Genomic DNA, 55,536 nt, shown 5'->3' with positions numbered 1-55,536 from the left:
TTCGGGATCGTGTACGGCCTGGTCCGCGGGCCCGCCGACGGCTGGACCGACACCGTCGTGCTGACCGCGCTGTTCGCGGGCAGCGCCCTGCTGGCCGGCTTCGTCCTCTACAGCACCCGCGCCAAGAACCCGATGCTGCCCATGCGGCTGTTCCGCTCCCGCGCCTTCGCCGGGATCAACGCGGCCAGTCTGCTGATGTTCGTCGGCATGTTCGGCTCGATCTTCCTGCTCAGCCAGTACATGCAGGGCGTGCTCGGCTACTCGCCCACCGAGGCCGGCTTCCGGATGCTGCCCTGGACCGGCATGCCGATGCTCGTCGCGCCGGTCGCCGGGATCCTCTCCGACCGCATCGGCGGCCGACCGGTCGTCGCCACCGGACTGTTCTTCCAGGCCGTCGGACTCGGCTACATGGCCTCCGTGGTCTCGGCCGACCTCTCCTACGCCGCGCAGCTGCCCGGTCTGATCATCAGCGGTATCGGCATGGCCCTCTACTTCGCCCCGGCCGCCAACCTGGTGATGTCCAGCGTCCGCCCGCAGGAGCAGGGCATCGCCTCCGGCGCCAACAACGCGCTGCGCGAGGTCGGCGGCGCCCTCGGCATCGCGGTCATGTCCTCGATCTTCTCCGCGCAGGGCGGCTACGAGTCCGCGCAGAACTTCGTCGACGGCCTCAAGCCCGCCCTGGTGACCGGCTCCGGGGTCGTGGCGCTCGCCGGAGCGGCGGCACTGCTGATCCCGAGCAGGCGCCGCGCCGCCGCCCCGGCCGCGAGCGTGGCCGAGCAGGCACCCGCCCCGGTCGTCGAAGCCGCCTCCCGCTGACCGCGGCCGCGCCCGAAAGGAGTGCGAGATGCCCGTCCTGCCCTGGACCGTGCCCAGCACCCCGCCGCAGGACACCGAGGTCCATGTCTTCGCCTCACGCTTCGAGACCCGCACCCTCCGGGGAGCCCTGCGGTTCCTCGTCCGCACCCCGGCGGTGTGGCGCCAGGTGAGCGGCGGGCCCGGCGCCCACGGGGCCTCGCTGAAGGCGCAGCCGTTCCGGCGGACCTTCTGGACGCTGTCCGCCTGGCAGTCACCGCAGGCCCTGAAGGCCTTCGCCGGCTCCGGGAGCCATGCGCCGACGTCCCAAGGGCTCGCCTCCCAGACGTGAGACCCCCACGCGCGCGTGGGGCGTGGACAACCGCATGACGGCCCGGCTTCCCGCCGGGCCGTCGGCCTGTGCCGGGGCACTGTCGGTGCCGTCTCGTAGTCTTGGGCGCGTGCAGGAACTCCACGACGCTCCCCTCGCCCCGCTGACCACCTTCCGGCTGGGCGGTCCCGCGACCCGGCTGGTCACCGCCACCACCGACGCCGAGGTGATCGACGCCGTCCGGGCGGCCGACGCCACCGGCACGCCGCTGCTGGTCATCGGCGGCGGATCGAACCTGGTCATCGGCGACAAGGGCTTCGACGGCACGGCCCTGCGCATCGCCACCACCGGCTTCGAACTGCGCGGTACGACACTGGAGCTGGCGGCCGGCGAGGTGTGGACGGACGCCGTCGCCCGCACCGTGGAGGCCGGGCTCGCGGGCATCGAGTGCCTCGTCGGCATCCCGGGCTCGGCGGGCGCGACACCGATCCAGAACGTCGGCGCGTACGGCCAGGAGGTCTCCTCGACCATCACCGAGGTCATCGCCTACGACCGCCGGTCCCACGAGACGGTCACGCTGACCAACGACGAGTGCGCCTTCTCCTACCGCCACAGCCGCTTCAAGGACGACCCGACGCGCTACGTGGTGCTGCGCGTCCGCTTCGCCCTGGAGGACGCGGACGGGCTGTCGGCACCGGTCAAGTACGCCGAGACGGCCCGCGTGCTCGGTGTCGACCCCGGTGACCGGGTGGCGCTCGCCACCGCCCGCGAGACCGTCCTGAAGCTGCGCGCCGGCAAGGGCATGGTCCTGGACCCCGACGACCACGACACCTGGTCGGCCGGGTCGTTCTTCACCAACCCGATCCTCACCGACGCCCAGTTCGACGCCTTCCACGCGCGCGTGCGGCAGCGGCTGGGCGACGGCGTCGAGCCGCCCGCCTACCCGGCGGGGGAGGGCCACACCAAGACCTCGGCGGCCTGGCTGATCGACAAGGCCGGCTTCACCAAGGGCTACGGCACCGGGCCCGCCCGCATCTCCACCAAGCACACCCTCGCCCTCACCAACCGGGGCGGAGCCACCACCGAGGACCTGCTGTCCCTCGCCCGCGAGGTCGTCGCCGGAGTCCACGAGGCCTTCGGCATCACGCTGGTCAACGAGCCCGTGACGGTGGGCGTCGCCCTGTAGGCCGTCACACGCCTAGTACGCCACCCCGACCCCCTGCTTCACCGTCCCCGGATCGTCGATCATCGCCAGCATCGCGTGGGCCACGTCCGCCCGCGCGATGAAGCGCCCCCTGGGCGGGAAGCCGCCGACGACCGTCCGGTACGAGCCGGTGAGGGGCTTGTCCTGCAACCGCGGCGGCCGTACGGACGTCCAGTCCGTGCCGCTGCGGGCCAGCTCGTCCTCCATCTCCCGCAGGTCGGCGTAGACGTCCTTGAGCAGCGCCGAGACGATCCCCCGCACACCGCGGTCGAGGAAGCCGTCCCCCGCCGGTTCCGGGCCCACCGGCCCGGCGCTGACCACGAGCACCCGGCGCACGCCCTCGGTCTCCATGGCCCGCAGGACCGTACGGGTCAGCCGGGCCGCGACCCCGGCGTCCTTGCGGCTGCGGGGACCCAGGCCGGACAGGACAGCGTCCCGTCCGGTGACCGCGGGGCGTACCGCTTCGGGGTCGGCGAGGTCGGCGCGGAACACCTCCAGGCCCGCACCGGTCACGTCGAGCCGGGCCGGGTCGCGCACCACGGCCGTGACCCGGTGGCCCGCGGCGAGCGCCTGACGGACGACTTCCTGCCCGATTCCTCCGGTGGCGCCGAAGACGGTGAGGTTCATGACCCGCTCCTCCCTGGTGGGTGAGTACTCACTCACCCTGTTGCCCCCTAGAGTGAGTAAGCACTCACCCACCCGTCAAGCATGCTTGGAGAGGCCATGCGATCCTTGGGCGCCATGCAGCAGAAACCGGCCCGAGCCCGCATCCTTGACGCCGCCCACGAACTCATGCTCACCATCGGGCTGGCCCGCGCCACGACCAAGGAGATCGCCAGGGCGGCAGACTGCTCCGAGGCAGCCCTCTACAAGCACTTCACCAGCAAGGAGGAGCTGTTCATAGAGGTCCTGCGCGAACGGCTCCCGGGAGTCGCCCCGCTGCTGAGCGCCCTCACCGCCGAGCCGGGCCGGCACACCCTGGAGGAGAACCTCACCGAGATCGCCCGGCAGGCCGCCCTGTTCTACGAGCAGAGCTTCCCGATCGCGGCCTCCCTCTACGCCGAGACCCAGCTCAAGAAGCGCCACGACGAGGCGATGCGGCAGATGGGCGCGGGCCCGCACCTGCCCATCGAGGGCCTCGACGCCTACCTCCGCGCCGAACAGGCCGCAGGCCGCGTCCACCCCGAGGCGGACACCTTCGCGGCCGCCTCCCTCCTCCTGGGCGCCTGCGCCCAACGGGCCTTCGCCTACGACGCCACCAGCGACGGCGAACCGCCCCCCGTGGACGACTTCGCCCGGCGGCTGGCCCGCACGCTGCTGACCGGAATCGCCGCATGCGGCTGAGACTGCGCCAGTTCCGGCCGAGGACCGGCCCGCACGAGCACCGGGTCGTCCAGCCCTGGCAGCCCCTGCGACACACCTCCCTGAGCGCCCCCGAGCCGATCGGCCTGCTGCTGGGCGACCACGACGGCCTGAACCGGCTCGCGGGCCTGTTCTCCTTCGCCGCCTACTCCCGCCACACGATCGTCCACGTGCCCCTGCGCGACGGAGTCCCGCCCGACGAGGGCTGGGGCGAGCCGACCGACCTCGTCCTCGCCCACCACACCCTCGGCCTGCGCTCCAGCCAGTGGCCCGAACTGCGCCAGAAACTGCGCCACGGCACCCCGCTGACCGTCCGCACCGACGAGGCACGCACCGCCCGGGACGCCGCTCGGTGGCGCGAACGGCGGGAACGGGCCGACTTCCGCGAGGAATTACGGCACGCCACGCACGCCCGCACGTTCTTCCTCTTCGGCAGCCGCGACGTCTTCGCCGAGACCGCCACCTCCTTCGCCCACGCGGCGGGCTGGGGGCCGCGCCAGAAGGACGTGGCCAAGGGACACTCGGCGCTGATGACGGAACTCCCGGCGCTGGTCCAGCCACCCGGCGGCGGCCACTCCCTGGACGTCCTGATCTGCTTCAAGCCCTATCCGCCGTACGCCCACTTCAAGCGCCCGGGCCACTGAGCCATTCGTCCACCCCCGCCAGCAGCCGTGCCTTCACACCCTCCGGCGCCGCCGAGCCCCGGACCGACTGCCGGGCCAGCTCCGCCAGTTCGGCGTCCGAGAAACCGTGGTGCAGGCGGGCGAGGTCGTACTGGGCGGCGAGCCGGGAGCCGAAGAGCAGCGGGTCGTCGGCGCCCAGCGCCATCGGGACGCCCGCCTCGAAGAGCGTGCGCAGCGGCACGTCCTCCGGCTTCTCGTACACGCCCAGCGCCACGTTCGACGCCGGGCACACCTCGCAGGTCACACCCCGGTCCGCCAGCCGCTTCAGCAGCCGCGGGTCCTCCGCCGCGCGCACCCCGTGGCCGATCCGCGAGGCGTGCAGGTCGTCCAGGCAGTCCCGGACCGAGGCCGGGCCGGTCAGCTCGCCGCCGTGCGGGGCCGCGAGCAGACCGCCGTCCCGGGCGATCGAGAACGCCCGGTCGAAGTCCCGCGCCATGCCCCGCCGCTCGTCGTTCGACAGCCCGAAGCCCACCACGCCCCGGTCGGCGTACCGCACCGCCAGCCGGGCCAGGGTGCGAGCGTCCAGAGGGTGCTTCATACGGTTGGCGGCCACCAGCACGCGCATGCCCAGGCCGGTCTCCCGGGACGTCGTGTCCACCGCGTCCAGGATGATCTCCAGGGCCGGGATCAGACCGCCCAGCCGGGGCGCGTACGACGTCGGGTCCACCTGGATCTCCAGCCAGCCCGAGCCGTCCTTCAGATCCTCCTCCGCCGCTTCCCGGACCAGCCGCTGGATGTCCTCCGGCTCCCTGAGGCAGGAGCGCGCCGCGTCGTACAGCCGCTGGAAGCGGAACCAGCCCCGCTCGTCCGTGGCCCGCAGCTTCGGTGGCTCCCCGCTGGTGAGGGCTTCGGTCAGCACCTCGGGCAGGCGCACACCGTACTTGTCGGCCAGCTCCAGGACGGTCCCCGGCCGCATCGAGCCGGTGAAGTGCAGGTGCAGATGGGCTTTCGGCAGCTCAGAGACATCACGTACACGCTCCATCCAAGGATCCTGCCGCACGTCCCCGCCGTCCCGGTAGCGGATTCCCCGAACGTGGTCTTGCTCGCACAAAGGGGCGGGGGCCACCTCCCGAAATTGGGAGGTGGCCCCCGATAAGAAGCAGGTGGACGTCAGTCCTGCGCCTCCGCCAGCAGCTTCTGCATCCGGCTCACGCCCTCGACCAGGTCCTCGTCACCGAGCGCGTAGGACAGCCGCAGGTAGCCGGGGGTGCCGAAGGCCTCGCCGGGGACGACCGCGACCTCGGCCTCCTCCAGGATGAGGGCGGCCAGCTCCACCGTGTTCTGCGGGCGCTTGCCGCGGATCTCCTTGCCGAGCAGGGCCTTCACCGACGGGTACGCGTAGAAGGCGCCCTCAGGCTCCGGGCACAGCACGCCGTCGATCTCGTTGAGCATCCGCACGATGGTCCGGCGGCGCCGGTCGAAGGCCTCGCGCATCTTCTCGACGGCCGACAGGTCGCCGGAGACGGCGGCCAGGGCCGCGACCTGGGCCACGTTCGAGACGTTCGAGGTCGCGTGCGACTGGAGGTTCGTCGCGGCCTTCACCACGTCCTTCGGGCCGATGACCCAGCCCACGCGCCAGCCGGTCATCGCGTACGTCTTCGCGACGCCGTTGACCACGATGCACTTCTCGCGCAGCTCGGGCAGGAGCGCGGGCAGGGAGGTGAACTTCGCGTCCCCGTAGACCAGGTGCTCGTAGATCTCGTCCGTCAGCACCCACAGGCCGTGCTCGACCGCCCAGCGGCCGATCGCCTCGGCGTCCTCGGCGCTGTAGACCGCGCCGGTCGGGTTCGAGGGGGAGACGAAGAGCACGACCTTCGTGTTCTCCGTGCGGGCCGCCTCCAGCTGCTCCACGCTCACCCGGTAGCCGGTCGTCTCGTCCGCGACGACCTCCACCGGCACACCGCCGGCCAGCCGGATCGACTCCGGGTACGTCGTCCAGTACGGCGCCGGGACGATGACCTCGTCGCCCGGGTCGAGGATCGCGGCGAAGGCCTCGTAGATGGCCTGCTTGCCGCCGTTGGTGACCAGGATCTGCGCCGGGTCGACCTCGTAGCCGGAGTCGCGCAGCGTCTTCGCGGCGATCGCGGCCTTCAGCTCGGGCAGACCGCCGGCCGGGGTGTAGCGGTGGTACTTGGGGTTCTTGCAGGCCTCGACGGCCGCCTCGACGATGTAGTCCGGGGTCGGGAAGTCGGGCTCACCCGCGCCGAAGCCGATCACCGGACGCCCGGCGGCCTTGAGGGCCTTGGCCTTGGCGTCCACGGCGAGGGTGGCGGACTCGGAGATCGCGCCGACTCGGGCGGAGACCCGGCGCTCGGTGGGAGGGGTTGCAGCGCTCATGGAGCCATCGTTTCAGACCGGAAACCCGCCCGGCACGCGGGTTTCACCCACTGAACAGGATCGTGCCGACCCGTGAACAAGGGTCCGAATTCGGGCCCGGGTCAGGACGATCTTCCGGTCGGACAGCCCGTACGGGCACTTTCTGTTCGACGCCGGGCTCGCGACCACGTACACTCTCACCTCGTTGGCCTCCAGCAGCCGCGGCTCAGCCGGTGCACAACGAGCACCCGGTCGGATGCGGTACGTTGGGGAACACACAAAGGGTCGTAGCTCAATTGGTAGAGCACCGGTCTCCAAAACCGGCGGTTGGGGGTTCAAGTCCCTCCGGCCCTGCTACACACACCGCCAGGATGTGTGCGCATGTACGTACAGCAATGCACCGCCGTGCGGCTCAGGAACCGGGCGCGGCACGGCCACGACCCGGGATCAGGTGAGGACGAATGACGGACGCCGTGGGCTCCATCGACACGCCTGACGCCCAGGATGAGGTGCAGGAGACCAAGAAGGCCCGCAAGGGTGGCAAGCGCGCCAAGAAGGGCCCGCTGAAGCGCCTCGGTACCTTCTACCGCCAGATCATCGCGGAACTCCGCAAGGTCGTCTGGCCGACGCGTAACCAGCTGACGTCGTACACCACCGTGGTGATCTTCTTCGTCGCCATCATGATCGCGCTGGTGACCGTGATTGACTATGGGCTCAACCACGCCGCCAAGTACGTCTTCGGCTGAGCCAAGAGCGAAGGGCGCCGCGGTACCGGCGCCCGTTTTCGCATGTTCCACCCCCATGTATCCAGGAAGAAGCAGCCATCGTGTCTGACCCGAACCTGAACGACGCCACCGAGCCTCGCGAGAGTGCCGCCGAGACGGTGGACGACGAGCTCGACATCGTCGAGGGCGCGGATGAGCAGGACGAGTTCGAGGCTGCGGAAGCCGCGCTGGGTGAGGCTGCCGAGGAATCCGCCCTGCACGTCGAGGACGAGTCCGACGAGTCCGTCGAGGACGAGTCCGACGCCCTGGCCGTGGCTGACGAGGCCGAGGAAGAGCCTGCCGAGCCCGTCGACCCGATCGAAGCCCTCCGCGAGGAACTGCGCACCCTGCCCGGCGAGTGGTACGTCATCCACACCTACGCCGGTTACGAGAACCGCGTGAAGACCAACCTGGAGCAGCGGGCCGTCTCGCTGAACGTCGAGGACTACATCTTCCAGGCCGAGGTGCCGCAGGAAGAGGTCGTCCAGATCAAGAACGGCGACCGCAAGACGATCAAGCAGAACAAGCTGCCGGGTTACGTCCTGGTCCGCATGGACCTGACCAACGAGTCGTGGGGCGTCGTCCGCAACACCCCGGGCGTCACCGGCTTCGTCGGCAACGCCTACGACCCCTACCCGCTGACCCTGGACGAGATCGTCAAGATGCTCGCCCCGGAGGCGGAGGAGAAGGCCGCCCGCGAGGCCGCCGAGGCCGAGGGCAAGCCGGCGCCGCAGCGCAAGGTCGAGGTCCAGGTCCTGGACTTCGAGGTCGGCGACTCGGTCACCGTCACCGACGGCCCGTTCGCCACGCTCCAGGCGACCATCAACGAGATCAACCCCGACTCCAAGAAGGTCAAGGGCCTGGTGGAGATCTTCGGCCGCGAGACGCCGGTCGAGCTCTCCTTCGACCAGATCCAGAAGAACTAGTTCTTTCTGGACCCACCGCTTCCGCGCAGGTCAGGCGAACGCTCGACGGACGTCTGACCTGCGCGGTTTTTGGCCGCGCATCTATACCCGTTATCGTTGTGCGGTATGCCTGCGTCCGGGTTGTCCCCCGAGCGCGGGCAGGACCCGAACCGAAAGGACCCGGAGAGCTATGCCTCCCAAGAAGAAGAAGGTCACGGGGCTCATCAAGCTCCAGATCAACGCCGGTGCGGCGAACCCGGCCCCGCCGGTCGGCCCGGCGCTGGGTCAGCACGGCGTCAACATCATGGAGTTCTGCAAGGCCTACAACGCCGCGACCGAGTCGCAGCGCGGCTGGGTCATCCCGGTGGAGATCACGGTCTACGAGGACCGTTCCTTCACCTTCGTGACCAAGACGCCGCCGGCCGCGAAGATGATCCTCAAGGCCGCTGGTGTGGAGAAGGGCTCCGGCGAGCCGCACAAGACCAAGGTCGCCAAGATCACCGAGGCGCAGGTCCGCGAGATCGCCCAGACCAAGCTGCCCGACCTGAACGCCAACGACCTGGACGCCGCGTCGAAGATCATCGCCGGCACCGCCCGTTCCATGGGCATCACGGTCGAGGGCTGAGCCCCACCCCCAGCAGTCATGCGGCCGTAGCCGGTCGCACGTGGCAGGGCCTGCTCGGCCCGTACCACGACTCCTTTCAGAACACACAGGAGCAGTTGTGAGCAAGCGCAGCAAGGCCCTCCGCGCTGCGGACGCCAAGGTCGACCGGGAGAAGCTGTACGCCCCGCTCGAGGCCGTCCGTCTCGCCAAGGAGACCTCCACGACCAAGTTCGACGGCACCGTCGAGGTCGCCTTCCGTCTGGGTGTCGACCCGCGCAAGGCCGACCAGATGGTCCGTGGCACCGTGAACCTGCCGCACGGCACCGGCAAGACTGCCCGGGTCCTGGTCTTCGCGACCGGTGACCGTGCTGCGGCCGCGGAGGCCGCGGGCGCCGACATCGTCGGCTCCGACGAGCTGATCGACGAGGTTTCGAAGGGCCGTCTGGACTTCGACGCCGTCGTCGCCACCCCGGACCTCATGGGCAAGGTCGGCCGCCTCGGCCGCGTCCTCGGCCCGCGTGGTCTGATGCCGAACCCCAAGACCGGCACCGTCACCCCCGACGTCGCCAAGGCCGTCACCGACATCAAGGGCGGCAAGATCGAGTTCCGCGTCGACAAGCACTCGAACCTGCACTTCATCATCGGCAAGTCGTCCTTCGACGACGCCAAGCTGGTGGAGAACTACGGCGCCGCGCTGGAGGAGATCCTCCGTCTGAAGCCGTCCGCCGCCAAGGGTCGCTACATCAAGAAGGCCGCCATCACCACCACGATGGGCCCCGGCATCCCCGTCGACCCGAACCGCACCCGTAACCTCCTCGTCGAGGAGGACCCGGCCGCCGTCTGAGCCTCGCGCTCACCCCGGTAGCCGCGTCGGAGACGCGACAAAAAAGGGCGGGCCCCGCAACCTTCCGAGGTGCGGGGCCCGTCCTTCCTTTGTGCGACCTTTCGCACGACTGTCAGTGGCCTGGGTTACGGTGCTGGCACACAACTCGCTTAGGGGTGGGACGAGATGAAGAGCACGACCGTGCGCCGGGTGACCCTTTCCGTCGCGGTGCTGACCGCGCTCACCGGGGTGGCCGCCTGCGGCACCGACAAGGGGAACTCCGGCGACAAGGCGGGCGGCAACGGCGTCACACACCTCAGCCCCATCGCCGCCCTGCGTTCCGCCGAGCAGTCCACGGACAAGGCCGACTCGGCCAAGGTCCGCTCCACCACGACCATCGCCGGACTGATGTCCATGAAGGCCGACGGCGCCCTCTCCTGGGGCGACGGCATGCGGGGCGACCTCACCATCACGTACACCGGCGGCCAGATGGCCGACACGATGCGCAAGGCCGGCACGTCGTCGATGGAGGCCCGCTATCTGCCGGACGCCTACTACGCGAAGATGAGCGAGAAGTTCGCGGCGTCGTTCGGCGGCAAGCACTGGATCAGGTACGCGTACGACGACCTCGCCAAGCTCGCCGGCGGCTCGGGCGCGTACCTCAAGGACCAGATGCAGAACACCACGCCGAACCAGTCGGTGAAGATGCTGCTGGCCTCCGGCGACGTGAAGAAGGTCGGCGAGGAGAAGGTGGCCGGTGTGCAGACCACGCACTACGCGGGCACGGTGAACGTCGCCGACCTCGCCGGCAAGAGCAGCAACCTCAGCGCCTCCCAGCTCGCGGACCTGAAGAAGCAGCTCAGCCAGGCGGGCGTCACCACGGACACCGTGGACATCTGGGTCAACGAGCAGAATCTGCTGGTCAAGAAGACCGAGAAGGCGGACATGGCGACCGGCACGATGACCAGCACGGCGTACTACACCGACTACGGCGTGAAGGTCACCGCCGAGGAGCCCCCGGCCAGTGACACCAAGGACTTCAAGGACCTCATGAAGTCCACCGGGACTGCCACCGGGTCCGGGACCGTGGCGGGCGGCGCCGGCACCAGCTCCTGACGGCCCTCCGTGAGACCGTCCGCGGGCGCCGCGGCACTCGCCGTCCTGCTGGCCGGAGGCGCCGCCGGGTGCGCACAGGGGGACGACCCGGCGGCGGCCCCGGCGACGCCCGCCGCGGCCGTCGCCCGGGCCGCCGAGAAGACCGGCGGGCTCACCTCCCTGCGCTACCGGGCGACCGGCCGCATACCGGGGGAGGGCCGCATCCGGGCCGTGGGCTCCTACAAGGCGAACGCCAGTGGCGTGACGACGCGGGTGATCGGCGGAGCACACCCCGGCACCACCGAGTTGCGGCTCGTCGACGGGGTGCTCTACGGCTCCGCCCGGAAGCCCCTGCACGGCAGGCACTGGATCTGCTACGGCTCCCTGGAGCGCGGCAAGCTGGACGACTTCATCGTCCTGAACACCAGGAACGAGCGGGACGAGGCGGGCCGGAACCCGGCCCGGGAGGCCGCCTTCCTGACCGCCGCGAAGCACGTGAAGGACGCCGGCACCGAGACCGTCGACGGCGTACGCACCACCCACTACACCGGCACGGCAGGCCTCGACGCGATCGACGCCGAGGTGAGGCCCGGCAAGAGCCTCAGGCCGTACCGGACGATGGGCGTGGACGAGCTCACCCTCGATCTGTGGGTCGGCCCCGACGACCGCGCCCGGCAGGTGCGGCTGCGGGGCAGGGGCCACCATGGCGAACTCGACCTCACCCTCACCTTCCTCGCCTACGACGGGCGGGTGACGGTCGAGGCCCCGGCCGCCTCCGACACCTCGGACCTCACCGGGCGGCTCAAGCCGGTCAGGGGCTGACCACGCGGGGAGAGACCGGCCGGGCCGTACGGGCGGATTTGCTTGGGCACGACCCGTTCACGTACTCTCCTACAGAAGCCAAAGACCGCTGGTCGTTGCCGTGCACTCGCAGGAGGGCGCGGTGGCCGAAGGATCCGCTGAAAATGCGGACGACCCGCGCAGGTGACAGTGGAAGAACTCCCGGAGCAGGTGCGTCCCCGCTCATGCGACCGGTCGAGTCCGCCCCGTGCGCCTGCGCCGGGGCGTTTCGTTTTCCCCAGTCCTCCTTCGGGTCCGCGCGGTCAGAATCACCCGGAAGGAGGCCGAGGCTCTATGGCGAGGCCCGACAAGGCTGCCGCAGTGGCCGAGTTGACGGAGCAGTTCCGCAACTCCAGCGCTGCCGTGCTGACCGAGTACCGCGGTCTCACCGTGGCGCAGCTCAAGACGCTGCGCCGGTCGCTCGGTGAGAACGCCCAGTACGCCGTGGTGAAGAACACGCTGACCAAGATTGCGGCCAACGAGGCCGGGATCACGACGCTGGACGACCTGTTCAACGGTCCGACGGCTGTCGCCTTCGTCACCGGTGACCCGGTGACGTCGGCGAAGGGTCTCCGTGACTTCGCCAAGGACAACCCGAATCTCGTCATCAAGGGCGGTGTCCTTGACGGCAAGGCGCTGTCCGCCGACGAGATCAAGAAGCTTGCGGACCTCGAGTCCCGCGAGGTTCTGCTCTCCAAGCTGGCGGGTGCCTTCAAGGGCAAGCAGTCCCAGACTGCGCAGCTCTTCCAGGCGCTTCCCTCGAAGCTCGTCCGCACCGTGGACGCCCTTCGCGCCAAGCAGGACGAGCAGGGCGGTGCCGAGTAATTCGGCTCGCTTTCTGACCTGGGCCGCATGAGGCGGCAGAGGTCACAGCGGGCCAACGTACGCCCGCCACTCATGTACATCCGGCACCAGCCGAATTAGTGGAAGGATCGCCCATCATGGCGAAGCTCAGCCAGGAAGACCTGCTCGCGCAGTTCGAGGAGATGACCCTCATCGAGCTCTCCGAGTTCGTGAAGGCGTTCGAGGAGAAGTTCGACGTCACCGCCGCCGCCGCGGTCGCCGTGGCGGGCCCGGCCGGCCCGGCCGCCCCCGCCGAGGCTGCTGAGGAGAAGGACGAGTTCGACGTCATCCTCACCGGCGCCGGTGACAAGAAGATCCAGGTCATCAAGGTCGTGCGTGAGCTGACCTCCCTGGGCCTGAAGGAGGCCAAGGACCTCGTGGACGGCGCCCCGAAGCCCGTTCTCGAGAAGGTCGCCAAGGACGCCGCCGAGAAGGCCGCCGAGTCCCTCAAGGGCGCCGGCGCCTCCGTCGAGGTCAAGTAACACCCCCGCGGTCGGCAAGACCGTAGCGACGGCCGAAACGGTCCCGTAGGGCTGTAACGGTCACGCACCGAAGAGCGATCATCCATCCGGGTGGTCGCTCTTCGGCGTTTCCGGGGTCCGGCCACGGTTACCTTGCACCTGTGATGGTGAGGGGTAGGGTGATCTTCGTCTTGTCCCCGGGTACCCCGGTTCGGGCCAGGGGGGCCTTGACGAACCGCACGCAGCGCGCAATTCTCAGGACGCGTCGTCACAAGGATCCGAATCCGAGGCATGGATCGACGGCGAAGAGGGCAGTATCAACGTGCGTTGAGGGCAGGCATGCCGAGGGCGTTGGGAAGAGCGGTGAGCACGGCGAGGGTCTCAAGAAACCCGCACTGGACATCAGTGGGCCAAGTGGCTACACTGACCCTTTGCGCTGCCTGTTAGCTGTCCCCTGCCCGTCACCAGGGGTCTGCCCTCGCCCGAACATCGACGACAAACCTTCCCCGACCTGCCCTTTTGGTCAAACGGGAACAGTCTGTCTCTGTGCGCGGGAGAGGGGCCGGTACGCGCGTAGTGAGTCCGAGCCCTCGGAAGGACCCCCTCTTGGCCGCCTCGCGCAACGCCTCGACCGCGAATACGAACAACGGCGCCAGCACCGCCCCGCTGCGCATCTCCTTTGCAAAGATCAAGGAGCCTCTCGAGGTTCCGAACCTGCTCGCGCTGCAGACCGAGAGCTTCGACTGGCTGCTCGGCAACACCGCCTGGCAGAGTCGGGTCGAGGAGGCTCTGGAGAACGGTCAGGACGTCCCCACCAAGTCCGGCCTCGAGGAGATCTTCGAGGAGATCTCCCCGATCGAGGACTTCTCCGGGTCGATGTCCCTGACGTTCCGGGACCACCGCTTCGAGCCGCCGAAGAACTCCATCGACGAGTGCAAGGAGCGCGACTTCACGTACGCCGCCCCGCTCTTCGTCACCGCCGAGTTCACCAACAACGAGACCGGTGAGATCAAGTCCCAGACGGTCTTCATGGGCGACTTCCCGCTCATGACGAACAAGGGCACTTTCGTCATCAACGGCACTGAGCGTGTCGTGGTGTCCCAGCTGGTCCGTTCCCCCGGTGTCTACTTCGACTCCTCCATCGACAAGACGTCCGACAAGGACATCTTCTCCGCCAAGATCATCCCGTCCCGGGGTGCCTGGCTGGAGATGGAGATCGACAAGCGCGACATGGTCGGTGTCCGTATCGACCGCAAGCGCAAGCAGTCCGTGACCGTCCTCCTGAAGGCGCTCGGCTGGACGACCGAGCAGATCCTCGAGGAGTTCGGCGAGTACGAGTCCATGCGCGCCACCCTGGAGAAGGACCACACCCAGGGCCAGGACGACGCGCTGCTCGACATCTACCGCAAGCTGCGCCCGGGCGAGCCCCCCACGCGCGAGGCCGCGCAGACGCTCCTTGAGAACCTCTACTTCAACCCCAAGCGCTACGACCTCGCCAAGGTCGGCCGCTACAAGGTCAACAAGAAGCTGGGTGCGGACGCCCCGCTCGACGCGGGTGTCCTGACCGTCGAGGACGTCATCTCGACGATCAAGTACCTGGTGAAGCTGCACGCCGGCGAGACCGAGACGAGCGCCGACAACGGTCAGACGATCGTCGTCGAGACCGACGACATCGACCACTTCGGCAACCGTCGTCTGCGCAGCGTCGGCGAGCTCATCCAGAACCAGGTCCGTACGGGTCTGGCGCGTATGGAGCGCGTCGTGCGTGAGCGCATGACCACGCAGGACGTCGAGGCGATCACGCCGCAGACCCTGATCAACATCCGGCCGGTCGTCGCCTCCATCAAGGAGTTCTTCGGCACCAGCCAGCTGTCCCAGTTCATGGACCAGAACAACCCGCTGTCCGGGCTGACGCACAAGCGTCGTCTGTCCGCGCTCGGCCCGGGTGGTCTCTCCCGTGAGCGGGCCGGCTTCGAGGTCCGTGACGTGCACCCCTCGCACTACGGCCGCATGTGCCCGATCGAGACGCCTGAAGGCCCGAACATCGGTCTGATCGGCTCGCTCGCCTCGTACGGCCGGGTCAACGCGTTCGGTTTCGTCGAGACCCCGTACCGCAAGGTCGTCGACGGCCAGGTCACCGACGAGGTGGACTACCTGACCGCCGACGAAGAGGACCGGTTCGTCATCGCGCAGGCCAACGCCACCCTCAACGACGACCTGCGGTTCACCGAGAACCGCGTCCTGGTCCGCCGTCGTGGTGGCGAGGTCGACTACGTCGCCGGTGACGACGTGGACTACATGGACGTCTCGCCGCGCCAGATGGTGTCGGTCGCGACCGCCATGATCCCCTTCCTCGAGCACGACGACGCCAACCGTGCCCTCATGGGCGCGAACATGATGCGTCAGGCCGTGCCGCTGATTAAGTCCGAGTCCCCGCTCGTCGGCACCGGCATGGAGTACCGCTCCGCCGTCGACGCCGGCGACGTGGTCAAGGCCGAGAAGGCGGGTGTGGTCCAGGAGGTCTCCGCGGACTACATCACCACGGCCAACGACGACGGCACGTACATCACGTACCGCCTGGCCAAGTTCGCCCGCTCCAACCAGGGCACCTCGGTCAACCAGAAGGTCATCGTCAACGAGGGCGACCGGATCATCGAGGGCCAGGTCCTCGCCGACGGTCCGGCCACCCAGCACGGCGAGATGGCGCTGGGCAAGAACCTGCTCGTGGCGTTCATGCCGTGGGAGGGTCACAACTACGAGGACGCGATCATCCTGTCGCAGCGCCTCGTGCAGGACGACGTCCTCTCCTCGATCCACATCGAGGAGCACGAGGTCGACGCCCGTGACACCAAGCTCGGCCCCGAGGAGATCACCCGGGACATCCCGAACGTCTCCGAGGAGGTCCTCGCCGACCTCGACGAGCGCGGCATCATCCGCATCGGCGCCGAGGTCATCGCCGGCGACATCCTCGTCGGCAAGGTGACCCCGAAGGGCGAGACCGAGCTGACCCCCGAGGAGCGCCTGCTCCGCGCGATCTTCGGTGAGAAGGCCCGTGAGGTCCGTGACACCTCGCTGAAGGTGCCGCACGGCGAGACCGGCAAGGTCATCGGCGTGCGCGTCTTCGACCGCGAGGAGGGCGACGAGCTTCCCCCCGGTGTGAACCAGCTGGTGCGCGTCTACGTCGCGCAGAAGCGCAAGATCACCGACGGTGACAAGCTCGCCGGCCGCCACGGCAACAAGGGTGTCATCTCCAAGATCCTGCCCATCGAGGACATGCCGTTCCTCGAGGACGGGACCCCGGTCGACATCATCCTCAACCCGCTCGGTGTGCCGTCCCGAATGAACCCGGGACAGGTGCTGGAGATCCACCTCGGCTGGCTCGCCAGCCGCGGCTGGGACGTCTCCGGTCTCGCCGACGAGTGGGCGCAGCGCCTCCAGGCCATCGGCGCCGACAGTGTCCAGCCGGGCACCAACGTCGCCACCCCGGTCTTCGACGGCGCCCGCGAGGACGAGCTGGCGGGTCTGCTCCAGCACACCATCCCGAACCGCGACGGCGAGCGCATGGTGCTCCCGTCCGGCAAGGCGCGGCTGTTCGACGGCCGTAGCGGTGAGCCGTTCCCGGACCCGATCTCGGTCGGCTACATGTACATCCTGAAGCTGCACCACCTGGTCGACGACAAGCTGCACGCCCGTTCGACCGGCCCGTACTCGATGATCACCCAGCAGCCGCTGGGTGGTAAGGCCCAGTTCGGTGGCCAGCGGTTCGGCGAGATGGAGGTGTGGGCGCTGGAGGCATACGGCGCCGCGTACGCCCTCCAGGAGCTGCTGACCATCAAGTCCGACGACGTCACCGGCCGCGTGAAGGTCTACGAGGCCATCGTCAAGGGCGAGAACATCCCCGAGCCCGGCATCCCCGAGTCCTTCAAGGTGCTCATCAAGGAGATGCAGTCGCTCTGCCTGAACGTGGAGGTGCTGTCCAGCGACGGTATGTCCATCGAAATGCGTGACACCGACGAGGATGTCTTCCGCGCTGCGGAGGAGCTCGGCATCGACCTGTCCCGGCGCGAGCCGAGCAGCGTCGAAGAGGTCTGACGGGAGTCCGGCGGGGCCCTGATCCACAAGGGCCCCGCCGACCCCCAGGCCCCCGTTTCAGACCAAAGACTTACGACCCTGAGAGGGATTGACGCATAGTGCTCGACGTCAACTTCTTCGACGAGCTCCGGATCGGCCTGGCCACCGCTGACGACATCCGTCAGTGGAGCCACGGCGAGGTCAAGAAGCCCGAGACCATCAACTACCGCACCCTCAAGCCGGAAAAGGACGGGCTCTTCTGCGAGAAGATCTTCGGCCCCACCCGGGACTGGGAGTGCTACTGCGGCAAGTACAAGCGCGTCCGCTTCAAGGGCATCATCTGTGAGCGCTGTGGCGTCGAGGTCACGCGCGCCAAGGTGCGCCGTGAGCGGATGGGCCACATCGAGCTCGCCGCGCCCGTCACGCACATCTGGTACTTCAAGGGTGTCCCCAGCCGGCTGGGCTACCTGCTCGACCTGGCTCCCAAGGACCTCGAGAAGGTCATCTACTTCGCCGCGTACATGATCACGTACGTCGACGAGGAGCGCCGCACCCGCGACCTGCCCTCCCTGGAGGCGCACGTCTCCGTGGAGCGCCAGCAGATCGAGAACCGCCGGGACGCCGACCTGGAGGCCCGCGCCAAGAAGCTGGAAAGCGACCTGGCCGAGCTGGAGGCCGAGGGCGCCAAGGCTGACGTGCGCCGCAAGGTGCGCGAGGGTGCCGAGCGTGAGATGAAGCAGCTGCGCGACCGTTCGCAGCGCGAGATCGACCGCCTCGACGAGGTGTGGACCCGCTTCAAGAACCTCAAGGTCCAGGACCTCGAGGGCGACGAGCTGCTCTACCGCGAGCTGCGTGACCGCTTCGGCACGTACTTCGACGGCTCGATGGGTGCCGCGGCGCTGCAGAAGCGCCTGGAGTCCTTCGACCTCGACGAGGAGGCCGAGAAGCTCCGCGAGATCATCCGTACCGGCAAGGGCCAGAAGAAGACCCGTGCGCTCAAGCGCCTGAAGGTCGTCTCCGCGTTCCTCCAGACCAGCAACAGCCCCAAGGGCATGGTGCTGGACTGCGTGCCGGTCATCCCGCCGGACCTGCGTCCGATGGTGCAGCTGGACGGTGGCCGCTTCGCGACCTCCGACCTGAACGACCTGTACCGCCGTGTGATCAACCGCAACAACCGACTGAAGCGCCTTCTCGACCTCGGTGCGCCCGAGATCATCGTGAACAACGAGAAGCGCATGCTCCAGGAGGCCGTCGACGCGCTGTTCGACAACGGCCGTCGTGGCCGCCCGGTCACGGGCCCCGGCAACCGTCCGCTGAAGTCCCTCAGCGACATGCTGAAGGGTAAGCAGGGCCGCTTCCGTCAGAACCTGCTCGGTAAGCGTGTGGACTACTCCGCGCGTTCCGTGATCGTCGTCGGTCCGCAGCTGAAGCTGCACCAGTGCGGTCTGCCCAAGGCGATGGCGCTGGAGCTCTTCAAGCCGTTCGTGATGAAGCGCCTGGTCGACCTGAACCACGCGCAGAACATCAAGTCGGCGAAGCGCATGGTGGAGCGCGGCCGTACGGTCGTGTACGACGTCCTCGAAGAGGTCATCGCCGAGCACCCGGTTCTGCTGAACCGTGCTCCCACCCTGCACCGCCTCGGCATCCAGGCCTTCGAGCCGCAGCTGGTCGAGGGCAAGGCCATCCAGATCCACCCGCTCGTGTGCACCGCGTTCAACGCGGACTTCGACGGTGACCAGATGGCCGTGCACCTGCCGCTGTCCGCGGAGGCGCAGGCCGAGGCCCGCATCCTGATGCTGTCCTCGAACAACATCCTCAAGCCCGCCGACGGCCGTCCGGTGACGATGCCGACCCAGGACATGGTCCTCGGTACGTTCTTCCTCACCACCGACGCGGAGGGCCGCGACGTCAAGGGTGAGGGCCGCTCCTTCGCGGCCGTCGCCGAGGCGATCATGGCGTTCGACGCCGGGGAGCTCTCGCTCCAGGCGCCGGTCGACATCCGCTTCCCGGTGGGCACCATCCCGCCGCGCGGCTGGACCCCGCCGGCCCGCGAGGAGGGCGCCGCGGCCGACAACGGCTCCGCGGGCGAGTGGCAGCAGGGCGACCCGTTCCGTCTGAGGACCACGCTCGGCCGTGCGCTCTTCAACGAGCTGCTGCCCGAGGACTACCCGTTCGTCGACTACGAGGTCGGCAAGAAGCAGCTCTCCGAGATCGTCAACGACCTCGCCGAGCGCTACCCGAAGGTCATCGTGGCGGCGACGCTCGACAACCTGAAGGCGGCCGGCTTCTACTGGGCCACCCGTTCCGGCGTCACCGTCGCCATCTCCGACGTCGTCGTTCCCGAGGCGAAGAAGGAGATCGTCAAGGGCTACGAGGCGCAGGACGAGAAGGTCCAGAAGCAGTACGAGCGCGGTCTGATCACCAAGGACGAGCGCACGCAGGAGCTCATCGCGATCTGGACCAAGGCGACCAACGAGGTCGCCGAGGCGATGAACGACAACTTCCCGAAGACCAACCCGATCTTCATGATGGTGAACTCGGGTGCACGAGGCAACATGATGCAGATGCGTCAGATCGCCGGTATGCGTGGTCTGGTGTCGAACGCGAAGAACGAGACGATCCCGCGGCCCATCAAGGCCTCGTTCCGTGAGGGTCTGTCCGTGCTGGAGTACTTCATCTCCACGCACGGTGCCCGTAAGGGTCTGGCGGACACCGCTCTGCGTACCGCCGACTCGGGTTACCTCACCCGTCGTCTGGTCGACGTCTCCCAGGACGTCATCATCCGCGAGGAGGACTGCGGCACCGAGCGCGGCCTCAAGCTCCAGATCGCGGAGGTCGGCGCGGACGGCGTGCTGCGCAAGGCGGAGAACGTCGAGACGTCCGTGTACGCGCGCTGCCTCGCCGAGGACATCGTGGTCGACGGTCAGGTCCTGGCCCCGGCCGGCACCGACCTCGGTGACGTCCTCATCGAGGAGCTCGTGGCCCGTGGCGTCGCGGAGGTCAAGACCCGCTCGGTCCTGACCTGCGAGTCCGCCGTCGGCACCTGCGCGATGTGCTACGGCCGTTCGCTGGCCACCGGCAAGCTGGTCGACATCGGTGAGGCGGTCGGCATCATCGCCGCCCAGTCCATCGGTGAGCCCGGTACCCAGCTGACGATGCGTACCTTCCACACCGGTGGTGTGGCCGGTGACGACATCACCCAGGGTCTGCCGCGTGTCGTCGAGCTCTTCGAGGCCCGTACCCCGAAGGGTGTCGCCCCGATCTCCGAGGCCCAGGGCCGCGTGCGGATCGAGGAGACCGAGAAGACCAAGAAGATCGTCATCACGCCGGACGACGGCAGCGACGAGACGGCGTTCCCGATCTCGAAGCGCGCCCGACTCCTGGTCAGCGAGGGCGAGCACGTCCAGGTGGGCCAGAAGCTCACCGTGGGTGCCACCAACCCGCACGACGTGCTGCGCATCCTGGGTCAGCGTGCCGTCCAGGTCCACCTGGTCGGCGAGGTCCAGAAGGTGTACAACTCGCAGGGTGTGTCGATCCACGACAAGCACATCGAGATCATCATCCGGCAGATGCTGCGCCGTGTGACGATCATCGAGTCCGGCGACGCCGAGCTGCTGCCCGGCGAGCTGGTCGAGCGCTCGAAGTTCGAGCACGAGAACCGTCGTGTGGTCCAGGAGGGCGGTCACCCGGCCTCCGGTCGTCCGCAGCTCATGGGTATCACCAAGGCCTCGCTGGCGACCGAGTCCTGGCTGTCGGCGGCGTCCTTCCAGGAGACGACCAGGGTCCTCACGGACGCGGCGATCAACGCCAAGTCCGACTCCCTGATCGGCCTCAAGGAGAACGTCATCATCGGTAAGCTCATCCCGGCCGGTACGGGCCTGTCCCGCTACCGCAACATCCGGGTCGAGCCGACCGAGGAGGCCAAGGCCGCGATGTACTCGGCCGTCGGCTACGACGACATCGACTACTCGCCGTTCGGCACGGGCTCCGGCCAGGCCGTTCCGCTGGAGGACTACGACTACGGTCCGTACAACCAGTAAGCGAGCAGCATGAAGGGCGGCCATCCCGTTACGGGGTGGCCGCCCTTCGGCTTGCCCGGGGGTCCTGCGCGGGTGCGTCAGCCGTACTGCTGGAGGTACGGCTGGAGATGGTGCAGCCGCGTGTGGAGGTCCGGGTGCGAGGACAGCAGCTTGGCCAGGGCGCTCTCCTCGACGGGGACGCCGCCGTTGAGCGCGGTGACCGCGGCCTTCTCCTGCTCCTCCTGCTGGTGCAGCTTGTGCAGTACGCCGACCAGCATGGGCGCGAACCCGAGCGCGGCCGCGTGTTCGTCGGCGCGCAGCTCGGAGCGGCGGCCGACGGCGGCGAGCGCGTACGGCACGCCGAGGATCAGCAGCGGCAGACCGTACAGCGTGCTGATGGTCGCCATGGCGAGGCCGCCGACGCCCAGGACGACGAAGGCGACGCCGAAGCAGCCGAAGGCCTTGGAGACGTGGAAGGCGACGGAGGAGACGGCCTTCAGGACCCGCCAGGCGATGCGGCCGGGCAGCGCGTACCAGTAGCCGAGCAGCCCCGACCAGGCGTGGCCGCCGACGTGGTGGCCCAGCTCGTGCGCCAGTACGGCGGCGAGTTCGCCGTTGGGGAGGTTGTTCATGGCGAACCGGGTGACGCCGACGATGTGGCCGGCCGCGGCGACCGCGTTCAGGGCGTCGCTGTCCTCGACCCACAGTTCGTAGTTGCGGCCCTCGACGCCGGCGCGGGCCGTGACTTCCCGCCAGACCGGTTCGAGTTTGGCTCGTTCTTGTGGAGTGGGGTAGCGCAAACCGAGCAGACGGCGCGCGAGGGCGCTTTCCGTGGGGCGGTGGAACACGAGTGCGCCGCTGGCGAGCCAGAGCAGGATCACGACGAACGCGAGCCCGCCGAAGAAGGCGGAGATCAGGCCGACGACGCAGAGGCTGCACAGGAAGTTCGGCAGGTAGAGCAGCAGGGCACCGATCGCCGTGGCGTCCGTGTGGCGCTGGTGGCTGGAGATGTGGACACGGCGGGCGTCGGTGCTGATGTGGTGCGGGTGGGACGGATCCTCCGAGGCCGGCGGGGCCGGTGCGGCCGACGGTGTTGTCGGTGGTGCGGTCGGCGAGGCGTTGGGAGGGGTGAACGGGTACTGCGGGGCTTGCGGGTACTGGGGCGGTATGGGGGCGGACGACGCCGGGTATTGCGTCGGGTACTGCGGGGCTGCCTGTTGCGGGTACTGGGGCGTCGCCTGGGGGTACTGCGGGGCGGCTTGCGGGTAGTGGGGCGCGGCCTGCGGGTACTGCGGCTGGGACGGGTGTCCCGGGTACTCCGACGGGGAGGGCGGCGGCTGGGTCATGGTCGTTCCTTACGTTCGTGCTTCTTGAGCGGTGTGCGGTGTGCTGTGGGGAGTGGTGGGTCAGCCGATCAGCAGGGAGGCGGGCAGCAGGACCGTGCCGGTGCAGAAGGCGATCAGGCCGGTACGGATCCACTGGTGCTTGCGCGCGGCGATACGGCTCATCTCGGTGAGGGCGCCCGTCAGCCCGGTCGTCGGGTCGCGCCGGGTGTCCGCGAGCGCTTCCTCCAGCCGGCCCGCCCGGACGGCCTGCCGGATGTCGCCGAAGTACGACAGCGGGCGGCCCGGCTCCCATGTCCCGGAACGGAAGCGGGGCAGGACGGCGAGCAGCAGGGCGAAGAGCGACAGGCCGAGCGCCAGGGTGCCGGTCCACCACAGCGCCGTGGCCGGGCTCGACAGCTCCGAGGGCGTCCAGTTCCGCCCGGCCAGCAGGCCGCTGAACACGCCCGCGGTCATGCCCAGCGCCGCGACCAGCACGGACGCCTTGCTGTCGGCCCGGGCGACCTCGTTGCGCAGCTCGGTGAGGAGCCGTTCGCACAAGGGGACGAGGTCGGCCGGGGAGGGAGGATCCGGCGGCGGCACGGTGGGCGCGGGGCCCGGGCCGGGGCTGGTCATGAGCCGTCGTCCTCCGGGTCCTCGCCGGGCTGGGTCGGAGCACTCCCGTATCCGGGCGGCGGCTCCCAGGCGGCTGGCGCGGGCGGGGGAGCGGGCACGGCTGCGGGGGTGCCCGCGGCGGTGGCGACGGGCGGTTGCGGGTCCGGTGCCGGGGCGGCCGGGGGTGCGGTCGAGGAGACGGCCGGCGGTGCCGTCGGAGGGGCGGTCGGCGGTGCTGCCGGCGACGGCGGAGGGAAGGCGCCCGCGGCAGGTGAAGGCGGAGGAGCGGGCACGGCTGCGGGGGTGCCCGCGGGGGCGGCGACGGGCGGCTGCGGGTCCGGTGCCGGGGCGGCCGGGTGTGCGGTCGGCGGTGCTGCCGGCGAAGCGGGAGGAAAGGCCCCCGCGGCAGGCGAAGGCGGGGGGAAGGCGCCCGCGGCAGGCGAGGGCGGAGGGAACGCCCCCGCGGCAGGCGGAGCGCCCGGGAACGAAGGCGCGGCGTACGGGCCCGGAACGGGCACTCCGTACTGGCCCGGGCCGGGCGGCGCGGCGGGTGTCCCGTACGGGCCCGGGGCGGGCGGCATGCCGGGAGTGCCGTACGGGCCGGGGAAGCCGGCCGGGTCGGGCGCCCCCGGCGCCGCGGGCTGTTGCGCTCCCTCCGCGGGGGCCTGGGGGTAGACCGGCCCCTCGCCCGCTGCCAGCGGCGGAGCCGTCTGCGGTACCCCCGGCAGGCGCTGGTTGAGGATGTCGCTGACCGTGCGCAAGGCCAGCTGCTTGGGACCCTCCAGCTCCCAGTTCTCCGCCGCGTCACCGGCCATCAGCTGCTTCACCAGCTCCATCTGCGCCTGGATCATGCGCAGTTGGTCCTCGCGCATGCTGTTCATGACGAGCCCGGAGTCCTCGGGGTGCTGGGCCAGGTGCAGCGCCCAGGCGTGCACGCCGCCCTGCTGGAGGTGGTACTGGTAGAAGTTGATCTTCTCGGCTTCCAGCCGCTGCAACTCCATCTGCTGCTGCCCCGCCAGCAGCGCCTGCTGGTGCTGCCACTGCTGCTGCTGGAGCAGGTAGACCTGCTGCTGCTGGCCGTACGCCATGGCCCGCTCGATCTGTAGCGCGTCCTGCTGCCGGCCCCGAAGGTCGACCGCCACGTCGATGTCCATGCCCCGGTGCGCCGCGAGGATCTGCTCGTCGGCAGAGTGCCCGATGGCCTGCTTGCGCAGCTCGTGCTCGATGTTGGCCTGGTCCCGACGCACCCGCAGCGTCCAGGTGACCTGAAGACCGGCGGTGGCGCCCAGCGGGCCCAGCAACCGCATCCGCTCCAGCAGCTCCGCCTCCGCCGCCGCGCTGTCGGTCACGGCGAACCGGCGGGTCACCGGCCGCGCCGCCTGCTGGAGTTCGCCCAGCAGCAGCGCGGGCACGTCCCGGTGACCGGTGGACACGAACCGGGCCGGGTCCAGCACCTGCCAGTCCAGGTCGACCTCGGCGGTGAACTCGAGCGCGTCGTTGTCGCTGGGCAGCAGCAGATCGGAGGTGTGCCGGTGCACACCCATGTCGACCTCGTACACGGCCGTGTAGCGGTTCGCCACGATCTCGGGCCGCGTCGGCCGCAGCGGGGGCAGGTACGCCTTGTACTCGCCCTGGAAGGTGGAGAAGACCAGGGCGTTGTCGATGCGGACGTACGACTTGAGGTTGAACTCGAAGCGGGAGAGCTGGCGCACGGTCAGGACCGGGTCGACCAGTTGCGAGTGCCGGTCGGCCTGCTGTTGCCACTCGGGCTGGCGGAAGGTGGGCATGGGCGGATCTCCTGGGGCGGCCCCGCGGCCGGGCGCGGGCGTGGTGGCGACGTGGATCAGCGGTTGGGAAGCGTGGTCAGCAGGCGGGCCGCCACCGAGGGCGGGGGCTTGCCGTCCTCGCCGGGCATGGTGCGCAGCAGATGACTCAGCCGCTGGTGCTCGGCGGATGTGGTGACGAGCGTGGGCAGCAGGGCGGCCAGTGCCCACTCGGTGGCGGAGGAGCGGTCGGCGATCAGCACCCACTCGCGCAGCACGTCGAGCGCCGGCCGGGTGGAGCCCGGGTCGGCGAGCGCGGCCCGCCACAGGTACGGGATGTCCCGCACCGGGGCGTCCCCGGCGGTCGCCGCGCGGGCGTACCAGGCGAGGACCAGCGGGGTGCCGTAGCGCTCGTCGCCCTCCTTGCGGCGGCAGGCGCCCACGAAGCCGGCGAGAGTGAGGTCGCGGACCGCACGGTCGTCGTCGAGGTGGCCGCGCAGTTCGGCGAGGACCCGCTCGCTGGCCGGGGACAGCAGCAACAGCTCGACGGCCTCGGCGAGTTCGCCGGCCATCGACTCGTCGAGGTCACCGGGCCCGTCCTCGTACAGCCGCCGTACCGCGCCGCGCAGCGCGGCCAGCGCCTGTTCCGGGCGCTCCGGGCCGATGAGTCCGTACGACCGCACGGCCACCCAGCGCAGCCGCGCGTCGTCGCCCTCGCACCAGGCGTCGAGGATGCGCGGGATGTTGGGTGTGTCGATGAGGTGGGCGAGGGTGAGCGCGTTGACCGCGACGAGCCGCTGCCGGAACCGCTTGGAGGTCGCCCAGGGTTCGATGACCAGAGCCATCGCCGAGGGCAGGTCGGTGCGGGCGAGGACGGCGACGGTGGAGGCGGCGCGGGTGCGCACCAGCGGACGGCCGTCGTCGGCGAGCCGGCGCAGCCAGTTGATGAGGGCGGGCCGGGCGGACGGGTGGCCGGTCCACACCTCGCGCAGCAGGACGAGGGAGGCCCGCTCGTCGCGGAACCTCGCCTTCTGCTGGGTCACCGGGCCCCACTCGGTGTGCTCGTCGTCCTCGAACCGCTCGGCGCGGGCGAGTTGGAGCCGCTTGCCGACGTGCGTGCCGAAGACCGGGACCTCCGGGACGCGGGAGGGGTTCTCGGTCTCCTGGAGGAAGCGGTAGAGCAGGTCGCTCAGTTCGGCGGTGAGCGCGTAGGGGCCGCCGTCGAAGGCGGCCAGGGCGACGAGGAACGCCTTGTCCCGCAGGTGGATCGCGCTCTCGTCCTCCTCGAACCACTCGTGGACCTGGTTCTCCAGGGAGACCAGCGAGAAGTCGGCGACGGCCGACTCGGACTCCTGCCCGGCCGCGTACCGGCCGAGGACGTGCGCGAACGCGGTGACCTCGCGCAACTGGTGCCCCCGCGCCAGGAATTCGGTCACAGCCGTGAGCCCGAGCAGCTTCTCGGCGGTCACCTCGTCGGTACGGGTGCGCAGGTGCGCGCCGAGTACCTCGCCGGCGACGGGCGGCCGCCACTCGACAGCCGCCACGTCCTCCAGTACGGCACTCGGGCCGAGGGTGACGACCAGGTAGGCGTCCCGCTCGGCGAGGCGGTCCCTGGCGGCCAGCAGGTGCGGCTCGCGCAGCGGGCGGTCGCGGCGGGTGGCGAGGTCGCACAGGACGTAGCCGCGGGCCTGGTCCTCCCCGGTGAACCGCTCGGCGAGCGCGCTCGGATCGGTGTCGCGGACCAGGGTCCGCACCGGGGCCGCGCCCAGGCGGTGCAGCAGCATCAGGGCGGCGGTGCGCCGGCCGGTGAAGCGGGCGCCGGACAGGACCAGCACGCGGTCGCGGCGCAGCCGTTCGAGCAGGCCGGCCATGACCTCCTCGTCGGCGACGAAGGTCCGCGCCAGGCGCTCCAGGGTGACCGGCGGCACCTCGCCGGACGCGGAGGCGGGCGCGGAGAGGCCGGGTATCGCGAAGTGGTACTCGGTCTTGCTGCCCATGATGACGTCGCCGGTGACCCGGCCGCCGCTCACGGCGTGCTGGTCGCCGCCCGCCAGGCCGCCGCCGAAGCGGGACCGGTCGCCGACGTTCATGGTGCGCGGGCTGTGGTCGATCAGGTCGCGCCGGGCGGCCCAGGCGTCCTGCGGCTGGTCGCGTTCCTCGTCGGTCTCGGCGGGGCGCGGCCGCTCCTCGTCAGGGGCGGGTGACTCACCGGCCTCGGGAGCGGTCCCGGGGGCCGGTCTGCCGCTCTCCGGCTGCTCCGGGGTGCTCAAGCGCGCTCACTCCGCTCGTGGCCGCCCAGGCTGACGTCGCCGGTGACGGTGCCGCCGCTGACGCCGTGCTGGTCGCCCGCGACGAGGCTGCCGCCGAAGGACGGCGCGCCGCCGTTGAAGTTGAAGACCGCACCCGGCGCCGGGGCTCCCCGATGTCCTTCCGGCGCCGGGCGGTCCTCGGGGGGCCCACCCTGCATGGGCACCCGCGGCGCCGGGCGGTCCCCCGATCCGCCCGGCGCCTCCCCCTCCCCCGTTCCACGGTGGTCCGTCGCGTCTTCCGCGGCCCCGGCCCCTCGGCCGGCGACCGGCACCGGTCCGTGCAGCCACGCCGTCAACGGGCCGTTCTTGCTGGCCACGGTGACCCGGTGGAAGTCGGCGGCCGTGATGCCGGGATGGTCGTGGCGTACGACGCCCTCGTACAGCGCGCTGGAGACGCACAGGGCGAAGTCGCCGGTGCGCTCGCGCAGGGCGGCCCGCAGCACGTCCGCGTCCAGCAGGCGGCAGGCGTGGTTGAGGTCGGAGCCGACCCAGCCGTCGTGCTCGTCGACGGCCACCCAGCCGGTGGCCAGTACGCCGCGCAGCCGGATCTGCGCGGAGCGGGACGCCATGCGGTTGACCGTGCGCAGCTGGGCCGGCACCTCGGTGAGCAGGGCCCGCAGCAGCGCGGTCACCGGGGCGCCCGCGTCGACCAGCTCCATCACCGAGTCACCGCGGTCGGCCCGCAGCCGCCGGGTCTCGTCGATGCCCGCGCTCTCCAGCGTGCGGTCGGTGATGTCGTACAGCATCCGCCGCAGGTAGGCCTGCTCCACGTCGTCCCGGTCGCTGAACCTCTCGATGTCCAGCAGCAGGATCGTCCGGATCACGGGGTCGGTCATCGTCGCCTCTCGGGGGTCGGCCGGGCAGACCAGAAGCCTGCTGGCCACCGAGGCGTTGCTGTGAGGGCGGATGACCCATTCGGAGTGTGACGGGATACACAGAAGATGTAATGGGGCGGGCGTGACGGGGGTGGAACGAGGTGCCTGTGTCCGGTCAGTGCTCTCTCGGCCCCGGTGGTGACGGGATGCCCGCCGCCGGATCGGTCGCCGCGATGCGGCGGAGGATGTCCGGGCGCATGATCAGCATCGTGCGGCGGCCCGTGGCGACGGCTTCCTTGTCGCGCAGCTCCTTCAGCAGGCGCTGGACCATCTCGCGGGAGGCGCCCACCGAACCGGCGAGTTCCTGTTTGCTCAGTGGTACGGCGAGCTCGATGCCCGCCGGCGTCCGGCGGCCGTGGGTGCGGGCCAGGTCGAGGAGCAGGATCGCGAACCGCTCCCGCACGCTCAGCGACGCGAACTCCAGCCGGCGCCGGTCGGCCGCGCGGGTGCGGTCCGCGGTGAGACCGAGCAGGGCGAAGGAGACGGCGGGGGAGTGGCCCAGGAAGTCCCGGAAGCGCTCGCGGTCCACCGCCACCGCCCGCACCCGCTCCAGCGCGGTGACCGTCGCCGACCGGGAGCGCCCGGTCAGCGCGGCCGACTCGCCGACGACGTCACCGGGGCCACGCAGCGCCAGCAGGGCCTCGTAGCCGTTGGCCGCCGACGCGGTCACCTTCGTCCAGCCGGTGACCAGGAACAGCACGTGCGCCGAGGGCTCGTGCTGCCGGATCAGTACCGTGCGGGGGGCGAAGTCCAGGGTCCGGCCGAGGGCCAGCAGCCCCGAGCGGTCCTCGCTCTCCAGCCGGGCCAGGAACGGCACGCGGTCGTCCAGACCACCGTCGTCCGGCGAGTACGCCGGTGTCCACGTCGTCATGTTCGGCCCCCGAATACCCGCTACCCGCGACGGACGGATCAACGTACAGAAAGCGCGCGGACGCGGAGCGTGGAAGAGCGCGAACCGGCCATTGGCGGAAGATCATTCCGGTGCCCGGGACAACTGGGGTGAATCAGAGCATGGTGGGCGGGGAACCCGGCGTGTCGAGGTGCACTCCATTTGTTTTGACCGAAGTCGTTGCGGTAGGTACGCTCAGACCTTGTGCCTGGGGTGTGCCCTGGCTCTCGTGCGTGCCTTCAAACCGCATAGCGAGCCGTGACCGGCCACCGTAATCTGCGCCCTTTTCGCCTCGCGGCGAGAGTCTGCCGGATTCGACACACCCGACCGCGTGGGTCGGCGACGTTCCAGGTTAGCTTCACCATTCGGCACACAGAAACCGGAGAAGTAGTGCCTACGATCCAGCAGCTGGTCCGCAAGGGCCGGCAGGACAAGGTCGAGAAGAACAAGACGCCCGCACTCGAGGGTTCCCCTCAGCGTCGCGGCGTCTGCACGCGTGTGTTCACGACCACCCCGAAGAAGCCGAACTCGGCCCTGCGTAAGGTCGCGCGTGTGCGTCTGACCAGCGGGATCGAGGTCACCGCTTACATTCCGGGTGAGGGACACAACCTGCAGGAGCACTCCATCGTGCTCGTGCGCGGCGGCCGTGTGAAGGACCTGCCGGGTGTTCGCTACAAGATCATCCGCGGTTCGCTCGACACCCAGGGTGTCAAGAACCGCAAGCAGGCTCGCAGCCGTTACGGCGCCAAGAAGGAGAAGTAAGAATGCCTCGTAAGGGCCCTGCCCCGAAGCGCCCGGTCATCATCGACCCGGTCTACGGTTCTCCTCTGGTGACCTCCCTCATCAACAAGGTGCTGCTGAACGGCAAGCGCTCCACCGCCGAGCGCATCGTCTACGGCGCCATGGAGGGTCTGCGTGAGAAGACGGGCAACGACCCGATCATCACGCTGAAGCGCGCACTGGAGAACATCAAGCCGACCCTCGAGGTCAAGTCCCGCCGTGTCGGTGGTGCGACGTACCAGGTTCCGATCGAGGTCAAGCCCGGTCGTGCCAACACGCTCGCGCTGCGCTGGCTCGTCGGTTACTCCCGCGCCCGTCGCGAGAAGACCATGACCGAGCGTCTGCTCAACGAGCTTCTCGACGCCTCCAACGGCCTCGGTGCCGCTGTGAAGAAGCGCGAGGACACGCACAAGATGGCCGAGTCCAACAAGGCCTTCGCGCACTACCGCTGGTAGTCGCTACCCACATCGAGACCGAGAGAAGACTGAAGCCTTATGGCTACCACTTCACTTGACCTGGCCAAGGTCCGCAACATCGGGATCATGGCCCACATCGACGCGGGCAAGACGACCACCACCGAGCGGATCCTGTTCTACACCGGTGTGTCGTACAAGATCGGTGAGGTCCACGACGGCGCTGCCACCATGGACTGGATGGAGCAGGAGCAGGAGCGTGGCATCACGATCACCTCTGCTGCCACCACCTGTCACTGGCCGCTCGAAGACGTCGACCACACCATCAACATCATCGACACGCCGGGCCACGTCGACTTCACCGTCGAGGTGGAGCGTTCCCTGCGCGTGCTCGACGGTGCCGTGACGGTGTTCGACGGCGTCGCCGGCGTTGAGCCCCAGTCCGAGACCGTGTGGCGTCAGGCGGACCGCTACGGCGTTCCGCGTATCTGCTTCGTCAACAAGCTCGACCGGACCGGTGCCGAGTTCCACCGCTGCGTCGACATGATCTCTGACCGCCTCGGCGCTCAGCCGATCGTGATGCAGCTCCCGATCGGTGCCGAGGCCGACTTCAAGGGCGTCGTCGACCTCGTGACGATGAAGGCCCTGGTCTGGTCCGCCGAGGCCACCAAGGGCGAGATGTACGACACCGTCGACATCCCGGACACGCACGCCGAGGCTGCCGAGGAGTACCGCGGCAAGCTGCTCGAGGCCGTGGCCGAGAACGACGAAGAGATCATGGAGCTGTACCTGGAGGGCACCGAGCCCACCGTGGAGCAGCTGTACGCCGCGATCCGTCGTATCACCATCGCGTCCGGCAAGTCCAAGGACACCACGGTCACCCCGGTGTTCTGCGGCACCGCGTTCAAGAACAAGGGCGTCCAGCCCCTGCTCGACGCGGTCGTGCGCTACCTCCCCTCCCCCCTGGACGTCGAGGCCATCGAGGGCCACGACGTGAAGGACCCGGAGACGGTCGTCAAGCGCAAGCCGTCCGAGGACGAGCCGCTGTCCGCGCTGGCGTTCAAGATCATGAGCGACCCGCACCTCGGCAAGCTCACCTTCGTCCGGGTCTACTCGGGCCGCCTGGAGTCCGGCACCTCGGTGCTGAACTCCGTCAAGGGCAAGAAGGAGCGCATCGGCAAGATCTACCGCATGCACGCGAACAAGCGTGAGGAGATCGACGCGGTGGGCGCCGGCGACATCATCGCCGTCATGGGTCTGAAGCAGACCACGACCGGTGAGACGCTGTGCGACGACAAGGCCCCGGTGATCCTGGAGTCCATGGACTTCCCAGCGCCGGTCATCCAGGTCGCCATCGAGCCCAAGTCGAAGGGCGACCAGGAGAAGCTGGGCGTCGCGATCCAGCGTCTGGCCGAGGAGGACCCCTCCTTCCAGGTGCACACCAACGAGGAGACCGGCCAGACCATCATCGGTGGTATGGGCGAGCTGCACCTCGAGGTGCTGGTCGACCGTATGCGCCGTGAGTTCAAGGTCGAGGCCAACGTCGGCAAGCCGCAGGTCGCGTACCGCGAGACGATCCGCAAGGCCGTCGAGCGCGTGGACTACACCCACAAGAAGCAGACCGGTGGTACCGGTCAGTTCGCCAAGGTGCAGATCGCGATCGAGCCCATCGAGGGCGGCGACGCCTCGTACGAGTTCGTGAACAAGGTGACCGGTGGCCGTATCCCGAAGGAGTACATCCCTTCGGTCGACGCCGGTGCGCAGGAGGCCATGCAGTTCGGCATCCTCGCCGGCTACGAGATGACGGGCGTCCGCGTCACGCTCATCGACGGTGGCTACCACGAGGTCGACTCCTCCGAGCTCGCCTTCAAGATCGCCGGTTCGCAGGCCTTCAAGGAGGCCGCGCGCAAGGCCAGCCCCGTGCTGCTCGAGCCGATGATGGCCGTCGAGGTCACCACGCCCGAGGACTACATGGGCGAGGTCATCGGCGACATCAACTCCCGCCGTGGTCAGATCCAGGCCATGGAGGAGCGGGCTGGTGCCCGCGTCGTGAAGGGCCTCGTGCCCCTGTCGGAGATGTTCGGCTACGTCGGCGACCTCCGCAGCAAGACGTCGGGTCGCGCAAGCTACTCGATGCAGTTCGACTCCTACGCCGAGGTTCCGCGGAACGTCGCCGAGGAGATCATCGCGAAGGCCAAGGGCGAGTAACACTCTCCGTTTACACGCCGTAGGCTTGACTCCGGAGCCTCAAGGGGCATTCAGCCGCATTCCGAGGATGAATGCCCCGGGTTCCGGGACATCCAGCAAAGATCACCTGGCGCCGATGAAGTAAGGCGTACAGAACCACTCCACAGGAGGACCCCAGTGGCGAAGGCGAAGTTCGAGCGGACTAAGCCGCACGTCAACATCGGCACCATCGGTCACATCGACCACGGTAAGACGACCCTCACGGCCGCCATTACCAAGGTGCTGCACGACGCGTACCCGGAGCTGAACGAGGCCACCCCGTTCGACAACATCGACAAGGCGCCCGAGGAGCGCCAGCGCGGTATCACCATCTCCATCGCGCACGTCGAGTACCAGACCGAGGCGCGTCACTACGCCCACGTCGACTGCCCGGGTCACGCGGACTACATCAAGAACATGATCACCGGTGCCGCCCAGATGGACGGCGCGATCCTGGTGGTCGCCGCGACCGACGGCCCGATGCCGCAGACCAAGGAGCACGTGCTCCTGGCCCGCCAGGTCGGCGTTCCGTACATCGTCGTCGCCCTGAACAAGGCCGACATGGTGGACGACGAGGAGATCCTGGAGCTCGTCGAGCTCGAGGTCCGTGAGCTCCTCTCCGAGTACGAGTTCCCGGGCGACGACCTGCCGGTCGTCAAGGTCTCCGCTCTGAAGGCGCTCGAGGGCGACAAGGAGTGGACGCAGTCCGTCCTGGACCTCATGAACGCCGTCGACACCGCGATCCCGGAGCCGGAGCGCGACGTCGACAAGCCGTTCCTGATGCCGATCGAGGACGTCTTCACGATCACCGGTCGCGGTACGGTCGTCACCGGCCGTATCGAGCGTGGTGTCCTCAAGGTCAACGAGACCGTCGACATCATCGGCATCAAGACCGAGAAGACCACCACCACGGTCACCGGCATCGAGATGTTCCGCAAGCTGCTCGACGAGGGCCAGGCCGGTGAGAACGTCGGTCTGCTGCTCCGCGGCATCAAGCGCGAGGACGTCGAGCGCGGCCAGGTCATCATCAAGCCGGGCTCGGTCACCCCGCACACCGAGTTCGAGGCCCAGGCCTACATCCTCTCCAAGGACGAGGGTGGCCGCCACACGCCGTTCTTCAACAACTACCGTCCGCAGTTCTACTTCCGTACGACGGACGTGACCGGCGTCGTGACCCTCCCCGAGGGCACCGAGATGGTCATGCCGGGTGACAACACCGAGATGAAGGTGGAGCTCATCCAGCCCGTCGCCATGGAAGAGGGCCTGAAGTTCGCCATCCGTGAGGGTGGCCGGACCGTGGGCGCCGGCCAGGTCACCAAGATCAACAAGTGATCTTGAACTGACCCGGCAGGACTCTGCCTGGTAGCTCTGAGGGGCCCGTACGACTTCGGTCGTACGGGCCCCTTGGCTTTTCCGGGCTCGGGGGTTCGGGGTCCGGGGTTCGAAACTATTCGGCGCGTACGACCCGTTGTCCCCTCGTGCCACTCCGGCTCAGCATTTGTCATGCCGCTGACCAAATTCGGGTGGATGGGGTGAGGCATGTCTGTCAGGCGCAGGACTGTGCTGGGGGCGGGGCTCGCCGCGGCGCCGGTGCTGTCTTCGGGGGCCGCGTGGGCCCGGGGTGACGGTGGCGACGGCGACCTCCGGGTGACGGACCCGGGGGCGTACATCTCCTTCACCGGCGGGGCCTTCTCCCTGGTGGGCGCCCCTGTGGTGGTCAGCGCGGAGGACCACCCCGGAGTCGTACGGGTGGCCGGAGACCTCCGTGACGACATCGAGCGGGTGACCGGCGTACGGCCGGGCTCCACCATCGGGCGGCATCCGGTGCTCGTGGGCACGATCGGCCGCAGCCCGCTGATCGACGGGCTGATCGCGGCCGGGAAGCTCGACGTCACCGGCGTGCGCGGCAAGTGGGAGACCTCGCTCCAGGCGGTCGTGGACCACCCGATGCCCGGGGTGGAGCGTGCACTGGTGATCGCGGGCAGCGACCAGCGAGGCACGATCTTCGGCGCGTACGACGTCTCGTACGGCATCGGCGTCTCCCCCTGGCACTGGTGGGACGACGTGCCCCCGACCCGCAGGAGCGGCGTCTGGGTGCTGCCGGGCCGCTACACGCAGGGCACCCCCGCCGTGAGGTATCGCGGCTTCTTCATCAACGACGAGAACCCAGCCCTGGGCACCTGGGCGCCCGCCTGCTTCGGGCCGGGCAAGGCACCGGGCTACCCGGGTGGCTTCAACGCGGACTTCTACGCGAAGGTGTTCGAGGTCCTGCTGCGCCTGAAGGGCAACTACCTCTGGCCGGCGGTCTGGGGCAGGGCCTTCGCGGAGGACGACCCGGAGAACCACAGGCGCGCCACCGAGTACGGGATTGTCATGGGCACGTCCCACGAGGCTCCGATGATGCGCGGCATCGAGGAGTGGAACCGCCACGCGAGCGGCGGCAAGGACCCCTACGGCGGCACGGGGGAGTGGTCGTACCGCCGCAACGCCGAGGCGATCAAGAAGTACTGGCGCGCAGGCATCCAGCGCATGGTGGACGAGGGCTTCGAGGGCGTCGTGACCCTCGGAATGCGCGGCAACGGCGACACGAGCCTCCCCGACGGCGACGGCATCGAACTCATGCAGGAGATCATCGCGACGCAGCGCCGGATCATCGAGGAGGTGACGGGCCGGCCGGCGTCGCAGACCCCGCAGGTGTGGACGCTGTACAAGGAGGTGCAGCGGTACTGGGACCGGGGCCTGCGGGCACCGGACGACGTCACGGTCGTCCTGACCGACGACAATTGGGGCAACATCCGCAAGCACCCGGACCCGGCCGAGGGCGCGCGGGCCGGTGGCTACGGCCTGTACTACCACTTCGACTACGTGGGCGCGGGCCGGAACTACAAGTGGGTCGACACGGCGAACCTGCGCAACACCTGGGACCAGCTCCACCAGGCGCACGCCTACGGCAACCACGGCCTGTGGGTGGCGAACGTCGGCGACCTGAAGGGCAACGAACTGCCGGCCGAGTTCTTCCTCACCTACGCCTGGAACCCCGACCGCTGGGACCTGGAGCGGCTGGGCGACTGGGAGCGGCGGTACGCCCGCCAGAACTTCGGCGGCGCGCAGGCGGAGGCGATTGCCTCGGTACTGGCGGAGTACGGCCGGCTACAGGCCCGCCGCAAGCCGGAGCTGCTCAACCGCCGGATCACGCTGGACAGCGCCGGCCAGGTGGTCAACGACGACCAGCAGACCCCGTACCACTTCGCTCACCGCGAGCTGGAACGGGTGACGCGGGAATGGAAGGGCCTGGCACGCGAGGCGGACCGGATCGCGCGGAGGCTGCTCGCCGGTACGCAGGACGCGTGGTTCGAACTGGTGGGCTACGAGGTGGCGGCGACCGCGAACCTGTACGCGCTGCGGCAGGCGGAGTTCCAGAACCTCCTCTACGCCAAGCAGGGCAGAGCGGCGACGAACGACCGCGCGGCGGAGGCGGAAGCGGGACTGCAGAAGGACTTCCAGCTCGCCGACCGCTTCAACTCCGAAGTGGCCGACGGCAAATGGAAGGGCTTCCAGACCCAGCCGCACATCGACTACGGGGACGTGGACCGGTACGGCCCGAACGCGCCCTGGCAGCAGCCGGAGAAGGACAACGTGGCGCTGCCCGACGTCCTCTTCCCGGCGGTGAAGCGGCTGGAGGTACCGGCCGACGCGGGCCTGGGCGTGTCGGTGGACGGCGCGGAGGACTCGGGGGAGTGGTGGCCGGGCGGCGCGTCCGGGCGGGCGGCTCTGCCGGAGTTCAGCCCGTACCAGACACGGCCTCGGCAGTACGTGGAGATCTACAACCGCGGCCGCGCCCCCTTCGACTACCGGGTGGACACGTCGGCGGCACCGTGGCTGGTGGTGGACCGCCCGCGGGGCCGGGTGGTGCGGCAGGTACGGATCGAGGTGGGCGTGGACTGGTCGAAGGCGCCACGCGGCCGCTCGGAGGCATCCCTGACGGTGACCGGCGCGGGCAGCTCGGTGACGGTCGCGTGCGTGACGGACAACCCCTCCCGCCGGGCCCTGCGCGGCTTCGTCGAGGCGGGCGGCTACGTGGCCATCGACGCGGAGCACTACGACCACGCGGTGGGCGAGTGGCGCCGCCTGGAGGGAATCGGCCGCACGGGCGCGGCGATGACGCCCTGGCCGGTGACGGGGGCGAGGAGGGTGCCAGGGGGCTCTTCACCGCGGCTTGAGTACGACGTGAGCCTGCTGGCGGGGGCTGGGGCGGGGGCTGGGGCGGGGGCTGGGGCAGGGTCCGGGTCGGGGACGGGGGAGGTGACGGTGTGGGCGTACCTGTCCCCACGAAACCCGGCATTGCCGACCGGGGGACTGCGATACGGGGTGTCCTTCGACGACGCGGCCATCCAGACGGTCGACATCAACGTCGGCGCCGACGACGGCCTGCTCAACGCGGTCTGGGCCCGCAACACCTCCGACAACATCAACCGCACGGCGACAAGGCACTCGGTGACCCGGCCCGGGGTTCACCGCCTGAAGTTCTGGATGGTGGACCCGACGGTGGTCCTCCAGCGGCTGGTGATCGACACTGGCGGACTGGAACCGACGTATCTGGGCCCGCTGGAGAGCCGGCGAGTTTGAGCGGGCTCCGGGGGCGGGGTGAGGTTGCCGCCTGCTGTTTGGTTGCCGTGGGCCGCCCGCTTCTTTGCATTGTCGTGCTTCCGCGATCCGAGTAAAGGGCGCTGCGTTCCGCTTCGCTGCACTGCGCGTCGCCTTCGGCGATGGCCCTGCGGGCCACCCTTGACTCGGCTCACGGAACCACGGGGGAGAAGCGAGCGGGCAGCCCGGGGAAGCGGGGCCCGGGTAGGTGTGCCCTGCGGCCGACTGGGCTGGGGGCGGGGTTGGGGGCGCGGTCGCGCCTCGCCTGCACGCCGGGCTGGCTTAGCGGCGATCGGTGAGTGGGGGGTGCGGTGTGCGCGGGTGTGGGTGCGTGTGGGTGCGTGTGGGTGCGTGTGGGTGCGTGTGGTGCTTGTGGTGCGTTGTGGTGCGTGTGGTGCATGTGGTGCGTGTGGTGGGTGTGGTGGAGGTGGTGGTGGCATGCCGGGTCGGCTTGGCGGCTTGGCGGCTTGCGGTCGGTGGGGGCGCGGTCGGCGGGTGGGGGCGGTGTCCGGTCGGCGTGCCTCCCAGGAGAGAGCACCCCGTGGGCCCATACCGGATAAATCGGGCGACGGTCTGGGGTGGTGGGCACGAGTGGCAGGAATGTGTCACGCCCCAAACGCTGCGACCTGCGGTTTTGCCGTCCGGCAGTGAGACATATCTGCCAATCACTGGGTGGCTGTGACGGATGGGGCCACTGCGACGAGGGCCGGACGTCGGAGGGCTGTGGGCCGTGGTTGTGGGCTGTGGACCGGGGGCTAAGGATCGGTACTTGGCCGGGGGGATTTTGGGGACCGGCAACCGTGGCCCGGGGGCGCCAGCGGCCAAACCGCCCCCGGCGTTCCGCTGCCCGCCGGAAGCGCGCTCCCGCCCCGTCCACCGCAAGCCGCAAGCCGCAAGCCGCAAGCCGCTGAGCCAGCCCGTATCGCCACCCCCACCCAGCGCGCGCACCACTCACCGGCCCTAAGTCGCCATGGTCAACCCGGCGTGCCGCCCGCCACCTGACGCGCACCCCAAGCCCCCACCCGCCGATCGGCGCTGAGCCGACCCGGCGTGCAGGCGAGGCGCGTCCGCGCTCCCCAACCCCGCCCCACAGCCCAGCTGACCGCAGGGCAGGCCCACCCGGGCCCCCGCTTTCCCCGGGCCGCTCGCTCGCTTCTTCCCCGTGGTGGAGCGAGCCGAGTCAAGGGTCGGCCGCAAGGCCGATCGCCGAAGGCGACGCGGAGTGCAGCGAAGCGGAACGCAGCGCCCTTTACTCGGATCGCGGAGGCACGACAATTACAAAGAAGCGGGCGGCCTACCCAGGCCGTATACGCGCCCTCGGTGAAGACCTGCCTCGCCGAGCCCGGCTAGCCCGCCTTCTTCTGCCCCTTGCTCCGCTTGTCCTCCGTCTTCACCGCGTCGTTGACCTTCTTGGCCAGGTCGTCGTCGAGCTTCTTGAACTCGCGGACCACCGTGTCCGACATGTCGGCGAGCGCGTCGAGCTGCTGGGTGATGTCCTCGCGGCCGTCCTCCCAGTTGGACTCGAAGTCGTCCAGGGCGTCGTTGACGCTGCCGTCGCCGATGTCGTCCTTGTAGGACTCGAAGAGCTTCTTGGTGTGGTTGAGGCGGGTCTTGATCGAGCGGAGCCGGCGGCCGTAGTCCTCCAGCTCGGTCAGCGGGAGTGAGAGGTCGCTCTTGCCCTTGCCCACGCGTCCGTCCCCCGTTCTCGTAGTCTGGCCGCACCGTACATCAGGATGATGCCGGAACAGGCGAGCGAGAAAACGGGGGCGACCGAAGCCATGGCCCGCTACATGGAGGCGCTCACCATCGAGCGCGGCGGCTTCCGGATCAAGGTGCCGGAGTCGTGGTGGGAGTTCGATGTGCGGCCGGAGTCGCGGGACGACTCGATCCGGCGGATGGTGAGCGAACGTCTCGAGCAGCACCCCGAGTTGGCCCAGTACCGCGACACGTACACCACCTTCCTCCAGAAGGCCGCCGCCGACGCCTGGAAGTCCGGTGCGCTGTACTGCGGCTGCATGGCGGAGAGCTTCGGCGGCGACACCCCGATCACCGGCTCGGTCACCGTCTCCCTCGTCGGCGGCCGGACACGGGAAGGCGCGCCCCTGTCCAACGACCCCGCCACCATCGCCGCCCAACTCGCCGTGAAGGAGGCGAGGAAGGAGGGCGACTCCTGGCGCAAGGTGACGACCGTCGAGATTCCGGGGGTCGGTCCGGCGGCACGGACGTACGGCATCGAGGACATCGCGGTTCCCGGCGACAGCCTCAACCGCACGATCCGGGCCGTCCTGATGCAGACGTACATCCCCGTCCCGGGTCAGGAGGGCAAGGTCGCCCTGGTCGCCGGCAGCAGTCAGGTCCTCGACCTCGCCGACTCGTTCTTCGACATCTTCGACGCGATCACCTCCACCTTCCGCTTCGCCGAATGAACTCCGGGCTGCGGTGGCGGCGTGCGGGTCGGGGCAGATGGGGAACACCGGCGGCGGCACATCATCGAAGCAGGTCACCATGGACGAGCAGCAGCCACCCAAGCGCGCGGAGGAAGTCGTCCACGAGGCCGCGTGACGTCCCCCTGCTTCGCGGCGGAGGGCGTCGGCACCGCCGACCCGGCCGCCTTCCGGCGGACCACGCAGGCCCATCTGGAGGACACGGGCTGGACGGTCCGGGTCCTCCCGACCGAGACCGGCGCACCCGCGCTGCTGGCCCGCGACGGGGCGGACCGGACCGTGGCCCGGTCGGCCCCCGCCGCAGACGGCACCCTGCGAGTGGCGGTGCCGACTCCGGCGGTGCGCCGGACGTCCGCGACGGCGTGAATCGCGCGGCCCTGCCGGTGGCGAGTGGCGGCCACGCGGCAGCCCCGGTTTGACCTACATCACCTTCGGGGTATTCTCTCCGGCTCGATTGGCGGAGTACCCGCCCCATATGGCAGACTGTCGGAGTTGCTCGGTCGAGTGTTGATGCTGCGCGCCTCCCGCCGGGAGGACTGGAAGCGAGTCCCACAGTACTCGTCGCCCTAACTGCCTGATGGCAGCACTGGGGCGGACGTACGGGAATCTTCCGGGAAGTGTGAGCGCGGCACCGGCCAGGCGCCCGGTGGGCCTGAGGTCCCCGGTCCGCGGTTCCGGAAGGGCCGTCGCATTCCGCAGGGATGTTCGAACAAGGGGCATCTGTGTCGGCGGGAGCGCGACACGCCCGACCGCGTGGGTCGGAAGAACGAAGGCAGCAGAAGGAATCCGCCGGGTTCCAGAGCGTTAGAGAGACAGGACTACTGAGTAGCCATGGCGGGACAGAAGATCCGCATCCGGCTCAAGGCCTACGACCACGAGGTCATCGACTCCTCGGCGAAGAAGATCGTCGAGACGGTGACCCGCACTGGTGCGTCGGTCGCGGGCCCGGTGCCGCTGCCCACTGAGAAGAACGTGTACTGCGTCATCAAGTCGCCGCACAAGTACAAGGACTCGCGCGAGCACTTCGAGATGCGCACGCACAAGCGCCTGATCGACATCCTCGACCCGACCCCCAAGACCGTTGACTCTCTGATGCGACTCGACCTCCCGGCCGGTGTCGACATCGAGATCAAGCTCTGAGGCTGGTGGGCTGAGAATGGCTAAGCAGATCAAGGGCATCCTGGGCGAGAAGCTCGGCATGACGCAGGTGTGGGACGAGAACAACCGCGTTGTTCCGGTCACCGTCGTCAAGGCCGGCCCGAATGTCGTGACCCAGGTCCGTACGAACGACGTCGACGGCTACGAGTCCGTCCAGATCGCGTTCGGCGAGATCGACCCGCGCAAGGTGAACAAGCCCCTCAAGGGCCACTTCGCCAAGGCCGACGTCACTCCCCGTCGTCACCTCGTCGAGATCCGCACCGCGGACGCCTCCGAGTACACGCTCGGCCAGGAGATCACCGCTGAGGTGTTCGAGGCCGGCGTGAAGGTCGACGTGACCGGCAAGAGCAAGGGCAAGGGCTTCGCCGGTGTCATGAAGCGTCACAACTTCAAGGGCCTCGGCGCCGGACACGGCACCCAGCGCAAGCACCGCTCGCCCGGTTCCATCGGTGGCTGCGCCACCCCGGGCCGCGTGTTCAAGGGCCTCCGCATGGCGGGTCGCATGGGCAACGAGCGCGTCACCACCCAGAACCTGACCGTCCACGCCGTTGACGCGGAGAAGGGTCTGCTGCTCATCAAGGGCGCGGTTCCCGGTCCGAACGGCGGCCTCGTCCTGGTCCGCACCGCGGCCAAGGGGGCCTGAGGTAACCGATGAGCACTGTTGACATCCTTTCGCCGGCGGGCGACAAGGCCGGTACCGTCGAGCTCCCCGCGGAGATCTTCGACGCCAAGGTCAGCGTTCCGCTGATCCACCAGGTCGTCGTCGCGCAGCTGGCCGCTGCCCGTCAGGGCACGCACAAGACGAAGACCCGTGGCGAGGTCCGTGGTGGTGGCAAGAAGCCTTACCGCCAGAAGGGCACCGGCCGCGCCCGTCAGGGTTCGACCCGCGCGCCGCAGTTCGCCGGTGGTGGCGTCGTCCACGGCCCGCAGCCGCGTGACTACTCGCAGCGCACCCCGAAGAAGATGAAGGCCGCCGCCCTGCGCGGTGCCCTCACCGACCGGGCGCGTCACAACCGCATCCACGTCGTCTCCGGCGTGATCGAGGGCGCGAACCCCAGCACCAAGGCCGCCAAGAGCCTGTTCGGCAAGATCAGCGAGCGCAAGAACCTGCTCCTGGTCGTCGAGCGCGCCGACGAGGCCGCGTGGCTGTCCGCCCGCAACCTGCCCCAGGTCCACATCCTGGAGCCGGGCCAGCTGAACACGTACGACGTTCTCGTCTCGGACGACGTGGTCTTCACCCAGGCCGCTTTCGAGTCCTTCGTGTCTGGCCCCAAGGCCGCTGACACCGAAGGGAGCGAGGCCTGATGGCTACGCGTCACCCGAGCATTGCCTCGAAGGCCGCCAAGGCCGCCAAGGCCGCGCGTCTCGCCAAGGCGAAGCGCCACGCCACCGAGGGCAAGAACACCGTCGAGACGCCGCTGAGCAAGTCGTACACGGACCCCCGTGACGTCCTGCTGAAGCCGGTCGTCTCCGAGAAGAGCTACGCGCTCCTCGACGAGAACAAGTACACGTTCATCGTCGACCCGAACGCCAACAAGACCCAGATCAAGCAGGCCGTCCAGGCGGTCTTCTCGGTCAAGGTCACCGGGGTCAACACGATCAACCGCCAGGGCAAGCGCAAGCGCACGAAGACCGGCTTCGGTCAGCGTGCCGGCAGCAAGCGCGCGATCGTGACCCTCGCCGAGGGCGACCGTATCGACATCTTCGGCGGTCCGACCGCCTAAGGGCGGTCCGGATCGTCCGATATCGGACGAGGACTGAGAAATGGGAATCCGCAAGTACAAGCCGACTACGCCGGGCCGTCGTGGCGCCAGCGTCGCCGACTTCGTCGAGGTCACGCGGTCCACGCCGGAGAAGTCGCTGGTCCGCCCGCTGCACAGCAAGGGCGGCCGTAACAACGCCGGTCGTGTGACCGTTCGCCACCAGGGTGGCGGACACAAGCGCGCCTACCGAGTGATCGACTTCCGTCGTCACGACAAGGACGGCGTGCCGGCGAAGGTCGCGCACATCGAGTACGACCCCAACCGCACCGCGCGCATCGCGCTGCTGCACTACGCCGACGGCGAGAAGCGCTACATCCTCGCCCCGCGCAACCTCCAGCAGGGTGACCGCGTCGAGAACGGTCCCGGGGCCGACATCAAGCCGGGCAACAACCTGGCCCTCCGCAACATCCCGGTCGGTACCACGATCCACGCGATCGAGCTCCGTCCCGGTGGCGGTGCCAAGTTCGCTCGCTCCGCCGGTGCCTCCGTGCAGCTGCTCGCGAAGGAGGGCGCCTACGCCCACCTCCGCATGCCGTCCGGTGAGATCCGCCTGGTCGACGTGCGCTGCCGCGCCACCGTCGGCGAGGTCGGCAACGCCGAGCAGAGCAACATCAACTGGGGTAAGGCCGGCCGTAAGCGGTGGCTGGGCGTTCGCCCGACCGTCCGTGGTGTGGTCATGAACCCGGTTGACCACCCGCACGGTGGTGGTGAGGGCCGGACCTCCGGTGGTCGCCACCCTGTGTCCCCGTGGGGCAAGAAGGAAGGCCGTACTCGTTCGCCCAAGAAGGCGTCGAACAAGTACATCGTCCGCCGCCGCAAGACGAACAAGAAGCGCTAAGGACGGGTTGAGATGCCTCGTAGCTTGAAGAAGGGACCCTTCGTCGACGACCACCTGGTCAAGAAGGTGGACGCTCAGAACGAAGCCGGTACCAAGAACGTCATCAAGACCTGGTCCCGCCGCTCGATGATCATCCCGGCGATGCTCGGCCACACGATCGCGGTGCACAACGGCAAGACCCACATCCCGGTGTTTGTCACCGAGTCGATGGTCGGCCACAAGCTCGGCGAGTTCTCGCCGACGCGCACCTTCCGGGGTCACGTCAAGGACGACCGGAAGTCGAAGCGCCGCTAGTAGCGGGGTGGAATGACCATGACAGACACTGGAAGGACAACCATGGAAGCCAGGGCCCAGGCGCGGTACATCCGCGTCACGCCCATGAAGGCCCGCCGCGTGGTGGACCTTATCCGTGGCATGGACGCCACGGAGGCTCAGGCGGTCCTGCGTTTCGCCCCGCAGGCCGCGAGCGTGCCGGTCGGCAAGGTGCTGGACAGCGCCATCGCCAACGCCGCGCACAACTACGACCACACCGATGTCGACAGCCTCTTCATTTCCGAGGCCTACGTCGACGAGGGCCCGACCCTGAAGCGGTTCCGTCCGCGCGCCCAGGGCCGTGCCTACCGGATCCGCAAGCGGACCAGCCACATCACCGTGGTCGTCAGCAGCAAGGAAGGAACCCGGTAATGGGCCAGAAGGTAAACCCGCACGGGTTCCGGCTCGGTGTCACGACCGACTTCAAGTCGCGTTGGTACGCCGACAAGCTGTACAAGGACTACGTCAAGGAAGACGTCGCCATCCGTCGGATGATGACGTCCGGCATGGAGCGCGCCGGCATCTCCAAGGTCGAGATCGAGCGCACCCGTGACCGCGTGCGTGTGGACATCCACACCGCTCGTCCGGGCATCGTCATCGGCCGCCGCGGCGCCGAGGCCGACCGCATCCGCGGTGACCTCGAGAAGCTCACGGGCAAGCAGGTCCAGCTGAACATCCTCGAGGTCAAGAACCCCGAGACCGACGCTCAGCTGGTCGCCCAGGCCGTCGCCGAGCAGCTCTCCTCCCGCGTCTCCTTCCGTCGGGCCATGCGCAAGAGCATGCAGTCCGCCATGAAGGCCGGCGCCAAGGGCATCAAGATCCAGTGCGGTGGCCGCCTCGGTGGCGCCGAGATGTCCCGCTCGGAGTTCTACCGCGAGGGCCGCGTGCCCCTGCACACGCTCCGCGCGAACGTGGACTACGGCTTCTTCGAGGCCAAGACGACCTTCGGCCGCATCGGTGTGAAGGTCTGGATCTACAAGGGCGACGTCAAGAACATCGCCGAGGTCCGCGCCGAGAACGCTGCCGCCCGTGCGGGTAACCGCCCGGCGCGTGGCGGTGCCGACCGCCCGGCCCGTGGTGGCCGTGGTGGCGAGCGGCGCGGTCGCAAGCCGCAGCAGGCTGCCGGCGCCGAGGCCCCCAAGGCCGAGGCTCCCGCGTCCGCTCCGGCTGAGAGCACCGGAACGGAGGCCTGACCGAAATGCTGATCCCCCGTAGGGTCAAGCACCGCAAGCAGCACCACCCGAAGCGTCGTGGTCAGGCCAAGGGCGGTACGACGGTTGCGTTCGGCGAGTACGGCATCCAGGCCCTCACGCCGGCGTACGTGACCAACCGCCAGATCGAGGCGGCCCGTATCGCGATGACCCGCCACATCAAGCGTGGCGGCAAGGTCTGGATCAACATCTACCCGGACCGCCCGCTGACCAAGAAGCCCGCCGAGACCCGCATGGGTTCCGGTAAGGGTTCGCCGGAGTGGTGGATCGCGAACGTTCACCCGGGTCGGGTGATGTTCGAGCTGTCCTACCCGAACGAGAAGATCGCCCGTGAGGCGCTCCTTCGCGCGGCCCACAAGCTGCCGATGAAGTGCCGGATCGTCAAGCGCGAGGCAGGTGAAGCGTGATGTCGGCCGGTACCAAGGCGTCCGAGCTGCGCGAGCTGGGCAACGAGGAGCTTCTGGCGAAGCTCCGCGAGGCCAAGGAAGAGCTGTTCAACCTCCGCTTCCAGGCGGCGACCGGTCAGCTCGAGAACCACGGTCGGCTGAAGGCCGTCCGTAAGGACATCGCGCGGATCTACACCCTGATGCGTGAGCGCGAGCTGGGCATCGAGACGGTGGAGAGCGCCTGATGAGTGAGAGCAACGTGACTGAGCAGACTGCAGAGGCCCGCGGCTTCCGCAAGACCCGTGAGGGTCTCGTCGTCAGCGACAAGATGGACAAGACCGTCGTCGTCGCCGTCGAGGACCGCGTCAAGCACGCGCTGTACGGCAAGGTCATCCGCCGTACCAACAAGCTCAAGGCGCACGACGAGCAGAACGCCGCGGGCGTCGGCGACCGCGTCCTCCTCATGGAGACCCGGCCGCTGTCCGCGACGAAGCGCTGGCGCGTCGTCGAGATCCTCGAGAAGGCCAAGTAATTTCCTGCGGGCAAACCCGCAGGACAGTTCCGCCAGGCTCGGCAGGGGCTCTCGTAACTGAGGCCCCTGCCGGGAACCGGCAGACAAACAGGAGATAGACGTGATCCAGCAGGAGTCGCGACTGCGCGTCGCCGACAACACTGGTGCGAAGGAGATCCTTTGCATCCGTGTGCTCGGTGGCTCCGGTCGCCGCTACGCGGGCATCGGTGACGTCATCGTCGCCACCGTCAAGGACGCGATCCCCGGTGGCAACGTGAAGAAGGGTGACGTCGTCAAGGCGGTCATCGTTCGCACCGTCAAGGAGCGCCGCCGTCCGGACGGCTCGTACATCCGCTTCGACGAGAACGCCGCCGTCATTCTGAAGAACGACGGCGACCCTCGCGGCACCCGCATCTTCGGCCCGGTCGGCCGTGAGCTGCGCGAGAAGAAGTTCATGAAGATCATCTCGCTCGCGCCGGAGGTGCTGTAAGCATGAAGATCAAGAAGGGCGACCTGGTCCAGGTCATCACCGGTAAGGACAAGGGCAAGCAGGGCAAGGTCATCGCGGCCTACCCCCGCGAGGACCGCGTCCTGGTCGAGGGTGTCAACCGGGTCAAGAAGCACACCAAGGCCGGTCCGACCGCTCGCGGTTCGCAGGCCGGCGGCATCGTCACGACCGAGGCGCCGATCCACGTCTCCAACGTCCAGCTGGTCGTTGAGAAGGACGGCAACAAGGTCGTCACGCGTGTCGGTTACCGCTTCGACGACGAAGGCAACAAGATCCGCGTTGCCAAGCGGACGGGTGAGGACATCTGATGGCTACCACCACGACTCCGCGTCTGAAGCAGAAGTACCGCGAGGAGATCGCGGGCAAGCTGCGTGACGAGTTCAAGTACGAGAACGTCATGCAGATCCCCGGCCTCGTCAAGATCGTGGTCAACATGGGTGTCGGCGACGCCGCCCGTGACTCGAAGCTGATCGAGGGCGCGATCCGCGACCTGACCACCATCACCGGTCAGAAGCCGGCCGTCACCAAGGCCCGCAAGTCCATCGCGCAGTTCAAGCTGCGTGAGGGTCAGCCGATCGGTGCCCACGTCACGCTCCGTGGCGACCGCATGTGGGAGTTCCTGGACCGCACCCTGTCGCTCGCGCTGCCGCGCATCCGCGACTTCCGCGGCCTGTCCCCCAAGCAGTTCGACGGCCGTGGCAACTACACCTTCGGTCTCACGGAGCAGGTCATGTTCCACGAGATCGACCAGGACAAGATCGACCGTACCCGGGGCATGGACATCACCGTGGTCACCACGGCGACCAACGACGCTGAGGGCCGCGCGCTCCTTCGTCACCTCGGCTTCCCGTTCAAGGAGGCGTGAGCGAGATGGCGAAGAAGGCTCTGATTGCCAAGGCTGCTCGCAAGCCCAAGTTCGGTGTGCGTGGCTACACCCGCTGCCAGCGCTGCGGCCGTCCGCACTCCGTGTACCGCAAGTTCGGCCTGTGCCGCGTGTGCCTTCGTGAGATGGCTCACCGTGGCGAGCTGCCGGGCGTGACCAAGAGCTCCTGGTAATCCCTGCTTTAAGGGATTCCTGAAGCTCTCGGTAAGCATCTGGGTCGGCAGGGGCCCTACTCCGCATGCCTTAGGCTTGTGGGGTTGGGCGTCTGCCGCGCCCGTACGACTTACTACGCCGTAGGTCCACCGCGCCGCACCCGTCCCGTCTCGGATCGGGGAGAGGGATGGCGCACCAGGAAACCCCGGCGAGAGAGGCCGAAGGCCAATTCATGACCATGACTGATCCGATCGCAGACATGCTTACGCGTCTGCGGAACGCGAACTCGGCATACCACGACTCCGTGACGATGCCGGCATCGAAGATCAAGTCGCACATCGCGGAGATCCTCCAGCAGGAGGGCTTCATCACGGGCTGGAAGATCGAGGACGCCGAGGTCGGCAAGAACCTCGTTCTCGAGCTGAAGTTCGGCCCGAACCGTGAGCGCTCCATCGCGGGCATCAAGCGGATCTCCAAGCCCGGTCTCCGGGTGTACGCGAAGTCCACCAACCTGCCGAAGGTGCTCGGCGGCCTCGGCGTGGCGATCATCTCCACGTCGCACGGGCTCCTCACCGACAAGCAGGCCGGCAAGAAGGGCGTGGGTGGGGAAGTCCTCGCCTACGTCTGGTAGCGGAAGGGAACGGAGGAAACAGCTATGTCGCGTATTGGCAAGCTCCCCATCACGGTTCCCGCCGGCGTGGACGTCACCATCGACGGCCGTACGATCTCGGTCAAGGGTCCCAAGGGCTCGCTGACCCACACCATCGTCGCGCCGATCGACATCGCCAAGGGTGAGGACGGCGTTCTCAACGTCACCCGCCCCAACGACGAGCGTCAGAACAAGGCCCTGCACGGCCTGTCCCGCACGCTGGTGGCGAACATGATCACCGGCGTGACCCAGGGTTACGTGAAGAAGCTCGAGATCAGCGGTGTCGGTTACCGCGTGACGGCCAAGGGTTCGAACCTCGAGTTCGCTCTCGGCTACAGCCACCCGATCACCGTCGAGGCGCCCGAGGGCATCACCTTCAAGGTGGAGACCCCGACCCGCTTCCAGGTCGAGGGCATCGACAAGCAGAAGGTCGGCGAGGTTGCGGCCAACATCCGCAAGCTGCGCAAGCCCGACCCGTACAAGGCCAAGGGCGTCAAGTACGAGGGCGAAGTCATCCGCCGCAAGGTCGGAAAGGCGGGTAAGTAAGCCATGGCATACGGGCAGAAGATCCTCAAGGGCGACGCCTACAAGCGCGCCGCGATCAAGCGCCGTCACATCCGGATCCGCAAGCGGATCTCCGGTACGGCGGAGCGTCCCCGTCTGGTCGTGACCCGCTCGAACCGCCACATCGTGGCGCAGGTGATCGACGACCTCAAGGGCCACACCCTGGCGTCCGCGTCCACCCTGGACGCGTCCGTCCGCGGTGGCGAGGGCGACAAGTCCTCGCAGGCCAAGCAGGTCGGCGCCCTGGTCGCCGAGCGTGCCAAGGCCGCCGGTGTCGAGGCTGTCGTGTTCGACCGTGGTGGCAACCAGTACGCCGGGCGCATCGCTGCCCTGGCGGACGCCGCCCGCGAAGCCGGGCTCAAGTTCTGAGCCTGCCGTAGCTAGCGGAAACAGAGAGAGGTAATTCCAATGGCTGGACCCCAGCGCCGCGGTGGCGGTGCCGGTGGCGGCGAGCGGCGGGACCGGAAGGGCCGTGACGGCGGCGCTGCTGCCGCCGAGAAGACCGCGTACGTTGAGCGCGTCGTCGCGATCAACCGCGTCGCCAAGGTTGTGAAGGGTGGTCGTCGCTTCAGCTTCACCGCGCTGGTCGTGGTGGGCGACGGTGACGGCACCGTGGGTGTCGGTTACGGCAAGGCCAAGGAGGTGCCGGCCGCCATCGCCAAGGGTGTTGAGGAGGCCAAGAAGCACTTCTTCAAGGTCCCCCGGATCCAGGGCACCATCCCGCACCCCATCCAGGGTGAGAAGGCTGCCGGCGTCGTCCTGCTCAAGCCCGCGTCCCCCGGTACCGGTGTTATCGCCGGTGGTCCGGTGCGTGCCGTGCTCGAGTGCGCCGGTATCCACGACGTGCTGTCGAAGTCGCTCGGCTCCGACAACGCGATCAACATCGTGCACGCGACCGTGGAGGCCCTGAAGGGTCTGCAGCGTCCCGAGGAGATCGCGGCCCGCCGTGGTCTGCCGCTCGAGGACGTCGCCCCCGCGGCTCTTCTCCGTGCGCGTGCCGGGGCGGGTGTGTGATCATGGCGCAGCTCAAGATCACGCAGGTCAAGTCCTACATCGGCAGCAAGCAGAACCACCGTGACACCCTGCGTTCCCTTGGTCTCAAGGGCATCAACACGCAGGTCGTCAAGGAGGACCGCCCCGAGTTCCGCGGCATGGTGCACACCGTCCGCCACCTCGTGACGGTCGAGGAGGTCGACTGATCATGGCGGAGCAGAACCCGCTCAAGATCCACAACCTCCGTCCCGCCCCGGGCGCCAAGACCCCCAAGACCCGTGTCGGTCGTGGTGAGGCGTCGAAGGGTAAGACGGCCGGTCGTGGTACCAAGGGCACCAAGGCCCGCTACCAGGTTCCGGAGCGCTTCGAGGGTGGCCAGATGCCGCTCCACATGCGTCTCCCGAAGCTGAAGGGCTTCAAGAACCCGTTCAAGACCGAGTACCAGGTCGTGAACCTCGACAAGCTGGCCGCGCTCTACCCCGAGGGTGGCGAGGTCACCGTCGAGGGTCTCGTGGCCAAGGGTGCCGTTCGCAAGAACAGCCTCGTCAAGGTCCTCGGCCAGGGCGAGGTCTCCGTGGCGCTCCAGGTGACGGTCGACGCCGTCTCCGGCTCCGCCAAGGAGAAGATCACCGCCGTCGGCGGTACGGTCACCGAGCTCGTCTGATCCAGTCAGGCGCCTCGATGACGTGAGCGATCCCGACCGGGGATACCCCACATTTTGGGGTATCCCCGGTTGGTCGTTCCAGAGGGCGCTGCTCGCCGGTAAGGTGGCCAGCACTGCCCACTTTCACTGGGTGCTCACATGGGGCACTCTGAGCGGGCTTTGACCGTTACGTATTTGTCGAAACCTCAGACCGTCACCCTTGACGCAGTTGCGCGGGGGTCGCAGGAGGCACCGTGCTCACCGCGTTCGCCCGGGCGTTCAGGACGCCCGACCTGCGCAAGAAGCTGCTCTTCACGCTGGGCATCATCGTGGTGTACCGAGTCGGTACGCACGTCCCGATCCCCGGCGTCAACTACCAGGCCGTCCAGACGTGCGTCACCGAGGCGTCCGGCAACCAGGGCATTTTCGGTCTCGTCAACATGTTCAGCGGCGGCGCGCTGCTCCAGATCACGATCTTCGCGCTCGGGATCATGCCGTACATCACGGCGAGCATCATCCTTCAGCTGCTGACCGTGGTCATCCCGCGCCTCGAGGCCCTGAAGAAGGAGGGTCAGGCGGGTACCGCGAAGATCACGCAGTACACCCGCTACCTGACCGTGGCGCTCGCCATCCTTCAGGGCACCGGCCTGGTGGCCACCGCCCGCAGTGGCGCCCTGTTCGGCAGCTGCCCCGTCGCCAGCCAGATCGTGCCCGACCAGTCGATCTTCACCACGGTCGTCATGGTCGTCACCATGACCGCCGGAACGGGTGTCGTGATGTGGCTCGGTGAGCTCATCACCGACCGCGGCATCGGCAACGGCATGTCGATCCTGATGTTCATCTCGATCGCCGCGACCTTCCCGTCCTCGCTGTGGGCTATCAAGAAGCAGGGCACCCTGGCCGGCGGCTGGATCGAGTTCAGCACCGTGATCCTGGTGGGCCTGGTCATGGTCGGCCTGGTGGTCTTCGTCGAGCAGGCCCAGCGCCGCATCCCCGTGCAGTACGCGAAGCGCATGATCGGCCGTCGCTCGTACGGCGGTACGTCCACCTACATCCCTTTGAAGGTGAACCAGGCGGGTGTGATTCCTGTCATCTTCGCTTCGTCGCTGCTCTACATCCCGGCGTTGGTGGCGCAGTTCTCCGGCAGTAAATCGGGCTGGACAACGTGGGTCGAGCAGAACCTGACCAAGGGCAATCACCCGATTTACATCACTCTGTACTTCTTGCTCATCGTGTTCTTCGCGTTCTTCTACGTGGCGATCTCCTTCAACCCCGAGGAAGTCGCCGACAACATGAAGAAGTATGGTGGCTTTATCCCGGGCATCCGGGCTGGCCGACCGACCGCTGAGTACCTCAGCTACGTGCTCAACCGGATCACCTGGCCGGGTTCGCTGTATCTGGGTCTGATCGCTCTCGTACCGACAATGGCGTTGGTCGGCTTCGGCGCAAGCCAGAACTTCCCGTTCGGCGGGACGAGCATCCTGATCATCGTGGGTGTGGGTCTGGAGACGGTGAAGCAGATCGAGAGCCAGCTCCAGCAGCGCAATTACGAAGGGTTCCTCCGCTGATGCGAATCGTGCTCGTCGGGCCGCCGGGTGCCGGTAAGGGAACGCAGGCAGTACGCCTTGCCGAGAAGCTGCGCATCCCGCACATCTCCACGGGTGACCTGTTCCGCGCGAACATCAGCCAGCAGACGGAGCTCGGGAAGCTCGCCAAGTCCTACATGGACGCCGGCAACCTCGTCCCGGACGAGGTCACCATCGCCATGGCGAAGGACCGCATGGAGCAGCCGGACGCCGAGGGCGGCTTCCTGCTGGACGGCTTCCCGCGCAACGTCTCCCAGGCCGAGGCACTGGACGAGCTGCTCGAGAGCGAGGGCATCAAGCTCGATGCGGTGCTCGACCTCGAGGTACCCGAGGAAGAGGTCGTGAAGCGGATCGCCGGCCGGCGGATCTGCCGCAAGGACTCATCCCACGTCTTCCACGTGACGTACACCCCGCCCAAGCAGGAGGGCGTCTGCGACGTCTGCGGCGGTGAGCTGTACCAGCGTGACGACGACTCCGAGGAGACCGTCCGCAAGCGGCTGGAGGTCTACCACACGCAGACCGAGCCGATCATCGACTACTACAAGGCTCAGGGGCTGGTCCGCACGATCTCCTCGCTGGGCCCGGTGGACGAGATCACGCAGCGCGCGCTGGAGGCGCTCAAGCGCGAAACGGCGGAGAACAAGTAGGTTCGCGGACCATTCGGCCGCGGTGCCCTTCGGGGCGCCGCGGCCGTGGTGTTGTGTACAAGGCTGTTCCGGTTCATGTCGGGGCAGCCTTTGTCCATCCTCGGCAGGGTAAGCGCGCGGCCATGGTGGACCCCGGCAACAACAAGGCGGGCAGGATCTTCTACGACGCGAGCGGCAAGGAGACGCCGGCCCCGGAGCAGGAGGCGCGTCAGTCCGACCCGGGGGCGGTCCTGTCCCCCGACGGAAGGCTGGAGACCGGTGCCTTCCTGGGGGAAGGCGATAAGATCGTCTCCGAGGTGCGCGATGCGAGGACCGGCGAGCGGGCCGCGGTGGTCCCCGGCCAGGAGTTGCTCGCGTGCGGCCTCGACCGCGGTGGGCCACGACCGGTACCACCATGTGTCGGCGAGCCGCGGGGGCCGTACTGTTGGGGTGTACAAGACCGTACTCCCGTGAGAGGGCAGAGCTGACAGTGGAGATCAAGAGCCCCGAGCAGATCGCGAAGATGCGTGCGGCGGGGCTGGTCGTCGCCGCGATCCACGCCGCCACCCGGGAGGTGGCGGTGCCGGGTGCGAGCACCAAGGACCTGGACGAGGTCGCCCGCAAGGTGCTCGCCGAGCACGGCGCGAAGTCGAACTTCCTGGGGTACGGCGGTTTCCCCGCCACCATCTGCACGTCCGTGAACGACGTCGTCGTGCACGGCATCCCCTCCGACGACGTCGTCCTCAAGGACGGCGACATCATCTCCATCGACTGCGGCGCGATCGTCGACGGCTGGCACGGTGACGCGGCCTACACCGCCTTCGTCGGCTCCGGTCACGCCCCGGAACTGGTCGAGCTCTCCCGGGTCACGGAGGAGTCGATGTGGGCCGGCATCGCGGCGATGAAGCAGGGCAGCCGCCTGGTCGACGTCTCCCGGGCGATCGAGACGTACATCCGGCGCCAGCCGAAGCCCGGCGGCGGCCGCTACGGCATCATCGAGGACTACGGCGGCCACGGCATCGGCACCGAGATGCACATGGACCCGCACCTGCTGAACTACGTCGACCGCCGCCGGGGCAAGGGCCCCAAGCTGGTTCCCGGCTTCTGCCTGGCCATCGAGCCCATGGTCTCCCTGGGCACCCCGAAGACCGAGGTCCTCTCCGACGACTGGACGGTCATCACCACCGACGGCACCTGGTCCTCCCACTGGGAACACTCCGTCGCCCTCACGGACCAGGGTCCCCTGGTCCTCACAGCCCCCGACGGCGGCAAGGCCAAGCTGGCGGAGCACGGCATCACGGCGGCGCCGGACCCGCTCGGCTGACAACGGTCCTGAGTCGTGACCGTCGGCCGGAGGTCGGCGCAGCCGCTCGAAGCAGCGAGGCGCCCCGGGCGCCGAGCCCCGCGAGGGCGGCGTCGAGGATGGGTCGGCGGCAAGGCCAAGCTGGCGGAGCACGGCATCACGGCGGCGCCGGACCCGCTCGGCTGACGCGTCCGGTATCGGGGGTGAAGCTCGTGCATACCGATCTTGAGCGCCGGGCAGGCTCTCTCGATTCGTGTTTCGGGGTGCGCTGACGTAGACTGACTCGTCGGCTCTCGTGTACCCGCATGTCCGCATGCGCCCGCAAGGGAAGCAGGAGAGTCGATCAAGGTAGTCGATTCGAAGGGCGAAGCGTGGCCAAGAAGCAAGGTGCCATCGAGATCGAGGGCACTGTCGTCGAGTCTCTGCCGAACGCCATGTTCAAGGTCGAGCTCCAGAACGGCCACCAGGTCCTGGCACACATCAGCGGCAAGATGCGTATGCACTACATCCGTATCCTCCCTGACGACCGGGTCGTGGTGGAGCTGTCTCCGTACGACCTGACGCGTGGCCGGATCGTCTACCGCTACAAGTAGATCTTGCCCGAGCCCCGGGCCCGCCCGGAGCGATGGCACTGACCCGGAGAACCTCACCCAATGAAGGTCAAGCCGAGCGTCAAGAAGATCTGCGACAAGTGCAGGGTGATCCGCCGTCACGGCCGGGTCATGGTCATCTGCGAGAACCCGCGCCACAAGCAGCGCCAGGGCTGACGCACGACCGATCCCTCTGCACCTCACGCAGAGTTTCGCGCGACGCAAGCTGAATATGTTCATACGCAGGGCCCGAGTCGATCAAGGCTCGACACCCCCGGTTCGGAGGCCGGGGACCCAGTTCGTACCTAGTACGGCGGCTGGGAGCCGGTCCTGCGGAAGACCTCCGAAGACCACCAGGAGCCATTTAATGGCACGCGTTTCCGGTGTCGACATCCCGCGCGAAAAGCGCGTGGAGATCGCCCTCACCTACGTGTTCGGCATCGGCCGGACTCTTTCGCAGCAGACGCTGGCAGCGACCGGCGTCGACCCGAACACCCGCGTTCGCGACCTCTCCGAGGAGCAGCTCGTCGCGATCCGCGAGTACGTCGACAACAACATCAAGACCGAGGGTGACCTCCGTCGCGAGATCCAGGCCGACATCCGCCGCAAGGTCGAGATCGGCACGTACCAGGGTCTGCGTCACCGCCGCGGTCTGCCCGTCCGCGGTCAGCGCACCAGCACCAACGCCCGCACCCGCAAGGGCCCGCGTCGCGCCATCGCCGGCAAGAAGAAGCCGGGCAAGAAGTAGTCCGCAGCGGACGCCTGTCCACGGTCTTCGCTGTAGGACCGACCACCTCCCGTAGGAGTTAAGAGATGCCCCCCAAGGGACGTCAGGGCGCTGCCAAGAAGGTGCGCCGCAAGGAAAAGAAGAACGTCGCTCACGGCCACGCGCACATCAAGAGCACGTTCAACAACACGATCGTCTCGATCACGGACCCGTCCGGCAACGTGATCTCCTGGGCCTCCGCCGGCCACGTCGGCTTCAAGGGCTCCCGGAAGTCCACGCCGTTCGCCGCGCAGATGGCCGCCGAGTCGGCTGCCCGCCGCGCCCAGGAGCACGGCATGCGCAAGGTCGACGTGTTCGTCAAGGGCCCGGGCTCCGGTCGTGAGACCGCGATCCGCTCCCTTCAGGCCACGGGCCTCGAGGTCGGCTCCATCCAGGACGTCACCCCGACCCCGCACAACGGCTGCCGCCCGCCGAAGCGCCGTCGCGTCTGACGCGCAGCGCTCCGCTGGTTTCGGGGTTTCGGGCGGTACGGCTCCTTCGGGTCGTGCCGCCCGTACCCTTGCAGTACCCGTGCTTTTCACGGGCGCGGTTTCCGTCGGACGTCAAATAGCGGGCGTCCACGAAAGAAGGATCTGATCCACACATGCTGATCGCTCAGCGTCCGTCACTGACCGAAGAGGTCGTCGACGAGTTCCGCTCCCGGTTCGTGATCGAGCCGCTGGAGCCGGGCTTCGGCTAC

At 68.6% G+C, this 55,536-nt stretch carries 58 protein-coding genes, 1 tRNA gene and 2 pseudogenes (1 of these 61 only partly in view); 51 read left to right on the top strand and 10 right to left on the bottom strand.

The genetic code is table 11. The features are described 5' to 3' along the window. From ACFY01_RS42025 to ACFY01_RS42015, 3 genes and pseudogenes are all read left to right on the top strand, one after another. On the top strand, positions 1–816 hold the 3' portion of the coding sequence (locus ACFY01_RS42025) for an MFS transporter (protein ID WP_390741039.1). 654 nt of this gene lie to the left of the window's left edge; 816 of the gene's 1,470 nt are visible here — the last part of the coding sequence; the start codon falls outside the window, past its left edge; its stop codon occupies positions 814–816. A gap of 28 nt (positions 817–844) precedes the next feature. Further along, a pseudogene (locus ACFY01_RS42020) lies at positions 845–1,138 on the top strand (DUF3291 domain-containing protein); the annotation flags it as partial. A 115-nt stretch (positions 1,139–1,253) separates the two neighbouring features. Next, entirely contained in the window at positions 1,254–2,309 is a 1,056-nt protein-coding gene (locus ACFY01_RS42015) for a UDP-N-acetylmuramate dehydrogenase (RefSeq protein WP_390741038.1), read from the top strand. Positions 2,310–2,321: 12 nt separating this feature from the next. On the opposite strand, the gene ACFY01_RS42010 is transcribed toward ACFY01_RS42015, so the two are convergent. Continuing rightward, entirely contained in the window at positions 2,322–2,954 is a 633-nt protein-coding gene (locus ACFY01_RS42010) for an NAD(P)-dependent oxidoreductase (protein ID WP_390741037.1), read from the bottom strand. A 114-nt stretch (positions 2,955–3,068) separates the two neighbouring features. Between ACFY01_RS42010 and ACFY01_RS42005 the strand changes: the two genes are divergently transcribed. Further along, complete coding sequence (locus ACFY01_RS42005) at positions 3,069–3,671, top strand: TetR/AcrR family transcriptional regulator (protein WP_390741066.1); 603 nt, start codon at positions 3,069–3,071, stop codon at positions 3,669–3,671. Continuing rightward, entirely contained in the window at positions 3,662–4,333 is a 672-nt protein-coding gene (locus ACFY01_RS42000) for a hypothetical protein (protein WP_390741036.1), read from the top strand. The genes ACFY01_RS42005 and ACFY01_RS42000 overlap by 10 nt, the downstream gene beginning before the upstream one ends. Here ACFY01_RS42000 and ACFY01_RS41995 read toward each other — a convergent pair. Continuing rightward, positions 4,314–5,354 (bottom strand): adenosine deaminase, encoded by a 1,041-nt coding sequence (locus tag ACFY01_RS41995; RefSeq protein WP_390741035.1) that lies wholly within the window; start codon positions 5,352–5,354, stop codon positions 4,314–4,316. The genes ACFY01_RS42000 and ACFY01_RS41995 overlap by 20 nt on opposite strands. Before the next feature lie 128 nt (positions 5,355–5,482). Beyond that, entirely contained in the window at positions 5,483–6,709 is a 1,227-nt protein-coding gene (locus ACFY01_RS41990; RefSeq protein ID WP_390741034.1) for a pyridoxal phosphate-dependent aminotransferase, read from the bottom strand. Positions 6,710–6,969: 260 nt separating this feature from the next. Between ACFY01_RS41990 and ACFY01_RS41985 the strand changes: the two genes are divergently transcribed. The 11 genes from ACFY01_RS41985 (at position 6,970) to ACFY01_RS41935 (ending at position 21,134) form a co-directional block, all read left to right on the top strand. Then, positions 6,970–7,042, top strand: a tRNA-Trp gene (locus tag ACFY01_RS41985). 107 nt (positions 7,043–7,149) lie between these two features. Continuing rightward, positions 7,150–7,434: a preprotein translocase subunit SecE gene (gene secE, locus ACFY01_RS41980; RefSeq protein WP_390741033.1), complete on the top strand. Its 285-nt coding sequence runs from the start codon at positions 7,150–7,152 to the stop codon at positions 7,432–7,434. 80 nt (positions 7,435–7,514) lie between these two features. Beyond that, positions 7,515–8,378: a transcription termination/antitermination protein NusG gene (nusG, locus tag ACFY01_RS41975; RefSeq protein WP_390741032.1), complete on the top strand. Its 864-nt coding sequence runs from the start codon at positions 7,515–7,517 to the stop codon at positions 8,376–8,378. Between the two features lie 169 nt (positions 8,379–8,547). After that, positions 8,548–8,982 carry a 50S ribosomal protein L11 gene (gene rplK, locus ACFY01_RS41970; RefSeq protein WP_037858373.1) on the top strand — a complete coding sequence of 145 codons (435 nt, stop codon included), beginning with the start codon at positions 8,548–8,550 and terminating at the stop codon, positions 8,980–8,982. 97 nt (positions 8,983–9,079) lie between these two features. Then, a complete protein-coding gene (rplA, locus tag ACFY01_RS41965; RefSeq protein WP_390741031.1) occupies positions 9,080–9,805 on the top strand; it encodes a 50S ribosomal protein L1 in 726 nt (241 codons plus the stop codon). A 165-nt stretch (positions 9,806–9,970) separates the two neighbouring features. Continuing rightward, on the top strand, positions 9,971–10,900 hold the full coding sequence (locus tag ACFY01_RS41960) for a hypothetical protein (protein WP_390741030.1): 930 nt from the start codon (positions 9,971–9,973) through the stop codon (positions 10,898–10,900). A gap of 9 nt (positions 10,901–10,909) precedes the next feature. After that, complete coding sequence (locus tag ACFY01_RS41955) at positions 10,910–11,701, top strand: LppX_LprAFG lipoprotein (RefSeq protein WP_390741029.1); 792 nt, start codon at positions 10,910–10,912, stop codon at positions 11,699–11,701. Positions 11,702–12,013: 312 nt separating this feature from the next. After that, positions 12,014–12,544, top strand: coding sequence for a 50S ribosomal protein L10 (rplJ, locus tag ACFY01_RS41950; protein ID WP_390741028.1), 531 nt, complete (start codon positions 12,014–12,016; stop codon positions 12,542–12,544). A 116-nt stretch (positions 12,545–12,660) separates the two neighbouring features. Further along, complete coding sequence (gene rplL, locus ACFY01_RS41945; protein ID WP_030823471.1) at positions 12,661–13,044, top strand: 50S ribosomal protein L7/L12; 384 nt, start codon at positions 12,661–12,663, stop codon at positions 13,042–13,044. A 585-nt stretch (positions 13,045–13,629) separates the two neighbouring features. Further along, on the top strand, positions 13,630–17,115 hold the full coding sequence (rpoB, locus tag ACFY01_RS41940; RefSeq protein ID WP_132857193.1) for a DNA-directed RNA polymerase subunit beta: 3,486 nt from the start codon (positions 13,630–13,632) through the stop codon (positions 17,113–17,115). A gap of 98 nt (positions 17,116–17,213) precedes the next feature. Beyond that, entirely contained in the window at positions 17,214–21,134 is a 3,921-nt protein-coding gene (locus ACFY01_RS41935; protein ID WP_390741027.1) for a DNA-directed RNA polymerase subunit beta', read from the top strand. A 77-nt stretch (positions 21,135–21,211) separates the two neighbouring features. On the opposite strand, the gene ACFY01_RS41930 is transcribed toward ACFY01_RS41935, so the two are convergent. The 6 genes and pseudogenes from ACFY01_RS41930 to ACFY01_RS41905 form a co-directional block, all read right to left on the bottom strand. Continuing rightward, entirely contained in the window at positions 21,212–22,459 is a 1,248-nt protein-coding gene (locus tag ACFY01_RS41930) for a M48 family metalloprotease (RefSeq protein WP_390741026.1), read from the bottom strand. Positions 22,460–22,519: 60 nt separating this feature from the next. Next, the gene (locus ACFY01_RS41925) at positions 22,520–23,071 is read right to left on the bottom strand and encodes a Pycsar system effector family protein (protein WP_390741025.1); all 552 of its coding nucleotides are present in this window, start codon (positions 23,069–23,071) and stop codon (positions 22,520–22,522) included. Next, a complete protein-coding gene (locus tag ACFY01_RS41920; protein ID WP_390741024.1) occupies positions 23,068–24,837 on the bottom strand; it encodes a hypothetical protein in 1,770 nt (589 codons plus the stop codon). Before ACFY01_RS41920 ends, ACFY01_RS41925 begins: the two co-directional genes overlap by 4 nt. A gap of 56 nt (positions 24,838–24,893) precedes the next feature. Then, entirely contained in the window at positions 24,894–27,083 is a 2,190-nt protein-coding gene (locus ACFY01_RS41915; protein WP_390741023.1) for a hypothetical protein, read from the bottom strand. 2 nt (positions 27,084–27,085) lie between these two features. Further along, positions 27,086–27,958 (bottom strand): annotated as a pseudogene (locus tag ACFY01_RS41910) (hypothetical protein); the annotation flags it as partial. 154 nt (positions 27,959–28,112) lie between these two features. Then, on the bottom strand, positions 28,113–28,868 hold the full coding sequence (locus ACFY01_RS41905; protein WP_390741022.1) for a Crp/Fnr family transcriptional regulator: 756 nt from the start codon (positions 28,866–28,868) through the stop codon (positions 28,113–28,115). Between the two features lie 408 nt (positions 28,869–29,276). Between ACFY01_RS41905 and rpsL the strand changes: the two genes are divergently transcribed. From rpsL to ACFY01_RS41880, 5 genes are all read left to right on the top strand, one after another. Continuing rightward, a complete protein-coding gene (rpsL, locus tag ACFY01_RS41900) occupies positions 29,277–29,648 on the top strand; it encodes a 30S ribosomal protein S12 (RefSeq protein WP_003948652.1) in 372 nt (123 codons plus the stop codon). Positions 29,649–29,650: 2 nt separating this feature from the next. Beyond that, positions 29,651–30,121, top strand: coding sequence for a 30S ribosomal protein S7 (gene rpsG, locus ACFY01_RS41895; protein ID WP_003992340.1), 471 nt, complete (start codon positions 29,651–29,653; stop codon positions 30,119–30,121). Between the two features lie 39 nt (positions 30,122–30,160). Beyond that, entirely contained in the window at positions 30,161–32,287 is a 2,127-nt protein-coding gene (gene fusA, locus ACFY01_RS41890) for an elongation factor G (protein ID WP_390741021.1), read from the top strand. A gap of 156 nt (positions 32,288–32,443) precedes the next feature. Then, positions 32,444–33,637, top strand: coding sequence for an elongation factor Tu (gene tuf, locus ACFY01_RS41885; RefSeq protein ID WP_390741020.1), 1,194 nt, complete (start codon positions 32,444–32,446; stop codon positions 33,635–33,637). 207 nt (positions 33,638–33,844) lie between these two features. After that, entirely contained in the window at positions 33,845–36,931 is a 3,087-nt protein-coding gene (locus ACFY01_RS41880) for a glycosyl hydrolase 115 family protein (RefSeq protein ID WP_390741019.1), read from the top strand. A 1,364-nt stretch (positions 36,932–38,295) separates the two neighbouring features. On the opposite strand, the gene ACFY01_RS41875 is transcribed toward ACFY01_RS41880, so the two are convergent. Next, the gene (locus tag ACFY01_RS41875) at positions 38,296–38,637 is read right to left on the bottom strand and encodes a hypothetical protein (RefSeq protein ID WP_390741018.1); all 342 of its coding nucleotides are present in this window, start codon (positions 38,635–38,637) and stop codon (positions 38,296–38,298) included. A gap of 90 nt (positions 38,638–38,727) precedes the next feature. Here ACFY01_RS41875 and ACFY01_RS41870 point away from each other — a divergent pair, with 90 nt between their 5' ends. The 30 genes from ACFY01_RS41870 (at position 38,728) to rpsK (ending at position 55,288) form a co-directional block, all read left to right on the top strand. Beyond that, positions 38,728–39,375 (top strand): hypothetical protein, encoded by a 648-nt coding sequence (locus ACFY01_RS41870; protein ID WP_390741065.1) that lies wholly within the window; start codon positions 38,728–38,730, stop codon positions 39,373–39,375. Between the two features lie 132 nt (positions 39,376–39,507). Continuing rightward, positions 39,508–39,759 (top strand): hypothetical protein, encoded by a 252-nt coding sequence (locus tag ACFY01_RS41865; protein WP_390741017.1) that lies wholly within the window; start codon positions 39,508–39,510, stop codon positions 39,757–39,759. Positions 39,760–40,224: 465 nt separating this feature from the next. Further along, the gene (rpsJ, locus tag ACFY01_RS41860; protein ID WP_003948644.1) at positions 40,225–40,533 is read left to right on the top strand and encodes a 30S ribosomal protein S10; all 309 of its coding nucleotides are present in this window, start codon (positions 40,225–40,227) and stop codon (positions 40,531–40,533) included. A 16-nt stretch (positions 40,534–40,549) separates the two neighbouring features. Then, positions 40,550–41,194 (top strand): 50S ribosomal protein L3, encoded by a 645-nt coding sequence (rplC, locus tag ACFY01_RS41855; RefSeq protein ID WP_129307396.1) that lies wholly within the window; start codon positions 40,550–40,552, stop codon positions 41,192–41,194. An 8-nt stretch (positions 41,195–41,202) separates the two neighbouring features. Beyond that, positions 41,203–41,856 (top strand): 50S ribosomal protein L4, encoded by a 654-nt coding sequence (rplD, locus tag ACFY01_RS41850; protein WP_390741016.1) that lies wholly within the window; start codon positions 41,203–41,205, stop codon positions 41,854–41,856. Further along, entirely contained in the window at positions 41,856–42,275 is a 420-nt protein-coding gene (rplW, locus tag ACFY01_RS41845) for a 50S ribosomal protein L23 (protein ID WP_132857209.1), read from the top strand. Before rplD ends, rplW begins: the two co-directional genes overlap by 1 nt. A 40-nt stretch (positions 42,276–42,315) precedes the next feature. After that, entirely contained in the window at positions 42,316–43,152 is an 837-nt protein-coding gene (gene rplB / locus ACFY01_RS41840; protein WP_018543909.1) for a 50S ribosomal protein L2, read from the top strand. A 12-nt stretch (positions 43,153–43,164) separates the two neighbouring features. Continuing rightward, positions 43,165–43,446 (top strand): 30S ribosomal protein S19, encoded by a 282-nt coding sequence (gene rpsS / locus ACFY01_RS41835; protein ID WP_019888752.1) that lies wholly within the window; start codon positions 43,165–43,167, stop codon positions 43,444–43,446. Between the two features lie 42 nt (positions 43,447–43,488). Further along, positions 43,489–43,836, top strand: a complete 348-nt coding sequence (gene rplV / locus ACFY01_RS41830) for a 50S ribosomal protein L22 (RefSeq protein WP_006130776.1) — start codon at positions 43,489–43,491, stop codon at positions 43,834–43,836. Then, positions 43,836–44,657 carry a 30S ribosomal protein S3 gene (rpsC, locus tag ACFY01_RS41825; RefSeq protein ID WP_003998826.1) on the top strand — a complete coding sequence of 274 codons (822 nt, stop codon included), beginning with the start codon at positions 43,836–43,838 and terminating at the stop codon, positions 44,655–44,657. The genes rplV and rpsC overlap by 1 nt, the downstream gene beginning before the upstream one ends. Positions 44,658–44,662: 5 nt before the next feature. Continuing rightward, complete coding sequence (gene rplP, locus ACFY01_RS41820) at positions 44,663–45,082, top strand: 50S ribosomal protein L16 (RefSeq protein WP_132857211.1); 420 nt, start codon at positions 44,663–44,665, stop codon at positions 45,080–45,082. Then, positions 45,082–45,306, top strand: a complete 225-nt coding sequence (gene rpmC, locus ACFY01_RS41815; protein ID WP_003974259.1) for a 50S ribosomal protein L29 — start codon at positions 45,082–45,084, stop codon at positions 45,304–45,306. Before rplP ends, rpmC begins: the two co-directional genes overlap by 1 nt. After that, the gene (rpsQ, locus tag ACFY01_RS41810; protein WP_003992363.1) at positions 45,306–45,593 is read left to right on the top strand and encodes a 30S ribosomal protein S17; all 288 of its coding nucleotides are present in this window, start codon (positions 45,306–45,308) and stop codon (positions 45,591–45,593) included. Before rpmC ends, rpsQ begins: the two co-directional genes overlap by 1 nt. 100 nt (positions 45,594–45,693) lie before the next feature. Then, positions 45,694–46,062: a 50S ribosomal protein L14 gene (gene rplN / locus ACFY01_RS41805; RefSeq protein WP_003998823.1), complete on the top strand. Its 369-nt coding sequence runs from the start codon at positions 45,694–45,696 to the stop codon at positions 46,060–46,062. Positions 46,063–46,064: 2 nt separating this feature from the next. Beyond that, a complete protein-coding gene (gene rplX / locus ACFY01_RS41800) occupies positions 46,065–46,388 on the top strand; it encodes a 50S ribosomal protein L24 (RefSeq protein ID WP_030671805.1) in 324 nt (107 codons plus the stop codon). Next, positions 46,388–46,945 (top strand): 50S ribosomal protein L5, encoded by a 558-nt coding sequence (rplE, locus tag ACFY01_RS41795; protein WP_023547375.1) that lies wholly within the window; start codon positions 46,388–46,390, stop codon positions 46,943–46,945. The genes rplX and rplE overlap by 1 nt, the downstream gene beginning before the upstream one ends. 5 nt (positions 46,946–46,950) lie before the next feature. Then, positions 46,951–47,136 (top strand): type Z 30S ribosomal protein S14, encoded by a 186-nt coding sequence (locus ACFY01_RS41790; RefSeq protein ID WP_003948630.1) that lies wholly within the window; start codon positions 46,951–46,953, stop codon positions 47,134–47,136. Between the two features lie 212 nt (positions 47,137–47,348). Then, entirely contained in the window at positions 47,349–47,747 is a 399-nt protein-coding gene (rpsH, locus tag ACFY01_RS41785; protein ID WP_007494756.1) for a 30S ribosomal protein S8, read from the top strand. A gap of 24 nt (positions 47,748–47,771) precedes the next feature. Then, positions 47,772–48,311, top strand: a complete 540-nt coding sequence (gene rplF, locus ACFY01_RS41780) for a 50S ribosomal protein L6 (RefSeq protein ID WP_390741015.1) — start codon at positions 47,772–47,774, stop codon at positions 48,309–48,311. A 3-nt stretch (positions 48,312–48,314) separates the two neighbouring features. Beyond that, positions 48,315–48,698, top strand: coding sequence for a 50S ribosomal protein L18 (gene rplR, locus ACFY01_RS41775; protein WP_145886665.1), 384 nt, complete (start codon positions 48,315–48,317; stop codon positions 48,696–48,698). Between the two features lie 39 nt (positions 48,699–48,737). Then, entirely contained in the window at positions 48,738–49,343 is a 606-nt protein-coding gene (gene rpsE, locus ACFY01_RS41770; protein ID WP_004984517.1) for a 30S ribosomal protein S5, read from the top strand. Between the two features lie 2 nt (positions 49,344–49,345). After that, entirely contained in the window at positions 49,346–49,528 is a 183-nt protein-coding gene (gene rpmD, locus ACFY01_RS41765; RefSeq protein WP_003974250.1) for a 50S ribosomal protein L30, read from the top strand. A 2-nt stretch (positions 49,529–49,530) separates the two neighbouring features. After that, a complete protein-coding gene (gene rplO, locus ACFY01_RS41760; protein WP_390741014.1) occupies positions 49,531–49,986 on the top strand; it encodes a 50S ribosomal protein L15 in 456 nt (151 codons plus the stop codon). Positions 49,987–50,219: 233 nt separating this feature from the next. After that, positions 50,220–51,533, top strand: a complete 1,314-nt coding sequence (secY, locus tag ACFY01_RS41755; RefSeq protein ID WP_390741013.1) for a preprotein translocase subunit SecY — start codon at positions 50,220–50,222, stop codon at positions 51,531–51,533. Beyond that, the gene (locus ACFY01_RS41750) at positions 51,533–52,198 is read left to right on the top strand and encodes an adenylate kinase (RefSeq protein ID WP_390741012.1); all 666 of its coding nucleotides are present in this window, start codon (positions 51,533–51,535) and stop codon (positions 52,196–52,198) included. The genes secY and ACFY01_RS41750 overlap by 1 nt, the downstream gene beginning before the upstream one ends. Before the next feature lie 463 nt (positions 52,199–52,661). Continuing rightward, a complete protein-coding gene (gene map / locus ACFY01_RS41745; protein WP_390741064.1) occupies positions 52,662–53,501 on the top strand; it encodes a type I methionyl aminopeptidase in 840 nt (279 codons plus the stop codon). A gap of 350 nt (positions 53,502–53,851) precedes the next feature. Then, the gene (gene infA, locus ACFY01_RS41740) at positions 53,852–54,073 is read left to right on the top strand and encodes a translation initiation factor IF-1 (protein ID WP_003948620.1); all 222 of its coding nucleotides are present in this window, start codon (positions 53,852–53,854) and stop codon (positions 54,071–54,073) included. Between the two features lie 60 nt (positions 54,074–54,133). Continuing rightward, on the top strand, positions 54,134–54,247 hold the full coding sequence (rpmJ, locus tag ACFY01_RS41735; RefSeq protein ID WP_003998809.1) for a 50S ribosomal protein L36: 114 nt from the start codon (positions 54,134–54,136) through the stop codon (positions 54,245–54,247). Positions 54,248–54,437: 190 nt separating this feature from the next. Beyond that, positions 54,438–54,818 (top strand): 30S ribosomal protein S13, encoded by a 381-nt coding sequence (rpsM, locus tag ACFY01_RS41730; RefSeq protein ID WP_004984507.1) that lies wholly within the window; start codon positions 54,438–54,440, stop codon positions 54,816–54,818. A 65-nt stretch (positions 54,819–54,883) separates the two neighbouring features. Further along, positions 54,884–55,288 carry a 30S ribosomal protein S11 gene (rpsK, locus tag ACFY01_RS41725; RefSeq protein ID WP_003956432.1) on the top strand — a complete coding sequence of 135 codons (405 nt, stop codon included), beginning with the start codon at positions 54,884–54,886 and terminating at the stop codon, positions 55,286–55,288. Positions 55,289–55,536: the final 248 nt, after the last annotated feature.

It is taken from the genome of Streptomyces sp. NPDC001480 (assembly GCF_042894725.1).
Classification (GTDB): Bacteria; Actinomycetota; Actinomycetes; order Streptomycetales; family Streptomycetaceae; genus Streptomyces.
This window is presented reverse-complemented; position numbering and strand designations above follow the sequence as displayed.

What these genes read in the sequence shown, in the direction of transcription:
- rplJ (WP_390741028.1), top strand. Translation starts at nt 12,014, where the DNA reads ATGGCGAGGCCCGACAAGGCTGCCGCAGTGGCCGAGTTGACGGAGCAG.
- rpsC (WP_003998826.1), top strand. Translation starts at nt 43,836, where the DNA reads ATGGGCCAGAAGGTAAACCCGCACGGGTTCCGGCTCGGTGTCACGACC.
- rplE (WP_023547375.1), top strand. Translation starts at nt 46,388, where the DNA reads ATGGCTACCACCACGACTCCGCGTCTGAAGCAGAAGTACCGCGAGGAG.
- ACFY01_RS41960 (WP_390741030.1), top strand. Translation starts at nt 9,971, where the DNA reads ATGAAGAGCACGACCGTGCGCCGGGTGACCCTTTCCGTCGCGGTGCTG.
- ACFY01_RS42005 (WP_390741066.1), top strand. Translation starts at nt 3,069, where the DNA reads ATGCAGCAGAAACCGGCCCGAGCCCGCATCCTTGACGCCGCCCACGAA.
- ACFY01_RS41790 (WP_003948630.1), top strand. Translation starts at nt 46,951, where the DNA reads ATGGCGAAGAAGGCTCTGATTGCCAAGGCTGCTCGCAAGCCCAAGTTC.
- ACFY01_RS41930 (WP_390741026.1), bottom strand. Translation starts at nt 22,459, where the DNA reads ATGACCCAGCCGCCGCCCTCCCCGTCGGAGTACCCGGGACACCCGTCC.
- rpsS (WP_019888752.1), top strand. Translation starts at nt 43,165, where the DNA reads ATGCCTCGTAGCTTGAAGAAGGGACCCTTCGTCGACGACCACCTGGTC.
- rplB (WP_018543909.1), top strand. Translation starts at nt 42,316, where the DNA reads ATGGGAATCCGCAAGTACAAGCCGACTACGCCGGGCCGTCGTGGCGCC.
- rplO (WP_390741014.1), top strand. Translation starts at nt 49,531, where the DNA reads ATGGCGGAGCAGAACCCGCTCAAGATCCACAACCTCCGTCCCGCCCCG.
- ACFY01_RS41870 (WP_390741065.1), top strand. Translation starts at nt 38,728, where the DNA reads ATGGCCCGCTACATGGAGGCGCTCACCATCGAGCGCGGCGGCTTCCGG.
- rpsM (WP_004984507.1), top strand. Translation starts at nt 54,438, where the DNA reads ATGGCACGCGTTTCCGGTGTCGACATCCCGCGCGAAAAGCGCGTGGAG.
- rplD (WP_390741016.1), top strand. Translation starts at nt 41,203, where the DNA reads ATGAGCACTGTTGACATCCTTTCGCCGGCGGGCGACAAGGCCGGTACC.
- rplL (WP_030823471.1), top strand. Translation starts at nt 12,661, where the DNA reads ATGGCGAAGCTCAGCCAGGAAGACCTGCTCGCGCAGTTCGAGGAGATG.
- rpmC (WP_003974259.1), top strand. Translation starts at nt 45,082, where the DNA reads ATGTCGGCCGGTACCAAGGCGTCCGAGCTGCGCGAGCTGGGCAACGAG.
- ACFY01_RS41920 (WP_390741024.1), bottom strand. Translation starts at nt 24,837, where the DNA reads ATGCCCACCTTCCGCCAGCCCGAGTGGCAACAGCAGGCCGACCGGCAC.
- rplP (WP_132857211.1), top strand. Translation starts at nt 44,663, where the DNA reads ATGCTGATCCCCCGTAGGGTCAAGCACCGCAAGCAGCACCACCCGAAG.
- rplK (WP_037858373.1), top strand. Translation starts at nt 8,548, where the DNA reads ATGCCTCCCAAGAAGAAGAAGGTCACGGGGCTCATCAAGCTCCAGATC.
- rplV (WP_006130776.1), top strand. Translation starts at nt 43,489, where the DNA reads ATGGAAGCCAGGGCCCAGGCGCGGTACATCCGCGTCACGCCCATGAAG.
- ACFY01_RS42000 (WP_390741036.1), top strand. Translation starts at nt 3,662, where the DNA reads ATGCGGCTGAGACTGCGCCAGTTCCGGCCGAGGACCGGCCCGCACGAG.
- rpsJ (WP_003948644.1), top strand. Translation starts at nt 40,225, where the DNA reads ATGGCGGGACAGAAGATCCGCATCCGGCTCAAGGCCTACGACCACGAG.
- ACFY01_RS41995 (WP_390741035.1), bottom strand. Translation starts at nt 5,354, where the DNA reads ATGGAGCGTGTACGTGATGTCTCTGAGCTGCCGAAAGCCCATCTGCAC.
- ACFY01_RS41880 (WP_390741019.1), top strand. Translation starts at nt 33,845, where the DNA reads ATGTCTGTCAGGCGCAGGACTGTGCTGGGGGCGGGGCTCGCCGCGGCG.
- rplX (WP_030671805.1), top strand. Translation starts at nt 46,065, where the DNA reads ATGAAGATCAAGAAGGGCGACCTGGTCCAGGTCATCACCGGTAAGGAC.
- rpsG (WP_003992340.1), top strand. Translation starts at nt 29,651, where the DNA reads ATGCCTCGTAAGGGCCCTGCCCCGAAGCGCCCGGTCATCATCGACCCG.
- rpmD (WP_003974250.1), top strand. Translation starts at nt 49,346, where the DNA reads ATGGCGCAGCTCAAGATCACGCAGGTCAAGTCCTACATCGGCAGCAAG.
- rplR (WP_145886665.1), top strand. Translation starts at nt 48,315, where the DNA reads ATGGCATACGGGCAGAAGATCCTCAAGGGCGACGCCTACAAGCGCGCC.
- fusA (WP_390741021.1), top strand. Translation starts at nt 30,161, where the DNA reads ATGGCTACCACTTCACTTGACCTGGCCAAGGTCCGCAACATCGGGATC.
- secE (WP_390741033.1), top strand. Translation starts at nt 7,150, where the DNA reads ATGACGGACGCCGTGGGCTCCATCGACACGCCTGACGCCCAGGATGAG.
- rpsH (WP_007494756.1), top strand. Translation starts at nt 47,349, where the DNA reads ATGACCATGACTGATCCGATCGCAGACATGCTTACGCGTCTGCGGAAC.
- rpmJ (WP_003998809.1), top strand. Translation starts at nt 54,134, where the DNA reads ATGAAGGTCAAGCCGAGCGTCAAGAAGATCTGCGACAAGTGCAGGGTG.
- ACFY01_RS41990 (WP_390741034.1), bottom strand. Translation starts at nt 6,709, where the DNA reads ATGAGCGCTGCAACCCCTCCCACCGAGCGCCGGGTCTCCGCCCGAGTC.
- ACFY01_RS42010 (WP_390741037.1), bottom strand. Translation starts at nt 2,954, where the DNA reads ATGAACCTCACCGTCTTCGGCGCCACCGGAGGAATCGGGCAGGAAGTC.
- rplW (WP_132857209.1), top strand. Translation starts at nt 41,856, where the DNA reads ATGGCTACGCGTCACCCGAGCATTGCCTCGAAGGCCGCCAAGGCCGCC.
- ACFY01_RS41750 (WP_390741012.1), top strand. Translation starts at nt 51,533, where the DNA reads ATGCGAATCGTGCTCGTCGGGCCGCCGGGTGCCGGTAAGGGAACGCAG.
- rplF (WP_390741015.1), top strand. Translation starts at nt 47,772, where the DNA reads ATGTCGCGTATTGGCAAGCTCCCCATCACGGTTCCCGCCGGCGTGGAC.
- ACFY01_RS41925 (WP_390741025.1), bottom strand. Translation starts at nt 23,071, where the DNA reads ATGACCAGCCCCGGCCCGGGCCCCGCGCCCACCGTGCCGCCGCCGGAT.
- rpsE (WP_004984517.1), top strand. Translation starts at nt 48,738, where the DNA reads ATGGCTGGACCCCAGCGCCGCGGTGGCGGTGCCGGTGGCGGCGAGCGG.
- rpsK (WP_003956432.1), top strand. Translation starts at nt 54,884, where the DNA reads ATGCCCCCCAAGGGACGTCAGGGCGCTGCCAAGAAGGTGCGCCGCAAG.
- ACFY01_RS41905 (WP_390741022.1), bottom strand. Translation starts at nt 28,868, where the DNA reads ATGACGACGTGGACACCGGCGTACTCGCCGGACGACGGTGGTCTGGAC.
- rpsQ (WP_003992363.1), top strand. Translation starts at nt 45,306, where the DNA reads ATGAGTGAGAGCAACGTGACTGAGCAGACTGCAGAGGCCCGCGGCTTC.
- rplC (WP_129307396.1), top strand. Translation starts at nt 40,550, where the DNA reads ATGGCTAAGCAGATCAAGGGCATCCTGGGCGAGAAGCTCGGCATGACG.